Origin of the sequence: Leptospira mayottensis 200901116 (genome assembly GCF_000306675.2) — a bacterium.
Taxonomy (GTDB): domain Bacteria; phylum Spirochaetota; class Leptospiria; order Leptospirales; family Leptospiraceae; genus Leptospira; species Leptospira mayottensis.
This window is the reverse complement of sequence record NZ_CP024871.1, coordinates 3752501-3810171: the sequence shown is the minus strand read 5'-3', so window position 1 is coordinate 3810171 and position 57671 is coordinate 3752501. Positions and strand designations below refer to the sequence as shown.

Sequence of the window (57671 nt, the reverse complement as noted above, 5' to 3'; positions counted from 1 at the left end):
AAAGGAGTTTATTTTCACGATCAAAAACTTCTACGAGGTCAATCTGGCCTTTCGGGTTATAGCGAAATGTTTTGGTTTCCAGAAGAACATTCTCTTTATCGAAGAGTTCTTCACGAACAACCTTGCCGTCTCTGTATCGAAATACGGTTGAACCGTCCGCTTTACCATCCGCATCCAAGTAGGTCTCTTTAATCAACTTTCCGGAAGTGTCATATTCATACGTCGCGGTATAAACAACTTGGCCCTTTGTGTTCTTTACGATTTCTTTTACCGGGCCATTGATATTGTTTCCAAAGATGTATTTATCGATATGAGACCACTTGCCAGGAGTTATTGCGAAGAGTATTCCAGGAAAGAACAAAAGAAAAAATGAAATTCGGATCATATTATAACCTCTACCCTACAATCATCGGAAACCGATTCAAAAGATTAACTGGAAAATCGAAAATGAGGATTGAAAAAGCATTTGATTTTTCAGTGTAAATGCCTTGAAAGGAAATCGAAGCACATTATTTTCTTCCGCACCTAGGAGAATTACAAATGAGTTGGAAGAAGATTGCATTTGGCTTTTTAGGAGCCGTCGTTTTGTTTTTGATTTATACGATCTTTATTACGGAAAAAGGAATCCAATCTTTAAAGCCTAAATCGAAATTCGAAGAGCGGAACTATGAGAAACTTGCGGAAGACGCTTCGAAGGATTTACAAGCTTATCTAAGGATCAAAACGGTTCGCGGAAATGAAAAGCAAGCTGTAATGTTTTTGAAAGGTTTATTTGATAAGCGAGGAATCAAAACTACGATCTTTGAAGTTCCGAGCAAACCGGAGCGAGCCAGCATTATGGCTGAGATCAAAGGAATTGATTCCGAAGGCGGTTTGATTCTTACAAGCCATGTCGATGTTGTCGAGGCGGATCCAAACGAGTGGGTGGAGCATCCATTTTCAGGGGTGAGAAAAGGAGATCGTATTTATGGTCGAGGTGCGATAGACGTTAAAGGTCTTGGCATCATGGAGTTGTATGCTTTTTTCTTAATCCATGATTCGGGGATAAAGCTCAAAAAAAATCTTATGTATCTCGCGGTCTCCGATGAAGAAAGTCGTTCCGAGTTTGGGATGAGATTTTTAATCGCAAAACATAGAGACATCTTCAATGGATATGAGTTCGTTCACAACGAAGGTGGTGTCGGGACCAAAGATATAGTCGTAAAAGGAAGTAAAATCTTTAATGTTCAACATGCGGAAAAAGGCGCGATCTGGTTGGACTTGGAATCGGAAGATATCTCTGGTCACGGCAGTACTCCGCCGATTCAATACGCTGCTTTAAATCTCATCGACTTTCTTACCGATCTAAAGAAGATGAACGAAGTCGTAATCATAAAAGATGAAACGGCTTCCTTTTTTTATCAGATGGGAGAAGTGAGTCCTTTTCCAAATTCATTCGTTTTAAAAAGATCCCGAAACCCATTGTTAGCTATGATTTTAAACGGAGTGATTCGCTCGAATAAACATTTAAGAGCGATGACGAGTAACTCGGTTAGCATCACTGGAATTGATACTCATCGCACAGGTATTAACGTGATTACATCAAAAGTGGATGGAACGGTTGATATTAGAATTCTCCCCGGTTTCAACAAAAACGAAATCTTTGAAAAAGTAAAAAAGCTCGGAGAAAAATATAATGTCAGAGTTGTTGCAAGACATCTTGAAGCGGGAACGATTTCACCAGTGGATTCAAAATATTTTAAGATTCTATCGAGTGTTGTTCAACAAGTTGTTCCGGGAGCGATAGTTACTCCTTTTTTATCCCCCGGAACGACGGATTCCTCCTATTTGAGAATGATTGGTTTCAAATGTTATGGTTTGATTCCTGCGTTGATGAGTTCGGAAGAGATTGATGGAATTCATGGTAAGAACGAAAGTATTACAGTCGAGCACTTGAAAACCGGGATAGAAATTCTTCACAAAACAATTATCGAATTTAATAACGTTTCTGATTGAATTTTAAAAGTTCAAGCTGAAAGCGAAAATTTTTACTGTAGGTATTTTATTTAAAAGTATCCACAGTAAAAATAAAATTATACAGTTTGAAAAACAAAGAAAATCGTTTTTAAAAAATTATTTTTTGGAACACGTTCTTTAAAGCGTCGCTTAAAAAAATTTTAGAAAACCCTCGGTCGGCTTTTAGTTTATAGCCAGGATATTATACGAAATTCAAAATTAAGATGCAATTTTAAATTCAAAAGTGATAACTTGTTTTCGTTTCGATTTCTCATAATTCTAAAAACTGGAATTGAATTGTAAAAGTTTAATTTATTTCCTTGATTTTTACTAAGAACTTGTCTTAAAAATCTTAAAAAAATCAGTTACAATCATTCAATAAGTTCGTAATAAAATATAGAAGTTCTTACAAATTAAGTTCTTTTGGTAGTTAACAAGTTTTCGAGCATATTTTATAATTGTTCAGTTCTCGTCTAGGTTCTTATATTCCGGGGTTTTGGAACAGGTTCTGGTTTGATTTTATTGGATTTATATTATTTGTGAAAATTTTTTTTATAAATTTATAAAGTACGGGAGTTTTCATTTTATGAACTTACTTTTCAAAAATATTTTTCTAGTTTGATGTAAGTTTAGTTAAGAGGATCAAAATATTTCTAGAAGTTATCTCAAAACGTTCTATTTGCTTTTAAAAAACCCTGTACAATGATAGAAACCATTTTTGAAACAACTCTTGGAATTTTAATTTCTTCCTAAAAAACAAAACCGATTTGCTCAAAAATAGAAACCCCGAGTTTAAAAAAAATTTTCTGAATCGAAAAATAAATCCGAAATTGTACTTTTTAAATTTCCAATTCTTGAAAAGAATCTGTGACGACAAGACGGATAAAAATTCTATTTTAGCATCATGCAAGATCCCAAAAAATTCTCAATTGAATCAATAACGGAAAGATTGGGAGAAAGATTTCCGAAGGAAGTGGACGAAATTATTTATTTCTTTGATTGGGATTTGGTTTGTAAGTTTACGTTATTCTTAAGAGAAAAAAATGAAGCTGGCGGATTCTTTTCCAAAAGGGATTCGGAAGAAATTTTAGATCGTCACGTTTTGGAATCCATTTATCATGTTTATCATATCGCGAAAAAAATCGGATTTCAAAAGGAAATGCAATTAGGAGATGCAGGAACCGGGCCGGGGATTCCAGGATTTTTCTTTCGTTGCCTTAAAGAACATCCGGTTGTTGTTTTAATCGATTCACAAAAAAGAAAACTTTCTCATACAGAAGGTTTTGTTCGTTCAAATCGAATTACTGACTTAAAGTTTCAATTTATCCGTACAGAAGAATCCAAATTGTCTTTAAATTATGTCGTATCACGAGGTTTTATTCCATATCCTTACAGTGTGGAAGCAGTTTCTAATCTTATAAAAGTCGGAGGAACTTATGTCCCATTTTTAGGAAAACATGATATTGATACAAAATTAGAAGAGAAAGTACTTTCTTATTCTGGTTTTCGTTTGGAATCTTCCGAAGATTTATCTTCTCTTGAATTTTTAGGCATGCGACATATTAAATTCTTGAAAAAGATTTCTAGTCCAAGGCATGGTTATCCAAGAGCTTGGAAGGATATCAGTAAGGAGAGTAAGAGCGGTAATGGGAAAGATCGTATCGATTAGTAATCAAAAGGGCGGTGTCGGTAAAACGACAACTTCTATCAATCTTGCGGCCAATCTTGCTTCAATCGGAAAAAAGGTTTTGATCATTGATATGGATCCTCAGGGAAATTCTGGGTCTGGTCTTGGGATTGAAATCAATACTCTTGGAAAAACTTCTTATGAATTACTTTTAGGAGAATCTTCCACGAACGAATGTATTCAAAGAACAAATGTTTCCAATCTTCATATTATTCCTTCTAATATCAATTTGAGCGGTGCGGAGGCGGATCTTCTTGCGGAAGATCAAAGAGAATATAGATTAAAAAATGCGGTCTCTGAACTTCGTGCTGAATACGATTATATTTTAATCGATTGCCCCCCTTCATTGGGAATTTTAACGATCAATGCACTCTGTGCTGCTGACAGCGTGATGATTACTCTTCAAACTGAATATTTCGCTTTGGAGGGTTTGACTCAGTTAATGAAAATCATTTCTCTCGTTCAAAATCAATTAAATCCTTCTTTGGAATTGGAAGGCGTTCTTTTGACTATGTTTGATAAGAGAACCAATCTTGCAAATCAAGTTGCCGAAGACGTTAAATCTTATTTTAAAGATAAAGTTTATACTACGATCATTCCTAGAAATGTTAAGCTAAGCGAAGCCCCTTCTTTCGGGCAGACGATTATGAGTTACGATCCAGAAGGAGTAGGAGCTCAGAGTTACAGAAGTCTTGCTTTGGAAGTTGCAGGGAAGAATTAAAAATGGCAATCAAACCCAAAGCCCTCGGAAGAGGTCTTGGAAATTTAATTCCGGTTAACGAAAATAAAGCCCCAATGAACTCTTCTGCAGAAGGGGCACTTCGAGAAATACGGATCGGTGAAATTCGTCCGAATCCAAGTCAGCCTAGAAAAACTTTTTCGGAAGAATCCCTGAAGGAACTTTCGGAAACGATCAAAGCTCACGGTGTGATCCAGCCGATTGTAGTAAAACAGTTAGATGTCGGTTACGAAATTATTTCGGGCGAACGTCGTTATAGGGCCTGTAAACTTGCAGGTTTTGTCAAAATTCCGGCTATCGTTAAAAATGTTTCCGAAAATCAATCCATGGAGATGGCGATTATTGAGAACATTCAAAGAGAAGATTTAAATCCGATTGAAGAAGCGATCGCTTACAAAACTCTTTCCGAAAAATTGAATTTAAAGATCACCGATATTTCCGCGCGCGTTGGTAAAAATCGCTCTACGATCTCGAATTTAATTCGTCTTCTTCAGCTGCCTGATTCCGTTCAAGACTTAATCAAGAATGGAAGAATTTCCGAAGGTCATGCAAGACCTCTTTTGTCTTTGGCTGATAAAAAGAAAATTGAACAACTTGCCTATCAAATTGCTGAAAAAGGACTGACAGCAAGACAAGTGGAAGATTTGGTTTCTAATCTCACGGAAGAAAAATCTGTTCCGGAAAAAAAGAAGTCAAGAAAAGACGTCAACATCGTTGAATTGGAAAACAAGTTTAGAAAAAAGTATTCTATGAAAATCGAAATTGGTCATAATCAAAGTTCCGGCAAAGGTAAAATGACGATCACTTATCCCAATCTCGAAGCGATGGAAAAGATTTTGAACGCTTTGGGTTTGTAAGAATATTATATAATAGATATCCCGCATATCAAACATGCCATCGAAGATTTCAAGAATGGCGCAAAAATGGAAGCCTGGATAAAATTTTAGAAGCGCTTCTTCATGATTTAGAAATAAGAGGCAAGATGGATTTAAGCACGTGTTTCATTGACGGGACTTTTGCTCCTGGAAAAAAAGGGCCCACGTATTGGCAAAACTAAACGGGGAAAGGGTACAAAAGTCATGGTTATCGTCGACAAAAATGGTATTCCTATCTCCGCCGGGATTGAAAGTGCTTCGCCGCATGAAAGCAAGCTCTCAGAAGGCCCAATCATCCGCAAAAAAGTCAAAAGCAAAATCAAAGATTTAGTCGGAGATCTTGCTTACGATTCTGATCCTTTAGATGAATATCTTAAAAAGAAATATAAAGTAAATTTGATCGCTCCACACAAATCAAATCGAAAAAAGAAAAAGACACAGGATGGACGTAAGCTGCGGAAATATCGCGGAAGATGGAAAATTGAACGAACTTTTTCTTGGCTACAGAACTTCAGAAGATTTGCAACTCGATACGAACGAAACGATCAAAACTTTTATGGAATTCTGATACTCGCATGTATCATGGTCGTTATTAGGAGTTTTTGAGATAACCTCTAAAAATAATGTGAAACCCAATACCAGGGTTTCCTGAATAAATTTTTTTTATTTCATCGTTTGAAGAATAAAATTTTAAATCCATCTATATCCTCATGAGTTAGAGTAAGAAAGTAATCTAGTATTCAAGTGATTTTGATAACCCGTTGACGTTGAAAAATAAAAAAATAAGATCAGCCAATAATTCAGAGAACACACGTAACTGCGGAGTGGCTTTTATGCCTCTTTATTTCATCTCTTTTAGGAATTATACCTTTAATCGTTTTATATTCGATATTCAGGAAAATGAGGGATAAAAAAGTCTTTTCAATCTTCAATTATACATTTGAAATATCACTATTAATTATAATGCCTATTGTAATGTATCTTGGTTTGATAGAGATATATGATCGTCAGATGATTTTAGGAATGCTCTCTGCGCCATTTCTCGGTCTTATTTTAACCATATTGTTTATCGTATATTTTGAATTCGTTGAGCGATCGGTGAAAGTTAAATTTTCCATTTTTTTGATACTTGCTTGGATTTGTACCGGTTTAACTTGGCTTTTATTCCCGGGAAAAATGTTATAGGTTTTTGACTATTCCTGAATATCCAACAAAAGCCCCCGGATATCCGTCAGTGATTTTAGAAGTTTAAAAGCAGAGTTTCCCTCGTTCATAATGAGTTCGGCGAGAATTTGAATTTTTTCATCGATGATCTTCACGACGTGATAGATCTTCTTGGCTTCTCCTTTCATCCTTCTAGAAAGAGTTTCCACTCTCATATTCTGATCGATCACGGCTTTTGTAATGGCTTGAATATGTTTTTGATATGCTTCTAAATTTTCAATGGAAGGCAGATCCAAAAATCTTTTTTCAATGTCGGGAAGTTCCTTCCAAAGAGCGTTTAAATCTTTTGTCGTTTCGGATCCGGAAGGAACGATTTCTTCTAAAATATCTAAAAAAGAGGATGAGGTCGCCGGTTCAATTGCTTCGGTTTGATTTGAAAAATTACTTCCATTCAAGGAAGAGATTTCATTCTTCTTGCCTTTGGAAGTTTGTCTGGTCTCTGTTTCTTTTCTAGGTGGTTGATAAGGAGGTATAAGTACTTTCAATGTGCAACTGGGTTGATTTTACAATTGCCTTCGAATTGTACCCCTTCTTCCATTACGATTCTAGGAGATACGATATCTCCTTTCATTCTACAAGAAGCAAGTAGAGTAACTCGTTCGCTCGCGTAAATATTCCCATTGATTTCACCGCCAGCGACGACAATTCGGGCTTTGATATCGGTATCGACGATTCCAGATTTACCGATTAGGACTTTTCCTTCGGTTTTTATGGAACCGCGAAAAATTCCATCGATTCTCAAGAGCCCGGTGAGTTTAAAATCTCCGCTGAATTCGGCGCCTTCGCCAATGATACTATTTACGATTAAGTGTTCTTCTGTTGTTGCCATTCAGTCCTGAATTTGATTGAGGAAAGCAAACGGATTAATTGCTCTTGTCCCAACGTGGATTTCGTAATGAAGCATATAGTTCGGAGAAGCTTCTGTTTTTCCGACAAAACCGATAACTTCGGTCTTGGAAACCTGTTGGCCTTGTTTCACTTTCAAACGATCCATGTTCGAATAAATCGTCTTCCATCCGTATTTATGAGAAACTTTTACAAAATGACCTGTGTTTTTTGTATAACCGATTTCATATATGGTTCCGGGCGCGGTCGCGAGAACTTCCGAACCAGCAAAAGATCCGATATCAACTCCATTGTTATATTCTCTTCTTCCGGAAATTGGATTAAAATAGGAACCGTAAGGATAAAGAACATAACCTTTTACGGGCCAAATAGAGGGAGTTTGTTTGAGAATATTTTTTCTCTTTTTAAGTATCGAAATAATATCTTGTGTAAGTTCGTTGCTGATTTTTAAATTGTGAACATCTTCTTTCAGTCTAAAAACAGCTGCACCTTCCGGAAGATCATCGGTCTGAAAATTTATAGGTTTCGGTTCTATAATAGAAGGAGGTTGCGTGGAAAGTTGTTCCGCTCCGCCGATTCCTTTGGAAACTTTTGCGGGATCACCGCCTAATCTTATATAGAGTCTAGCTAATCTTCCGTAATAATATTCTACGTACTCGTGAAGAGAATTGATCTCTTCTTTCATTTTGGCCGATTGACGAATAAAGTCCTTATTGGAAAGATTAAGTTCTGTAAGTTGATGAACGGAACCACTATGACTTAATACATTGATCGAACTAATAATAAGAAGAATAAAAACAGTCCCGATAAAAATTGAAATCGCTCTATAAGAAATGTGAAAATTGATGGTCTTTTGTTCGGAATGAGGAATTACCATCACGGTAAGTCTTTCTTTTCCTTTTCTGTTGAGCTCAGAAAGTTTTAAATCCAATTTGAGCTTGTATTCTTGATACTTATAACGAAGTCTATAATAGATGAGTGCGAAAGTTGCTTTAATATCCACGGTTTATGTCCCGAAACTTGGTCTTTAGCCGAATACTTTTACTTGTCTGAAGAGATCTTAAAAAATCTCTTTTCAGTCAATCGAATTCACAAAAAGTGACTCACTAAAACCGGATTTCTAATGGTTTCTATCGTCGATACACATTGCCATCTTGATATTATACAATCCGAAGGTTTGAAAATTGCAGATTCTTTAAGGAATGCGGCCGAATCGGGCGTAAAAAAAATCATCCAAATCGGTATTGATCTCGAAAGTTCTTTAAGGGCTCGATCCATTGCAAACGAATATTCGAATGATTTTTTAGAGATTCGATATTCGATCGGTTGTCATCCTACGGAAACTCACGAATTCCCGAATAAAGATGAAATTCTAGAATTCATCTATAAAAATTTAGATGATCCTAAGCTCTCCGCAATCGGAGAAATAGGGTTAGATTATTATCACACCGCAGATACTAAAAAACAACAGGAAGAAATTCTGGAATCGTTTTTAGAATGTTCCTTTAAAACTGGATTGCCGGTTGTCATTCACTCACGCGATGCGAAAGAAGATACTGTTTCTATTTTAAGAAATTTTCGTGATCGAGCTTTCGGTGTGATTCATTGTTTTACTTATGATTATCCGACGGCCAAAGCGTTGATTGATATCGGTTATTATATTTCTTTTTCTGGAATTGTCGCTTTTAAGAACGCAACGGAAATTCAAGAGGCGGCTCAAAAACTTCCCCTTGAATGTATATTGATTGAAACGGATGCTCCATTTTTGGCTCCTCCCCCTTTTCGAGGAAAAAGGAACGAACCTTCTTATATGAGATTTATTTTAGATAAGATGTTTTCGCTCAGACAAGAATCCAACATCGAAGTGGAAAATAAACTTTTTGAGAATAGTATAAAATTTATGAATCGTAAGGCGTACCATCACAATGCTTGATTTGCGTTATATCACTGAAAACACAGAAGACTTGAAAAAAGTTTTAGAACTCAGAGGATTTAAAGAAGTCGGAATTATAGATGAACTGAAGTTGATCATTCAAAGAAAACGTGAGCTTCAAAGGGAAGCGGACGTTCTTAGGGAAGAGAGAAACAAAGTTAGCAAAGAAGTGGGAAGGATCAAACAATCCGGCGGGGACATTACCGAAATATCTGCATCCGTAAAACTTGTAGGAGAAAAAATCAAGGAAATAGAAACCAAGCTTGAACAGGAAGAAAACGCTCTCATCAATATTAATTTAGGACTTCCTAATATTCTTGATCCTAAGGTTCCCGATGGAAAATCCGAACACGACAACGTGGTTCAATACGAAGTTGGAAAAATTCCTTCCTTTTCTTTTCTTCCAAAGCCTCATTTCGAAATCGGTGAGACTCTGAATTGGATTAATTTTGAAAAAGGAGTAAAACTTTCCGGAGCAAGAGCTTATACATACTGGAAAGATGGAGCGAAATTAGAAAGAGCTTTGATGAATTTTATGTTGGATATTCATACGAAAGAACACGGTTATACCGAAGTTTGGGTTCCTTCTATGGTGAACGACGAATCGATGACGGCGACGGGGCAATATCCTAAATTTAAAGATGAATTTTATAGAATCGAAAAAGACGAACTTAACTTGATTCCAACTGCGGAAGTTCCTCTTACGAATTTATATCGGGACGAGATCATTCCGGAGGATCAACTACCGATTTCCGTAACAGCGCATACTTCCTGCTTTAGAAGAGAGGCCGGATCTTATGGAAAAGATACTCGCGGACTTGTTCGGGTGCATCAGTTCCAAAAGGTGGAGCTTGTAAAGTTTTGTAAGCCTGAAGATTCGGAGGAAGAACATAAAAAAATGCTTTCTCATGCGGAAAATATTCTCAAAAAGTTGGAACTTCCATATCGAGTTATCATTCTTTGTTCGGGAGATATTTCCGCAAACTCTTCGATTACCTATGATATCGAGGTTTGGATGCCGGGTTTGAATCGATATATGGAAATTTCGTCCGTATCGAATTTCAGGGACTTTCAAGCGAGAAGAGGAAAAATTCGTTATAAATCCAAAGATGGAAAAAATCAGCTTGTACATACTATCAATGGTTCAGGACTTGCTTTGGGAAGAACCTATGCAGCAATTTTGGAAAATTTCCAGGATGCGAACGGAACAGTTCATATTCCGGAAGTATTAAAATCCTATTTTTAGATCGATTTGTCATTTTTCAAGTATATTAGTATAATTGAATATATTGTATTCATTTTGAACTTATTTTAATGTTAATTTCATAAAGTTTATCTGCAATAAAACAACGATATTGGATTTGTAGTTTTTTAGAAAAGTGGCATTTAATAGCTTAATAGTATCGAGTTTTTAATCCGAAAATATTAAGAATCTGCCCCAAAACTTCAGATTGTTCTACAGGAGTTTAATAACAGTAAAGTCTGTTAAAAAGCTCGTAAACTACCAAAGGGACGTAATCTCTGGAACTCCTGTATTTTATTACGAACTTACTGAATGATTGTACTGGTTTCTCTTCAGGTTTTGAGACAGACTCTAAATTAATTTTTTCATTTTTCTGATTTTTGAACTCAGGTTTTTATCAAAAAAACGGATAATAAACATAGGTTGTTATGTATTCTTTTTTTCTAACTTCTAATGACATGTTTAAAAATTTGCGTTTCTTATATCAAAAATATGGAGTTAAAAAATTTAACTCCATATTCATTTGTGTTGATCTTCGTTCCTTTTTTTGGATAGCTGTTAAACTCTTTTCAGGTTTTCGCATTATAAAGGAATTATTGTGTCTTCCCGCCTTTCATAGATCTGAATTTACTTATCGAAAAAGATGGAATGTTGATATCTTTGACAAAATACCGGAGTATGACAAAAATTTACCGTCTTGTTTCGTAATAAAACTCGCTAAGAATGTTACACCGAGTTCGAAAAAAAATATTGTCAAATTATTTTCGAGTCAATTTATTCTTTTATTAATATATGCAACTTTTTTAATTTTATTGCCGATATTTTCCGTTGGCTCTCAGGAGTTGAATGAAACTAAGAGCTCTAAAAATCAAAAACCAGAAAAATTAAAAGGTTCTATCAATACAAATTTAAATGAGTTTGGAATCAGCCTTACGGACAGCGGAAATATCCTCTATTTTTATTCTAAAAGGGAAAATTCGATTTATACCGATCTTTATAAATCGATCCGTATCGGAGATAAATGGCAACAAGGAGAGGAAGTTGGAAATCTCAATTCGAACTATGATGATCAAAGTCCTTTTATTTTAAACCAAGAAGAAGGAATTATTTTTTCATCCAATCGGGATGGATCAATTGAGTTTCAACTTTCTAATGGAAAGATTGGAGTTTCTAGAGATTTGTATTTTTCTAAAAAAGTAAATTCTTCTTGGATCAAGCCTGTGGCTCTTCCTAGAACAGTAAACACGGAAGAGATCGAAGAAAATCCGTTTTTATTTAACAATCAATTGTATTTTACTCGCTATCCATTTGGACAAGTTTCCGAAGCGGATATCTTCGTTTCGGTTTATAAAAACAAAATTTGGGAAAAGGCGACGAGTCTCCCTGATCCGATCAATACGGTTTATTCAGAAATTGCGGCGACGATTAGCAAAGACGGTAAGACGATTTATTTTTCTTCTAACCGACCTGGAGGTTTTGGCGGTTATGATTTGTACAAGTCCACTTTGCTTGCAAATGGAGATTTTTCAGAACCAATCAATCTTGGACCCGATATTAATACGACTGGTGATGAGGCTTTTTATTTGGAAGCTGGTGATGGATTGACTTTTTATTTCTGTAGAAAAAGTGGACATGATTACGATGTTTATTCCATTGTTTCTAATCCATTTCAAGAATTAGAAAAAGGTAAATCGATTTCTTTGGACAGTATTCATTTTGCTTTGGGATCTTATGAAATCCTCGAAAGTTCTTTTTCAATTTTAGAAAATTTGAATTCTTATTTGAAAGAAAATCCAGACGTGAAAATTAAAATCATAGGACATACGGATCTCAATGGGGATTACCAAGATAATATAATTCTTAGCCATAATCGTGCAAATTCAGTAAAGGATTATCTAGTTAAAAAGGGAATCGATTCGGGTAGAATCGTGACTGATGGAAAGGGAAGTTCGGAACCGATCGTTCCTCAAAAAAATCCGAAAACAGATTATAAAAATAGAAGAACCGAATTTCAGATTGTGAATCCTTAGAAATTATTTTTTTCGTTTAAAATGCTCTGGAAAAAAATAAGGATTAATCTACCATTTGTTTCATGTTCGTGATAAGAATTCTATGTTTGTTTTTGGTTTTTCCGGCGGCACTATTTTCTCAGTCGGAATATGCTGGTTCCAGATTAGAAAGAATTCTTTCTAAGAAAGAACTCGTTGTCGGTGTAAATAAACACTACGAACCCTTTTATATCGAAAACCCGAAAGATGGATATCCAGGTATCGATGCAGAATTGGCTAAACTCTATGCGGATTATCTTGGAGTATCCTTAAAGCTCGTACCCCTTAAAACTTTCAGACAGTTTGCGGAAGATATTCGTGTTGGAAAAATAGATCTTGCATTTGCTGGAATATCCACCGACTTAAATCGAGGTAAACAAGTCACTTTTTCTGATCCTTATCTTGTTACGACTCCTGCAGGACTTGTCAGCAAAAAAATTCTTCCGCCGGAACCGGAAGGAAATATAGTTATTTCCAGGAGATTTATGAGCCTTTCAGATCTTGCAAATTTGAGTGGTCTTGTGAGTTTTTCGGTAAGATCCAATACCACAAATCACATTTATCTTCAAAAGAAATTCTCTAAATTGCCGATTTATAGTTATCTTTCGGATTCGATCGCGATCGATAATCTTATCAGTAACAATGTTACTTGTTTTGTAGCGGACAGTTTTTTTATTCTTACTTTACTTCAAAAAAATCCTTCTTTGAAGGCAAATTATCTTCCTCTTTTGGGCACAGTTCAGGAGGAAAATATCAGCGCCGCTCTTCCATTGAATGATTTGATTTTTGCGGATAATTTAAATTTCTTCATCAAGGAATTGAAGCGAACTGGTCTTTTAGAAGAATTGAAAAACCGATACTTTAATCAAAATAGCTGGGTAAAGTGATTCGTGTTCAATAACCTTTTAAAAAAGGCTTATGGCTTCTATTGTCTTGCGATGATTTTATTTCCATCTTTGGTTTTTTCCCAAGAAGTTGAAGAGAAAACTAAACTCGATTTTCAAGGAAATTATAGGGTGCGTGGATTCAATCTTGCAAGAGATATATACACGTCTCGCCAAACTTCCGCAACTCCTTACGATAAAGACGCATTTAAAACCGAACAACAACAACGAAATCAGAATATAGCCGAAACTGAAATTACGGAAAAATTGAAAGGTAATCCCAGCACCTTGTCTCCCCAAAAAGAAGACATTTCATATTTTGATACGAGAATGACGATTAACATGAACTTTAGTACTTCGAAATATTTCGAAGCGCTTTGGGGCGTTCAAGTTGGCGATATTACTTTTGGCGGAAAAGGTTTCGGTCAAAATTCTACAACCGGTCCGGGTCAAGGTGGAGAAGCGAATTCTACTTCTCCGGTAAATATACAGACTACATTTTTATATTTGAATTTTAAACTTCCGGAGGATGCTTTTAGTTTGAGAGTTGGTCAGCAACTCTTTTTTTCCCCGAGAGGGAGAGTGATCTTTGCTTCGGGTACCGGAATTACGATTAACAAAGACTTTCGGTTGTGGAATACTACAATTGAATCTGGTTGGTTTGTAGCGCGACAAAACGCTCAGCTCGACTTAGATAAAAACTCTTACGCAGATAAGAATTATGTCGGAACAAATATTTATTTTTACAAAGTCAAAACGAGTTTCTTCAACAATGTAAAACACGAACTCTATTCTTACTTCTTAGACGATACGATTAAATCTATAGAAAAGACAACTAACGCGAGAGGAACGGTAATCGCTTTGGATAGTGAATTCGGTCAATTGTTTTGGCACGGTTTTATGAACGAGATCAATCTATCAAACTTTGGATTTGTAGTTCATGGAATTTATAATCACGGAACCGTTCATGTTTTGGAACCGTATCGGGATAATGCCGGAAATGTTTTATATAATCAATTTAGTAAGCATAATATATCTGGTGGAATGGCGGATCTTCAGTTTTCCTACCGTTATAGCGAAAATCTAACCTTTAACTTAATAGGAGTTGGCACTACGGGACGCCCCGGATTTGATAAAGATGGGACAAAAGCGAATCTTCGAGGTGGAGGTTATAAAACTTTGATGCCCGGTTACTCCATATCGAACATTGGGCACGACTTTACGGGAGGTTATGCGCTTTTTTCCGGAAAAGATTCGAGTGGTTTGTACGAATACGGAGTTAATGGAGACTTTGTCGTTTACGGTCCCTTGCTCCTGACGTTAGGATATTATCGATTGTATGGAACAAAGTCGCCTTATGTCGAAAATAATCGTTACTTCAATTTTGATAACGGATACAGAACAAACACTTTCTTTGGACACGAAGTTAATATCAACTTAAGATGGAATGCATTTCGAGATATGCAAATTTTGATGAGATCCGGTTATTTTGTAGCGGGAGATGGATTGAAGGCTTATTTGGATACGACTTACGGAAAAATTCTTAGGGAATTTTTTGTAACTGCAGAGCATAGATTCTAAAATTAAAGTTGAAGACGGGAACGAATGGCTCTTCCTAAAGTGTATTGGTCTGCAAGCTCAATCGAACCTCCGACCGTAATCCCGTAGGCGATTCGGGTTACGTTTACGGAAAGAGGCTTTAACTGATTTGCTAAATAATCTGCAGTTGCATCTCCTTCAAGAGTTGGGTTCGTGGCGACTAAAACTTCTTTTACTTGTTCCGGTTCGATTCTTTCCAAAAGTTCTTTGATTCTAAGATCTCTCGGCCCGATTCCCTCCAAAGGGGAAATTACTCCATTTAACACGTGATATTTGCCGTGAAATTCTCTTGTGTTCTCAATAAAAAAAATATCCTCCGGTTGTTCCACAACACAGAATGTGTGAGTATCTCTTTTTTCCGAAGTGCAGATGTCGCAAATTTCCGTTTCCGCATAAGAACCGCATCGTTTACAAAATTTAATTTTGTTTTTCGTATTCGTGAGTTGATGAATGAAATGATTGAAAAGACCCTGTTCAAGTCTTAAAAGATGAAAGCTGATTCTAAAAGCGCTCTTTCTTCCGATTCCCGGAAGCGAAGAAAGAACATCTACCATTTCTTCAAGAAGGTGATTAGCCAAAATTTCCGCCGAACATTTTGGAAATTTCGGAAAAGTCCAAACCCCCGGATACAGATTGAAACTCATAAGCAGTTGCTTCTTTCGCTTTTTTGAGGGCGTCGTTTGTCGCGGCCATAACAAGATCTTCTAACATTTTATTATCATCTGAATCGAAGAGTTGTTTATTGATGAACACGTTAATAATTTGTCCTTCCCCTGTAGCCGTAACGGTTACCATTCCCGCACCTGCGTCTCCTACTACTCGTATTAGGGCGATGCGCTTTTTTACATCTTCCATTTTTTCTCGGAAGGCCCCCATGTTGGAGAGAAGTTCTGATAGGTTTTTTATTTTACCAAGCATAATGTTAAGAATCCAATTTAGGGATTTTACTTTGATCTACTTCGGTCCCAAGAAATTTTTTCTTTATCTCGGTGCTCGTATCGAACTTTTGTGAATTCGGTTCGGAAGTTATGGTCGACTTTATTTCCAAAGAATCGTTTCCTAAAGAAGAGTCCTGTTGATTAGACTCGAAGTGGGATTCTAAAGAAACATCGGAAAATGGATTATCTTTTTTTTTAGAAGGTTCTGCTTGTGCCGCATCTCTAAGTATAGGGAGTGGTTTACTGTGTTCTATGTCGAGAGTGGAGTTTTTAGAACCTTGCATCATAAGAATCAAATGATTGATTCGATCGACCAAACCGGCCAAACTCGGATAAGTAAGTTCTTCCACGAGTTTTTTGATTTGAATTTCCGCGAATACCTTAATCTCAAAAGAATTTCTCAAGCGAATCGTTTTAATTCTTTCGTAAATTTCGAAAAGTTTTCCAGAAAGAAAATTCAATTTTGAAGAATCCACATTTTCAAAATCAGATTTCATTTTCGCCAGATCTTCTTTGGGGAAATTAACGGATTCGGGATCGGCAAGGGAATCGCGGATCAAGTTAAGAGTGTGAGTAAATTCTATGGAATCCCATAAAAATTTGTAGATATCCTGACCTTCTTGGTAGAGGGATTCAAGAATTTCCAAACTTTTTGAGTGATTGTCGGGATCGATAAGACTTTTGATAAACGAAGTTAGAAATTCAATTCCGTGATAACCGATCATCTTTCGGATTCCGGTTCCTAATAATTTGGAATCCGTAAATACGATTGCTTGTTCCATAAAGGAAAGCATATCTCTTACGGAACCGTCTCCTTTTTTCGCGACCCAGAAAAGTCCTTCTTGATCGTATTGAACATTTTCGATCTTACAAAGTTTTTCGGAATAATCTTGTAGAACAGACAAAGGAACTTTTTTAAAGATAAAATCCTGACATCTAGAAAGAATGGTCTCTGGAATTTTATGAAATTCGGTTGTGGCCAAAATAAAAACGATATGAGCCGGAGGCTCTTCCAAAGTTTTTAGAAGAGCATTGAAGGACTGATCCGTCAACATGTGGACTTCGTCTATTATATAAACCTTATATTTCCCGCCCATAGGAGCGAATTTAACATTATCTCTGAGTTCGCGAATATTTTCGATTCCCCGATTGCTCGCGGCATCGATTTCAAGAACGTCGCTTGAAATTCCTTTCGTGATTTCGGTACAAGAACTACATTTGTTGCAAGGTTCGTTATCGATCGGATTTTGGCAGTTTAATCGTTTTGCAAGAATTCTCGCGATTGTCGTTTTACCGACTCCTCTAGGACCGAAAAAAATATATGCGTGACCGATTTTTCCGGATTTAAGTGCGTTTTGAAGAGCGCCTATGGCAAGGTCTTGATGAATTACGTCCCGAAATATTTGCGGGCGGTATTTCCGAGAAAGGACTTCGTGAGTTCCTGCCATAATACGGAGTCGGAGAAGCCGGGATTCGAACCCGGGGTGCTTTTGGCACACATGCTTTCCAAGCATGCACAATAGACCACTCTGACACTTCTCCTGTAGCTTTCAGAAATTCCGTCTAGAGGTTGTATGTCAATTGAATTTCTTTCTTCTGATTTTGAAAAACGATTTGAATGCGTTTTTAGAAATTTCAGTAGGAATGCAAATCAGTTCGGGAAAAAAATTTCGTGAATAGATCGTCTCTATGCTGAGAGATGAAATTCCTTCTCCTTGTCGCGCAGGTAAAAGATAGATTACTTTCGGAATTCTTGAAAGAAGAATTGTGCCCGTGCACATGAGACAAGGCTCTAAAGAGGTAATGAGAATACAATCTGTGAGATAGCGAGTTTTTAATTTTTTTTTCGCATCGCGAATGCAAAGAATCTCACTGTGAAAGGAAGAATCTGAATTTTTTTCAACTTCGTTAAACGTTTCGTTAATTAATTTTTCTCTTTGATAGATTCTCGTAAAACTAGGGATTTCTTCTTTTTCTTTTAAAAGTAAATCTTTCATACTTTTTAAAAAGTCGGAGAGAATCCTATCGTTTAAAGATTCGTGCATAAAAAGAGCCTCTGTAAATCAAAAAGATAACAATCCTAAAATTAAATTGCTTCATAAAATCATCATTTTGTTACCAATCTCTAAATGAAAAATTCATTTTATAGAGGTTTCCTAATGTTAATTTTTCGATCCTTTGCTTCCGTCTTTTAAAACCCCGGACGTTCCAATTGACCTTAAATTTTCGACTCCAAGTAGAATACTTTTCTCTTGTTTGCATTATGAAGAATTACAACGTTTTCCAGAGTCTCGTGTGGATGTTTTTTGGGATTTTTAGATTAAGAACTGATTTTTTCATTCGTATTATCTTAAATGCTTCTAATCTGTCTTACGACTGATTCCGAATTCTTTGCAAAGATTTGAAAACAATAAACTTTCGTTTGTTTCTATGCGATTATGAATCCAATAAAATCAAAACCTCGACGAGAACTTAACAATTATAAAATATGCTCGAAAGCTCGTAAACTACCAAAGGGATTTAATTTGTGGAACTTCTATATTTTATTACGAACTTATTGAATCATTGTGACTGATTTCTTTTAAGGTTTTTAAGACAGGCTATAAATTTTTTCCTCAATCGCACGAAAATTTCTTCTACGAATCGGCTTTCCCTTGATGACCGGTCTGTTCCATTGCTTATCTGTAAGAAACCCAAAGCCGGTAATGACACTTAACGAATTAAGCTTATACAACTGGAAATCGAATGACAAACTATAATCTTTTTTATTGATAACAAGTGATTTCTATTTATAATTTTTAAAATCGATTCAAAGGTTCTTCATTAAAATAAAGTTGTAATTCTAAATTGGAACCCTGTGCGCATGAAAATACAAAAACTGACAATAGTTTTTATGATAATCGGTGGTATTCTTCTTTTGACTTACGGATGTAATTCTCAAGATCCGGTTTCGTATAACAATAAGATTATGGATATCTTGAACGACTCCACTCGCGACATGGACACGATGAACACCGCTATGGTAAAAGAAGATTATGCGGTCGCAGAAACTGTACGAAAATCTTGGGAAGAAAAACTCGTAAAAGCTTCCGAAAATCTAAAAAGTGTCGGTGATTTTAAAGGGGATTCCAACTTTAGGCTTTGTATCGGAGAAAGTGTCGCCGAAAAAAACCGGCGTTCGCTTTTTTAAAAGATTGGTAATACTGTCCTAAGGTGATGGTTTTGTTTTTCTTGTTAATATATTTTCATTTCACTTGCATAGACATATATACGATTGAATTTCAGTCTAATGACTCAAAGTGTCTGTTATCTTTTATTCGTTTTACTTTATTTGGAAAGTTAAAAGGCGCTACTGTTCCATGACAAGGTTGGATTGGATGAAAAAACTTATATCAAACATAAAAATGAATTTTAGCTTTTTACTTCATTTTCGGCTTCGATGACTGCTTTTTTGATTTCGTCGTAGAGTTCTGGTGGGATTGCAATCCCTTTCTGAGTCGGCTTTTTTTCTCCGTCTTTATCGGTATACCAAACTCGGAGATTGAGGTACTTAATCCCTTTATATTCTGAAACTTCCACTCGAATCACTTCGCCTCTGCCTTTATCTACGTCACGAATAATGATTCCCATATTTAATTCTCCTAGTAAAATTTATAGTTATCCCAACGCTTCTATACAATGGGACCCGAAATTGTAAAACTAAACTATCCTCTTGCTAAGTTCAGAACAATGTCTCCTATGGAGCTAATTCTTCTACCAATATAAATAGGGGATATGAATTTCATCGAATTGTTTTTTATAATATTCTTCGAGATTCTAAAATGAAAAAGCCGAAAGAAATCGAATTTTCTCGGCTTTTTTGAATTGAAAACAATCAGTATGTTTCGACGAATAACTGGTGAGCGCCTTCCAGGTGATGTTTAAACTCTTCGTAAGTTCCTGTGTTTCCGGCAATCTTTTGGATTTCTTCAATCACACCTTTTTCCATTCCTTTCGGTCCGCCGCAAATGTAGAAACGTCCGCCGCCGCTTAAAATCTTTTTTACTATTTCCGCTTGTTCGCGAACTCGGTGGGAGATATACATTCTTCCGCCGTCAAAAGGATTCTTTTCTTCTCTGGAAATTGCGGTAATAAGTTTAAAGCTTTTATGTTTGGATTCCAAAGCTCTAAGGTAATCCATCATTACAAGTTCATCGGAGTAAGGGGCTCCGTAAACGAGAGTGATATTTCCGGTGAATTTGATAAGTTTATGTTCTAAAAGTTCCTCACTCATTCCAATAAAAGGAGCGATTCCGGTTCCTGTTGCAAGAAACATAATATCTTTGTCGAAGTCTGTGCTAGGAAGAAGAAATTTCTTTCCAGAAGGTCCAGTCATTATGACTTCGTCGCCTGGTTTCAGATCACACATATAATTTGAACAAACACCTTTGAATTGAAGGTTCCCATTTTCATCGTATACGTTATCTCTTTTGATAATGAATTCGATATTGTCCTCTTTCATTCCAAAGGAATAACTTGGAGAGGCGATGGAATAAAGTCTTACGGTGTAACTCGCATCGGCTAAACCTTTCGCTTTCTTTTCAGGATCTTCGCCCGGAGGAATCACTCCACCACTTTGTCCGATTAAGTACGGATAAACGGAATGGTCGAGCGCTAAAGTTATCCTATGGACGAGCGCTTCTCCTTCTTTTTTGGGTCTTTTTCCGGTTCCGGTTTCTGGAGTTAATAGAACGTTACTGATTACTTTAGTTTTGTAGGGATTGGATTTTTTGAATAAGTTAATCTGGGGTTCTCTAATCGGTTTCATGAGCGGGCACAATTCCTAAAAATGAAAAATTTTTTAAATTTCCTACATAGTTTTCAGACAGACCATTTCGTCAAACGGGATATTTATATCGTATTTCCGGTTGAATAGTAATTCTTATAAATTGATAATTTTCTGTATGCGGTCTTTCTTCTTTTTTGCGTGACGATCGGAATTGTTCATTTCTCCGTGTAATAACGAAATAAAACGAGGAAACATGTCCCAGATCAAATTATCAGAATTAACAAAAAAAGTAAGCGGATCTAAAATTATAAACACTCAGACACCGGATACGATCATCCTAGAAAAAATCGTCTCTATTTCTCCCGGGGCAAAAAACTCTGTAAGTTTTCTTTCCAATAAAAAAATGTTAACCGAAGCCAAGAAAACCCTTTCGAGCGTGATATTAACCACCGAAGAACTTGCAAGGGGGTTGTCTATTCCTTGTCTTGTGGTTTCTAATCCGGAACTAAGTCTTGCGGAAGTTCTTAACGTTCTTTATCCCTCTTACGTTCCTTCTGGAAAAATTTCTTCCACCGCTTCCGTTCATCCGACTGCTAAGCTCGGTTTTGGAGTTACAGTAGGAGAGTTTGTGGTGGTTGGAGAGAACTCTGTAATTGGAGCGAATACCTATCTAGAGGACGGAGTTAAGATTTCCAGAAATGTAATCATTGGAGAAGATTCTCGAATTGGTCTTAATTCTTCCATTCAACACGGAGTCGTTATCGGAAAGAGATTTATCTGTTCTGGAAATTGTTCGATCGGTGGAGATGGATTTAAATTTGTTACCGTGGACGGCAAACACCATAAAATTCCTCAAGTAGGTGGAGTAAAAATAGGAGACGATGTTGAAATAGGATCTTTATGTACAATCGATCGCGGTGGTTTGGAGGACACGATCATTGGGGACGGATGCAAATTTGATAATATGGTTCACGTCGCTCACAATTGTGTACTGGGAAAAAATATCATCATTGCTGGACAAAGTGGTGTCGCAGGTAGTACGATCGTTGAAGACGACGTAATCATCGGCGGAGCGTGTGCGGTGGCGGATCATCTTCATGTTCCGGCGGGAACAATTCTTGCGGGCGGAACTTCTTTGAGAAATTCCCCAAAGAAAAAAGAAATTTTCGTAGGTTGGGATTACGGTTTAACTTTTCCCGAATTTCAAAAAGTTCGCGTGAATATTCATAATCTTGTAAATTTTCAAAGATGGGCCAAAAGAATCAAAGAGTTGGAAAAACACACCGGAATTAAAGTGGAGGATAAGGAATGAGCTTGACAAGACTTGAAATTAGAAAGCATTCTTTTTCTACATCTTATTTGGAGGATTTCCCTTGTATTCCCGAGCAAACGAAGATAACCCGGAAAATAAACCGGATAAAATCTCCCGTAAGCCGGATGTTTCCCAAAGTAAAAAAATAGGAAAGTTGTTGGAAGCACTTGCCAATAACATTTTAGAGAATGATACGAAGAATATCATTTTCTTAAATGAGATTCAAAATAATAGATCGGAAAGTTCGATTCAGAAATAAAATTCAATCCGAACCAATCTTAAATCGGTTTCTTTTTAGGAACCGGTTGTCTTGTTCTTAATTAAAAATGTATAATGTTTCTTCGATTTGAAAACCGATTTCTGTCTTGATACTTATAAACGCCGGTTTACTAAATCTATCTTCTGGAGAACTTTGAAACCAAATCATTCTTTGTCTTAAGATTTTGGAACAACTTTTAAGTGAACATCACAAAATTCTGCTGAATGAATTTTTTAAGAGTAAACTCGTATTCGAGTTATTAGTTTGCACTTGGGGATTTTTTTGAAAAAATTTTGCGGGCAGAGGGACTCGAACCCTCACTGGAAGCTTGGAAGGCTACAGTGCTAGCCATTACACCATGCCCGCGATTCGCGCAAAAATCATTTTTTTGTGGTTAGGGTACTTGTCAATCTAAAAGAAGAATTTTTACTATCCACTGAGATGAAAGAGTATGAGAACCTTTTTACTGAGCAGATTCGCGGCGAACTAAAATCTTTTACGGAATATAGAATTGCTTATCAAGAAATTTGGACACTTAGGAATGTTCTTAATGTGCTTCAATGGGATTCGGAAATTATTTTGCCTGAGGGTGGAAGAGTGGAACGAGGTTCCCAAATTGGACTTCTTTCCGGGTTGATTCATTCAAAATATGCCGGTGAAAGTTTTTACAAACTTGCGGAAAGGGCGAGGGAAGAAAACGAGCAAAAAGATCTTCCAGGCCGAGCGGAACGAAAAATCGAATTTGAAAGATTATTTCAAGACTTGGATCGTTCTCGCCGTCTTCCCCAAGAGTTTGTTGAGGAATTTTCTGTCACTACGAGTAAAGCGCATTCGATTTGGGCTAAAGCGAAAAAGGAAAATCGATTTGCGGATTTTGCGCAGATTCTTTCTAAGATTGTTGAACTAAGTAAAAAACAAACCGAATGTTATGGCTATCAAACGGAAGCATATGACGCTTTACTTGAAAATTATGAGCCCGGTGAGAGAGCGAAAAATTTAGATAAATTATTTTTCGATTTGAAAAACAATTTAAAACCTTTAATCGCAAAGGGAAAAAAAGTTGCAAATCCGTTTTTAAAAGAAATTCCAATCCCTCTTCAAAAAAAATTGGGGGAAACTCTTCCAAGCATCTTAGGGTTGTCTTCTACTATTTCACGTTTGGACTCAAGCGAGCATCCTTTCTCTGCTTCTCTTGGAAGTAAGGATAAAAGAATCACCACACGTTATGATCTAAGAGATCCACTTTCTTCCATATTTAGTATTTTACATGAAACAGGACATTCTCTTTACGAAGTTGGAATATCTGAGATTGTCGGAGGTCCTTCCCCTCTGCACGATTTCGTATCTTTGGGTATCCACGAATCACAGAGTAGACTTTGGGAAAATCAAGTGGGTAGATCTATAGAGTTTTGGGAGATGTATTATCCAATTTTACTTAACGTTTTAAACATTAAAGAATCTGAATTATCTTTTTCTAAACTTTTTTCTTATATCAATCAGTCTTCTGCTTCCTTGATTCGAGTGGAAGCGGATCAAATTACGTACAATCTTCACATTATTCTCCGATTTGAGATTGAGAGAGAATTGATCAACGGTAAAATACAAGTTCCGGAACTTCCGGAAGTCTGGAATTCTAAAATGAAAGAACTTTTTGGAATTACCGTATCTTCTGATAAAGAAGGAGTTTTACAAGATGTTCATTGGAGTGGAGGAGCTTTCGGGTACTTTCCAACTTATACGTTAGGTAATATTTACTCAGCTCAACTCTTTCAGGCTTTTTCGAAAGAGAATTCTAATTTCCGGTTGGAAGTCAAAGAAAAGGAGGATTTTTCTTCTCTCCTGAATTGGCTCAAAAGAAATGTTCATTGGAAGGGAAAATTTTATTCCGCTAAAGATTTAATTCGTTCCGCTACAGGCTCCGATCCGGATTCTTTTTATCTAATACAATATCTTGAGAAAAAACTTATTGAACAGGAATCGATCCATCATGGATGAAAAAGAAGAACTTACAGTCAAATCTTTTGAGGAATTTTCTTACTTTGATAATTTAGCTCTTTATTATCTTTGTAATGAAACTCCGCCTCAAACTCTCGCGTTGGCCTTTCTTATTGGCGATAGCAAGGTTTGTGGTTCCATGCTGGGGGTTCTTGAAGCAAAAAGAAGGGAATATGTGCATCAACTTATGGCAGAACAAAAGGATACGGAAATTACCAAAAAGGAATCCGCTGTTCAAGGTCTTTTGATTATTGCGGAGGGTTTGATTACGAGAAGATTGATTGAAAAAAAAGGTAGATTCTATTACGGAATAAAACGTTAGTTTTTCTTTGATAGAATCGCGTAAAAACTAAGAAGTCCCCAAGCGATTAAAAATGCGATTCCTCCAACTGGAGTAATTGCCCCTAATATTCTAATTCCTACGATCGCCAATGCGTATAAGGATCCTGAAAATACTAGAATTCCCGTAAGAAATAGAATGGAAGAAAACCAGACAAGTCGACTGTTGTTTACGTATCCCGTTATCGCTAAAATCAAAGGGGGAATACTATGGATCAGATGATACCGATTTCCCGTTTCATAAATTACGAATAATTCAGGACTTAAAATCGGTTTTAAAGCGTGAGCGCCAAATGCACCTAAGGCGACTCCAAGAAATCCTGATAAGGAAGAAAGTATAAGAATTGTCCTTTGTTTTCCCGTCATGTGCTCAATGAACCCGATTCAAAATTCTTGAATAGCATAACTTTTAAATCGAATACATTTTTTCTGAATTAACCAAAATAGATAAGCCGTTTGTTCTATGTCCAATCTGGAATCGAATAGAGATTTGATTTTATTTTTTTTCATTTCTTGCTTGAGTTCGTCGTAGAAACTCGTCTTTCCAAAAACGAAAGATATCGGAACTAAAGCTTCCCGTTCTCCTTGTCTTAAAGGAAGAATCAATGTTACTCCTCTTTGGCAACCTTGGCTTTGCCCTTCAAAACGAATGATTCTGTGTTTAGACCAATCCCAATCATCCAATGAGCCGTGAAACATATCTTTGTGTGGAAGAGAAGAAGTGGAATGTATAAATCCATCGAATCCAAACAAACGCAACCGAGTAGAAGCATTTCCGTAATGGATTGAAGGATCTCTAAAGTAAGTTCCCGCTATGGACACATGGTTTTCGGGGGATAGGATTGCATCCGTTGGGTAGGGCATTGGATTTCGTTTAACAAGAGTTCTACGATTTCCAATCGGTAACGCACACCCTAAGAATAAAATCCCACTTAACAAAAGTAAGAGGAAAATTTTGACTTTGATCTGGGATTTCATTTTTTCTTTTACTCTTTTTTCATCAGTCGTTGCGGAAGTTTAACTCCAATTCCCGTTACCCGCGTGCACTTATAAAAGTAGAGGTTGAAAAATATTGATTTGACGTAATAGTCGGTTTGCACGTCGAAAAGAAGATCGGCTTTGTCCTGAATCGCGTTTTGGACCGCGGCCTCATAACTTTCATCTCCCGTGTAAACAAGCCAAAGCCAACCTTCACCACAGGCCTGCCCAGAAAGTTTTCCGACAGGCTCCATTCCGCGAACGTCAGTGTAACTTTGGGAGTAAAACCAGCCGGGCGTTTTAACGTTTGTGTAAAGGCAGTTCTCGGTTGCAATCAACGTAGTAAAAAAAATAAGATAAGTTCTTATCGATAATAGTTTCATTTTGCATTCCTAAATCGTTTTGAAATTTTCAAAAAGTTTGAATCTAAGAAATCAAAAGTCAAGGTAAAAGAATCGATGACATATTTTCGAAAGGAAAAAATAAAATGCTGAATATGGATTAAAAGATTTCTTTTCGAAAAAGAATGGGTCTTCTTAAATCCAAAGACGAAGCAATATTTTAACTGAATATGATCAGTTAAAATAAAAAAACGGAAAATCCTTAACGAATGATATTTGCAGAAAATTTCTAAGTTTAGGTCTTCCTTTGAATATCGTTTATAACTACACAATTCGATTTGTATCCGGTTGTCATTTTTATCAATGAAATGAACGAGGTTTAGGATATTATCGAGCTAACTATCCGGTTTTGTCTTGACTAAAAAAAGATTGTCATTATCCAAATGAGATATGCAGACTGACGATAAAAAATACGTCCGGGTTTGGAAGAAGTTAAGCGTCTCCGAGATTTCTTCTCAATTGATGTTAATCGACGACTTCTACGGGACTTGCGGGAACTGCAAACATCTTGGTCTAAATTATACGAAAGATAAAAACTGTCCCGAATGTAAAACGAAGTTTCGTTATTTGGCGACCAATTCTAAATCTCAAACTGAAATTGCAAAAATTCTCAATCGTCTTGAAAAGGAAAATCTTGATCTGATATTGATCGATCGGGATGATTTTAATCAGTCTAAGGCGAAAGACGCCATAAAGGATTTGTTTAAACCGACAGAGTGAATTTTTGAAATTGAATTTTATTCTTTTTTAGAATCGAGAAGATTTTTCAGACCTTGAATTGTTCTTTCTAGATCCGTAACTTGTTCCTTCAATACGTTACCATCCAAGTAAAGTTTTTTATCCGTGGAATGAAGTTCCTCATAACCTTTCGCCATCAAATTGTGAAATGATTTTTGAATGTTCATCAAACCGTTTTCGAAATCCTTCGGATTGAGTTCCCGTTTTTTTTTGTAAAACTTTTTTAATGAAAAAAAAACGAAACGAAATAAAAGCACGGAATATGCGGGAATCAAAAGATAAATCGCGGTTAAAAGTATGGGTCCGAGATTCCAAGTTTGAGAAATGGATTTATGGAAGAATACTCGAAGTGTCGAGACGACTAATACGCTTAAGGTATAATTTAGACGACTTGTGGTTGGTGAAATTGTGTTGAGTAAAAATACTAGAATCAAAGAAAAAATCAAAACCAGGAATAAATCTAAGGGAACAATGGAAAAAAGAATCTTTAAAAAAGAAGTGATCATTCCGATGGTGTCGAGAAATGATTGGATCGACTGAGATAGGTTGTTAAAACTCGTTTTCAAATCTAAAAAAAAATCGGTAATCTGACTCATGAAATGGCTCCTAAAAATTCCAGGTTGGAAGAAACTCCAATCTTTCCTCATGAAACTGCAAGAACTTTCCTTTTTGCGAAAGCTTTATCTGGTTTACTCCGTCATTGGAATCTCTTTTCTCATCTTGCACGAAAATCATCTTCCTATTTTTTTTATTTTGCTTTTGGTTGCCGGAGCTTATTTGATTGCGGCAGTTTTTTTCTTTGTGATTTCTTTTGCGTTTGGAAAGCTCCTTAAGCAAGAGCCTATTAAAAAATATAAAATAAGTTCTAACTCTGCAACGACTTACGATACAGTTCGAATTCTTTTAAATCCTATCGTAGAAGGAATCGTATTCATTTCTTGTATATTATCGCTTTTTTTTACAGATTTTTATTCCAACCGATCCGGTATTATTTTTATCGCAGTTTATTGTGTCGTAGGCTTTATTCTTCGCTTTTTGGAAAGCACAGTTTTTTATCGAATTTCTTTGCTTGGCCTTATGGTTTTGACGGCCGGGCTTTTGAGTTTTAAAGCGCTTCAACAAGCCGAGATATTAACCTCCTATTTGCTTTTTAAACCGACTTGGGAACAAAAGGAACTTACAAATTGGGAATACAATTCGGAATCTAGAATTTTAAAAAATTCTAATATTCAAGTTCAACTTTCCCTTCCAGAAGATTTTTATTTTCATAATCCTAAAAATCTTACTTTAAAAGATCAAACCGGAACCGGTCAAATCGCAGGAATCATTTCTTCCAGTGAAACGGACCCTAATCGTTATCCTTCGATTCGAATCTTTTATTTTCCGGAACCTTTTTTAGAAATTGATAAAATTAAACCTGAGTTTGTAAAATTTTTAGATTTGTCTATAAACCAGGGAGAAATGGTCGAAGTACACGAGTTAGGTGAAGAGAATTTTGAAAAAAGAATGGATGGAGTTTTTTGGACCTACTATGACAATCTTAGGCCCAGATACGCTAAAACCGGTTTTTTTATAGCCTCAGGGGATAAACTTCCGGATTCTTTTTTATTTCATATTTCGGAAAGTTTAGTGAAAGGAAGGACCCACGAAGAATCCGTGGAGAAAATTCTGCAAAGTTTTAAAAGAGAAAACTAAGGTTTTCCGATTTTTAAAAAATTGAAATTTTAATATATGATTCTTGTCGGTTGATTTTTTGTTATGACTATTATTGTGTTTAAGAACTTATTTTTTGGAGAAAGTAAAACAACAATTTTGAAATTCAATGCGAATGACTTAGTAATTCTACTTCCATTGATATTATGTTATACGAACGAGATTTCAAATGGATGAGACGATTATCAAGTGTCAAAAATTATGGGGAATCAATCGTCTGCTCAATTTCATCAATTTTTTATAGAAATAAAAAAACACAAAAAGGTTTGGACTTTGCGGGATGAAAGTGGTTTTCCTAGTCCTATAACAATTTCCGGAAAAAGAGCTATGCCTTTTTGGTCATCCCTAAATCGGGTGCAAACGGTCATCGATCATGTGGATGCATATTCTTTATTTAAAACTTATGAAATTTCCTTTCAGAATTTTATGGATCGTTGGCTTCCGGGTTTGAAAAACGACAATTTATTGGTGGGTATTAATTGGACCGGATCCGAAGCGACCGGGTATGATCTTGAGCCAGAAAAAGTATTAGAATATTTGAATGATTTAATTTTTTAATATTTTTTGCTTATTCGTTTTTGTTTAGAAGTCCATATAAAATGAATGTTTAACTGATGTAGAAACGGAGGTTTATATATAGGTTTAGTTTTATAGAGAATTCTTTTAGGCAAAGTTTTACTGAAACATGATATTCCTACAAACTATGTCACACTGTGTAATTTACGTCTTTTGGGAATTCCTTTCTTGTTATTGCTTTTATACGAGTTTCCACATTTTATAAAATTCAGCGTATTATTTTTGTCGACCTTTCGGCAAGGATGGACGGGCTTTAAATTTAGAATTTCATTTATAAATATCTTTTTACAATAGAGTTCTTGAAAAAATTCATGTTTGCAAAGGATTTTCCCTATTCGTTTTAATAAGAAAATAAAAGAAAATTAATTTTTCAATGACTCTAATATAAAAAACTATCAAACGCAGTTTATTTTTTAAAATTTGAAAAAGTTAAACAAAATTCAATCTGTAAAGGTATATAAACAAATTTGAATTCAGTTACAATTCAATTTCAAGCAACTGTTTGGATTTATCCGGGTAAAGGAGGATGGCATTTTTTGACCTTATCCGTTAAGGCTTCCAAAGAAATACGAACTATATTAGATAAAACGCATAGACATTGGGGGATGATTCCAGTTATAGCTAAAATTGGTATTACAAGTTGGAATACTTCTATTTTCCCTGAAAAAAATTCTATAAAGTATGTTCTACCTTTAAAAGCAGATGTCCGTAAAAAAGAAAAAATCACAGTGAACCAAAAAGTCCGCGTTTCAATTACGATTCAATTTTGATTTTATTTTTGGATTTTACTCAGGGCTATATAATAGAGTTGTTGAAAAATTTTATACTAGAGATTAGCAAAACTGCTTCATTATTCATTTCAGTACAATGGAAGCAGATGGAGAATTAATTTTTCAACAACTCTAATAAAGTAATCAATCCAATAATTTAGACTTCAATCGCTTTTGCATCGGATTCTATCCAACTTACGTTAAACGGCACTTTCTAATGAACATTTAAGTATTTGTTTTTTATATGAATGAATAGGAAAGAAATTTGTCTGAAAATTCGTTTTATTATATAAAATCAGTTAGATAATTTTTATATAATAAATTTTTAACATATAATTTTTAAAACGTTTTAGTCCCGCAAAAATGTAGCACTACCACATTTGATTGAAGGTTCAAAAATAAGTAATTCTCAGGTTTTGAGAGAAACTCTTTATAGTTCTGAGTAATAAAAATTTTTTCGGTCGAAAAGTATTTTAGGGTTTGTGTCTAATTACGACTTCTCATTAAAATTCTTTTCAATTTATTGCGTAATAATTTGAGAATATTCTTAAAAATTAATCAAAAAATTTTTGACCGATTACAGAAAGTGGATCTACCATCGTTCCTTGAACTCGCAGACCTAAATGAAGGTGTGGGCCTGTGGACATTCCTGTGGAACCCACTTTGCCGATCTGACTTCCTTTTTTTACTTTGTCGCCTACTTTTACGTTTGATTCGGATTGATGCATGTATAAAGAATAAACTTCCAAGCCATGATCAATTATGGTAAGGTTCCCTTCGTAATACATCGGTCTGGACAAAATTACCGTTCCATCGTTGATCGCGTAAATCGGGGTTCCCACTGTACCTTTGAAGTCAACTCCGCCATGAGGTTTTCCTTTAGTTTTGTTATAAATACGTCTTTTATAAAACGGACTTGTAAAGTGAACTTCCTGAACTGGGTAAACGAAATCGGATACGATCTGTAAATCGGTTTTTGATTGAAATGCTTCGGCCTTTGCTTGAGAGCAAGCGGCAATAAAATTCAAAGTTTCTTGGGAAAGCTCCTGCGAGGTGTATTTTTTATCGATCATTAGGGAAGAAATTTTTGTTTCAGAAAAGTTCGTTTTGTGAATGGGAATTTCGTATTCTTTATAGTCATTTTTTCTAAAAAGATTCTTATTTTGAATTTCTAGGATACCGTTCTTCTTAGAAAATTCGGGGGGAATGGGAATCCATGCGTATAGAATGAAATTACTTATTGTGTGGGGAATTTCTTTTTTTTCCCAAATAATTTTGATTCTATCCAATTTGGAAAAAACCATTTTTTTTGGAACAAGCTTGAGAAATAGCAGTTCACCTTGTGCGAACTTTCTGGTTTGAATGGAAAAGAAAAAGAGTGCTTCTTTCTTTTTGATGATTTCAAATTTGTGATTTTCTTTCTTGAAATCGTGATGGGCCGTATCTGTAAGTTTTATTTCTTTTGTTTTGGTTCCGGGTTTATCTTTGGGAAAGATCGTTTCAGTATTTAAAAACTGAGTTAAAAAAATAAAATAAAAAATTCTAAAATATTTTTGCATCGTATCCTGCTATAATTTTAGAAATGTTCAATAAGTACAATCTAAAAACGATTTGGAAATAAGTTATAAACTTACTTTTTAGACTTTATGGTGTTTATGTTAAACAACTTACTCTAAATCTTAAAATGTAGTACTCTATGGAAATTTAACGATGAAAAAGTTTATACTACTCAAGAAACGTAATTTATGGGATACCGCGTTTCAAACAATCAAAGTTAAAGTGCAATTGTAATGTTATACTCAAACCTTGAAATATAGGTTTCCGCATTTTATTTTATGAAAAAATAAACGTATGAAAAGGAAACGTCGAACTTTAAGCGAAAAACGAATGTTCGGAGTGGGAAGAGAATTTTTCTTTTTATGATATGTTTTATAGATAAAGCATCCGGTCGTTTACGTAATTTGAAAAACTAAGAGTTTGTCTTAAAACTTTAGGACGCGGCAATTAAGCAATGATACCCGGTTCGAAAGCCCATAAATTCTGCAAAGAGACGTAATCTGCGGGAACTGCTATTGGTTTAGAGAGCGTGGTCGTGATTTTTACAAAGATTTTGAGACGAGTTCTAAATTTACCGCAAGATCCAAATCTTAGGATCGAAAACATAAAGAACGTAATTCAAATCTCTTTTATGTCTTGAACCTATTCTTCTATTTTCTTTGAAAATTACCTAAGCAAATTTTCAGTTTTACCGATCTTTGATAGCGGGAAACGGATAAAACGATGAAACAAGAGGAATGGTTGGGACAACTTACGAAACTTTTTCAGGACGAGATTAACCTTTATACGGATGTTCTGGAATTAGAAACTCGAAAATCGATCGCAGTCGTTAAAGCCGACGGAAAATCTCTTGAAGCGATTACTAAAAAAACATATGAATTGCTTGTGATGGCCGCTGAAATCGAAAGGGTCAGAATGAAATCGATCGAAGATGTATATCGTTCTAAAAACTTCGCTTTTCCTGAGACTGGAATACTTACGTTATCCGATTTTTTAAACAGGCTCGATAGAGATTCCAATTTTAAATTAAAAGAATATGGCTCTTCACTAAAATCTGTACTACATCGTTTAAAAGAAAAAATTAAATCCAATGAAAAATTAATCCTGACTCGCCAAGAGATTCTTTCTAAGACGATCGACGCAATGAAAGAAAAAGCGACGGAATCCGGTATAAACACGTACGGTTCGGGGAAAGATCCGGAACGCAAACAAACTAAAAGGCAAGCTTTGATGCTTAATGCGTCGGCCTAGATCAATCGGCATTTTCGTAACAGGAGGGAGTTATGGGTTCCACATTTTCAGGACTTGAAATCGGAAAGCGGGGTTTATCCGCACATCAGCAGGCGCTTCAAACCACGGGTCATAATATTTCCAATGCAGATAACAAGCATTATGCGAGGCAAAGAGTTACGATGACCGCGATGGATCCGTTATATGATCCTTCTTTGAATCGTGCCAACCTTCCCGGACAAATCGGACAGGGAGTTGAAATTGCTTCGATCGAGAGAATTCGGGATAACTTTATCGACGATAGAATCATAGAAACTTCAGGGAATAAGGATTATTGGGCGGCACGTAACGAATATCTATATCAATTAGAGACTGTTTTTAATGAACCCAACGGAACCACTCTTAGAACTTTAATGGATAAGTTTTGGTCTTCTTGGGAAGATTTGGCAAATTATCCCGAAGATAACGCGCATCGTTCTGTCGTCCTTGAAAAAGCGAACGGACTTGGAAGTAGAACCGAAGACGTGTATCGTAAGCTAGCACAACTACAAGATCAGGCAAATCGTGAAATTGAAACCAAAGCGTATCACATGAATACGATTGCCGAAAATATTCGTACTTTGAACGAGAGAATTGGTAAGTCGGAAGCCTTGGGTGATAAACCGAACGATCTCTACGACAAACGAGATGCGCTTTTGCAAGAACTTTCTTCCTTAGTTGATGTTACTATTGGCCGTTCCGACGAGGATGAACTGATGGTTTTTATCGGTCAGCAAATTCTCGTTCAAGGTAATAAGGCAAACAAGATCGATATTATAGGGAATCCTTCCAAAGACGGACTTTTAGATCTGTATTGGTCCGCGACAGGAGATCCGGTTCTTTTGAGAAAAGGAAGGTTGCAGGGTCTGATTGAGGTGCGTGATAAAATCATTCGTGAGAAGATTGATCAAGTAGATTCGCTTTCCATCAACGTAATGGACGCTGTGAACGAAATCCACAAAGACGGATTCGGGATTAACGGAAATACAAATCAAGCTTTCTTTAATATTCGCTCTTTATCTATTAACACATTTGGGGAATACGATTCCAATGGAGATGGGCAAAACGATATCACTGCGATTTTTAGAGTCACCGGTAGAAATACAATTGATCCCGATAGGCCGATCGGAATCAACGGAACGATCAGTTTCAATCAATCGAATGTTAAAGAAGCTCCTGTGTTGATTCCTTATTCTTCCAATGATACGTTAAACGGAATCATTAAGAAGATCAATGCCTCTCGTTCTGGCGTTGTGGCTTATATGAATCACGATAACCAGTTGGCTTTGAAGGCAACGGTTGCTGATGATCATCCCAATAAGAATTTTATACTCAGACATTTGGAAGATTCGGGAGATCTTCTTGTGGGAATGGCCGGTATCTTAATGGCGTCTGGTCCTTCCGGCGCTTACGACTATAAACGTCTCGGGGAAATCAACAAGTTACAAGCACGCTCCGAAGACATCACTCTAACTCCTCACTTTCATCCTTCTTCCCATTTTAGGGTGGCGGATTCAATTGCGAATAATGTTGCAAACATCGCGGCGGCTCGAGGTAAGGATGTGGGCGGAACCGGAGATTATAATTCGCCTGGCGGTCATAAGGACGGAAGAAACGCTTTGATGGTCGCATCCGCTTTGAGAAATAGTCCGGTTATGGTTGATTACTCTAAAACGACCGATGATTTCTACAATACTCTCATCTCAAAATTGGGAACGGAAGCGAGAGAAGCAAAACAAGAATTCGGAATTCAAAATGATCTCATGACCGAACTTGAAAACATGAGACAGTCGGTTATGGGCGTCAACTTGGACGAAGAAATGGCCAATATGGTCCAATTCCAGCATTCTTACAATGCGTCCGCAAAAATGATCAATACTATGAACGAAATTCTAGATACGATCATCAATCGATTAGGCGTTTAATCTCGCGATAATATAAGCGGGTAAGGAGAGAATTTTATGATGCGTATAACGAACATGATGCAGAACAACAGTCTGATTCATAATTTGAACAGACATCAACTCAACATGGACGAAACTCAAAATCAACTTTCTACAGGACAGAGAATTCGTCTTCCTTCCGATGAACCTGGTCGTGCTACAAATCAGATGTTTTTTCGTTCTAGACTAAATGAACTTGAAACGTTTCAAAGAAATATCGACGACGGAAATTCTCGCCTTCAGCAAATCGACGGAGAATTGGATCGTATCGGTTCCTTGTTTCAAAGAGCAAGAGTATTGGCGGTTCAAGCTTCAAACGGTATCTATCAAGGTGATAAAGGTTTTGAACTTGAGGTCGCGATTGGAAAAGAGATCGATGAAATATTAAGAGCCTTGGTAGATATTGCGAACACGAGAGATGCAACCGGTCGTCCCTTATTCGGCGGTCATGTGATTGAAAGACCTCCATTCGAACCGATAGAATCCAAGATCAAAGGTCTTCAAGGAATCGAATTAAAGAACCAATATATCGGCGTCGAGTATCGAGGTGATATTGGGGAACAACTGAGAGAGATTGAAAAGGGAGAATATATTCCCGTAACGATACCAGGGAACAAAGTTTTCTGGGGAACGAATATGAGTATTACGAGTAAGGTAGATAATTCCGGTTATGTGACTTCTTCGGATCAAAAATTTAAAATCGACGGAATTGAAATTCACGTTTCGGCTGGGGATACGATTGATGATATCATCGACAAGATCAATAACTCTCCTTTGGAAGTGAAAGCAAACAAGCTCGCTCAAGATAACATCAGTTTGAGTTCGACGGCCCCGCATCAAATTTGGATGGAGGATATAGAAGGAGGAACGATATTAAGGGACATCGGTCTTGTGGATTCTGCAACTTCCGAGCCTCCGAATAATTATTCAAAATCTGCTACTGTAACCGGCCTTTCCGTGTTCGATGTAATGATTCAATTCAGAAACGATCTCATTCAAAAAGATCAGGAAAGAATTTCTGGACGTGATCTTCAGGATTTGGATTTGGCGATGGAAAATATTCTTCGTTATCGTTCGGTCGTAGGTGCTAGAATGAATCGAATGGAAGAACACGCTCAAAGAGTTGACTTTGATAAATCTTACATGACGGAACTTCTTTCCAAAAACGAAGGGATCGATTTTCCAGAAGCCATTATGAATATGAAGTGGCTGGAAACGGTGCATCAGTATGCTCTTAACGTCGGATCGAAAATTATTAAACCGACATTGATGGATTTTTTAAGATAATCAAAAATGAGTAAGAACCTTATAACTTTGATTCTATATTTAAAGTTAATTTGGTTACGATGATCCGCCGTAAAATGTTCAGAAGGGAAATTCGAAGGTAAAAATTTAGAATGGGAATCGAGATTCAAACAAAACCGTTTGGAAAAATACAAATATCGGAAAAACAAATTCTTTCCTTTCCGGAAGGTTTGCTCGGATTTGAAGATTATAAAAAATTTGCGCTCATAGAAGAGGAAGAGGAATCCGTTTTTAAATGGCTTCAATCCGTAGAGGAAGTGGATCTTGCATTCGTGGTTATTCCACCTTCCCTTTTTAAAAAGAAATATAAACCTTTGATTCCGGAACAGGAACTACAGGGAATAGGGATCACCGAGATTGAAGATGGTCTGATGTTGGTAATCGTAACAGTTCCAGGAGAAGATCCGGCTTTGATGACCGCGAATATGCAGGGTCCGATTTTAATTAATAAAGAAACTCTTTTAGGAAAACAATTTATTTCAAGAAACGAATCTCATTCCGTTCGGGAAAAAATTCTCGCGTCGGCCGCAGTGGAGATGGATTAAGTGCTGGTCTTAGCGAGACGAACGAACGAATCAATCATGATCGGTGACGACATAGAAATCGTCATTGTGGATATAAAAGGCGATCAGGTGAAAATTGGAGTTAAAGCTCCGAGAAACGTTTCGGTACATAGGGCTGAAGTTTATAGAGACATTCAGGAAGAAAACAAAAAGGCAGCAGGAACAAAGATTAAGCCGGAAGATCTTGGTAAGATTGGAGACATTTTAAAAAAGAAAGATTCCGGAAAAAAAGGCTGACGGTACTTTAAAAATTTATAAACAATTAATAAATTTATATGAATTTTCAATCTGCGATCGTCGTCGCTTTGATTTTTATATTCATCACTATTTGTCGTTTCAATGGCTTGTTCAATCTTTATACTGGCGGCTCAATTTCTCTCTCAGTTTGAACTCTTGTTTTTATCTATTTTTTTATATTCTTTACTTTTTCTACATAAGTCTCTTTTTTGGTTTGATAATATTCATTTTCTTTGATGTATTTTCGATTCCTTCAAAACCAGAGTATGGAATGCATGTCACATCTTTGGAGTTGCGGAAGTATTCTCTGTAACTTTAAGATTATCCATTTTACCCGATATCGTGTTTGATAAGATTACTTTATCTTTATTTGTCAAAATTAGATTTTTAATCGTATTCTTTTCTTCGGAATATAATTCTTTTTGTAAATTTTTTAGTTTTCTAATGGGTCTTTTTATTTCGTTTATGATTACTTCAGTTTTTTTAACTTCTTCAACTTTCTTTTAAGATAGAAAATTTCATTTGCGGGAAGAGCATCCATTGAACCAAGTGAAAGAAATAAAATCTCTGCTGAAAGCTTTATCAACTTACAAACGATAGTCCTATCCATTCCAAAAACGTTGTAAGGAGAATAAATTTTTAGGTAAGAAATAAATCCTCCTTTATATCCTGTAAGATTGATTTTCTACCTTTGTAAAATTATGTTTTATTTCTTCTTTTAAAGATAAATACACAAGGTGGAATGGAACGCAGAATAATTTGAATTCTTGCTTGGAGACGCTGGGCAAGAATTGCGGTATTTAAGACTTTTTCTTTGGATATCATTATTTATAAAGTAGTATCTTCAGTTATTTGTGCAAAATTTTCGAAATTTTTTAATAGTTCTATAGTTTGTTACAAGAAACGAACTTTTAAGTTGTTTTGGAGAAATTGTGGGAATTCTCCTTAAAAATAGCAAATGATTCTATCGCTTTTGATTTGAATAGAATTTGGGCGGAAGTAGTTTATGGAAACTACTACAATCGGTATTTGTATCAATTTATACCGTAATCGGTTTATAAAAGAAAGATTGAATAGCTTAAATTTAAAATAGGTGCTTTCATTTTTTAAGGAATCCGCAGGAGTTTAACGATTCCACTCATGTGATAGTTAAGTCTCATCTGGGAAAATGATTGTAGGTGAAAAGGGAGTGTTCGTCGAGTTTGTTATGAATCAAGTTATAGTTATATTTTTTATTCTTCTTTCATTTTCCTGTTTTGCAGGAATCCGTAAAGAGCTAAATTATTTTTCCGATTCGATCGCATTCTATTCTTTCGAAGACGGTCCTGAACTTCCTTCATGGTTGGATCGTAGTGCTACTTATCTTCAGAATGAAGAAAAAAATAATTTTAAAAGTCTGATCGCGAATGCTTTGTATCAGATGAGAAACAAAAATGATTCTCTGATTAACGATTCTACACTCAGGATTTTTTCAAAAGAATTGAGTAAGGAAATCGCTGAACGTTCTTATGAAAAATTTGAACATTCTCCGTATCACACCTATCATCTTTGGATATTAAAAAAAGAGGACATGATCAATCCTGGGCGGAGAATTCGAAGGACGGTGTTTTTGCTTTATCCAAAAGTTGATTCCATTCATTTCGTCTTTTTTGAATTGAATCAATTCATAGATTTTCAAGCACCTTATACGTTTCAAGATTGGTCTAATTATTCTCTATCCGAATCAAATATTAAACCTTCTCTGGAAGTTTATATTCCGGATCTTGCAACCGGGGCTTTATCTTATTATAGGGATTTTCAAGGAGAATCGAAAAAATTTCACATCGTTTTTCAAACTCATTCTTCTACTTTGGAAAACGTCGGGGCGGAAAAATCGCAAAAAGAAAAGGACTCAAAAGATATTGAGAAAAGACTCATAGAACTAAAAAACTTGTTCGATAAGAAATTAATTTCCGAAGAGGAATTTAAGAAGAAACGGGAAGAAATTCTGAAATCACTTTAATGTTTTTGAATTTGGAAAAAGTTTCAAAAAATCGGAGCGGCTTTGTAAAAAGCCACTCCGCAGAGAATAGTGAAGAGAATTGGATTTTCCCATCTTGAACTTTTGCGAAGTTTAAAATGGAAAAGCTTCCTATAATGAACATATCTGTTGAACTGGGTCTAAAATACAGAGAAAAATAAATTATACTGTTATATTTTCATCAGTTTTTATAAAACTCGGATTGAAATAATTTATTGACTAATTTGAATACGATGAAATGCCATTTCTATAGAATGGGGCGATTGTAATCTTTATAAAGAAGACAAATTTTGATTTGATATTTTCCCTTCTTTTTCTTGGCGGTCGGCTTCAAAAGCAACCTCCAATTGGCGCATTGAATTCTTTGAAAATTTAATAAATTCTTTTTCGTCGTCTCGAATTTGGAACTGTCCTCTCAAGGTTAATTCGTCGTGGGCTCTGAATTTTTTAACTTTTTTTTCTACTTCGGAGTCCATAAAACCTAATTTCCTCAGAGTTTCTCCCGCTAATTCGAGTGCCGAAGCAAAAGTATCTCTGCGGATAATTTGAATTCCGAGCTCCATCAGTTTAAAAACGTGTTCTCGATTTCTCGCTCTTGCAATAATCGTCAAATTCGGGAAATGTTTTTTAACTAGTTCAGCGACTTTTATGGAGACATCTATATCCTGAATTGCTAATATAAATAGATCGGCTTGTTCGGCGCCCGCTGATCTCAAAAGACTCAGCTTACTCGCGTCTCCATAATAAATCTTATAGCCAAATTTTCTTGCAACGTTGACTTGATCCGGATTGTGTTCTAATGCGGTAAAACCAATTCTGTGAACGAAAAGCATTCTTGCAATAATTTGTCCGAATCGCCCGAATCCTACCACGATAACTCGATTTTGTTCTTCGATCGTATCTTCTTTGAAATTTTGATCTTTTTTGAAAATCAATTCCACAATTTTATCTTTGAGGGTTCCAAGGATCGGAGTTAAGCCCATGGAGAGAGTAACGACTGCAATGACTAAATCGGCTCTTTCTTTCGGAAGAACGGATAAGGATACGCCCACTCCTAGGATTACGAATGCGAATTCTCCCCCCTGGGCGATTGTCACAGAGAGATTTATTGAAGCCTCGTTGGAATGGTTGGAAATTTTTCCTATCAAAAAAAGCACTGTCGCTTTAACGAGGATTAAAATGAATGCGGAGAAAAGCACAAGAATCGGATCTTTTAAAACTTCACTGAGATTAATCGACATTCCCACGGCTAAAAAGAATAATCCGAGAAAAAGACCTTTGAATGGTTCTAAATTTGATTCCAATTCGTGCCTGTATTCTGAGTCTGCAAGGATCACTCCGCCTAAAAAAGATCCAAGCGCCATTGATAATCCTACCCGATCCATAAGTAATGAAATTCCGATCACAATCAGTAAGGATAATGCCGTGAAAATTTCATGATTCCCGCCGGAAGCGACGAGTTTGAACAAAGGTCTCGCTAAAAATCTTCCCGCTAAGATAACCGTAAGAATCGTTCCGATTGCGACTGCAATCTGTTTTATACTTCCTTGAGATCCCGGATCGGCGGCTGATTCTGCTAAAAAAGGAAGTGTTGCCATAATTGGAATTACAGCAAGATCTTGAAACAGAAGAATTGCAAAAGCACTTCTTCCGTGTATGGTTTTAAGTTCGTTTTTTTCTCCCAGTAACTGAAGAGCAAAGGCAGTAGAAGATAATGAAATACTAATGCTGATTACGATTACTTGGGATTTTTCCATGCCTAAAAAAGAAAGGATCGTAAAGAAGAAAAAAAATGTAAGAATTACCTGAAGCCCACCCAAGCCGAAAACGGGTTTTCTCAAAATCCAAAGTCTTTGAGGTTTTAACTCCAAACCTATCAAAAATAAAAGTAAAATAACTCCGAATTCGGAAAGATGAAGGATACTATCCACGTTAGTTATCAATCCGATTCCCCAAGGACCGATAATAATTCCACCGATAAGATAACCTACGACGGAGCCTAATCCGATTTTTTTGAAGAATGGAACCGAAATGACTGCTGCCGAAAGAAATACGATGAGGGTCACAAGTAAATTATCTTGCATTCTTTATCCTCGAATACTTAAATTACGAACTTTTTCTCTCGCGACCTGGAAATAATTTCATGAAAGAAATTGTAAAAGAGTGAGCGTCTCCGGGCCATCGTGAGGAAACGTAATTTCCGTCTGTAATTGCATGACCTCTCTTCAGTTTCTTATGATTGTCTCTGAAAATCGGTTTTGGACCGAAGTAAAAATCTTTCGGATCCCTTAAGGCCGATTTTACTTCTTCTTCTACGGTTTGGGGATAAGTTCGATAGTAATTTCCCAGCCAAAGTCTCGTGAGACTCCAAGCCGCCATCTCTTGCGATTTCAAAAGTGCTGTTGTTTTTTTTCCATAAAGGATGGATTGATCCGTTCCAGGTATTTTACTTCGAGCCGCTAAAACGACTCCATGACAAATCGCTCCTAAAGGTTTGCCAGTTGCAAAAAACGAACCTACGAATTCTTGCAACTCTTTTGATTCCAAGTATTCTTTCATTCCGGGGGCGTGTCCGCCGGGAAGAATCAGACCTTCAAAGTTTTCGGTTTTTAAGTCCTTATAAGAAAGGGGATTTTGAAAATGAGAGTCGGAGATCATTTCATCGTAGGCCGTTCTCGCTTTTTTATGAGCAATTAAAAAAGGCTTCCAAATTCCTAAGCCTTTGCCGGTGAGCATTCTAAAATCCGCCGATCCTGGTTTACCGTTAGGGGTTGCAAAGAATACTTCATAGCCGTTTTCCTTTAAAATTTTCCAAGGAATGGAGCTTTCAGACGGATCAAAATCAGCGGAAGGTAAGGGAATGAGAATTTTATACTTAGGGATCATAGGATTGATTTTAACTTTTCTCTAAAAAAATCAACACCTTAAGGATTTTCATTTCTAATTCATAATTTGTTCAAAAATTATAAAATCAATTTTAACTCAATTCTACACTTTACTTTTGAACTCGATATCGTATTAAGGCTGATCGATAAGGATGAATTCTCCGATTTTAGAGCTCGGTACTGAAAAATTGAAGTTTTGGAATAAACCGTAAAAATTTTCTTGACTAACATAAGAAATTTATATTTCGTAAAATTAAATTGTGCACAATTTAAATAGAGGTTAAAATGACCCAAACATTATACGATTTAACAGCTACTTTGAACGGTGGTAAAGAGCAGAAATTGGAGGATTATAAGGGAAAAGTTCTCTTGATCGTAAATACTGCGAGTGAATGTGCTTTTACTCCTCAATATGCGGGTTTACAAAGTTTGTATGGTAAATACAAAACGGAAGGACTGGAAATTCTCGGATTTCCTTGCGATCAGTTCAAACATCAGGAACCAGGTTCGGATGAGACGATTAAGAATTTCTGTCAAAAAAACTATGGAGTTGAATTTCCGATTTTTAAAAAAATCGATGTGAACGGAGATAATGCTCATCCAGTGTTTCAGTTTTTGAGAAAAAAAGCTTCTGGATTTTTCGGAAACTCAATCAAATGGAATTTTACGAAATTCTTAGTAGATAAACAAGGAAACGTAATTAAACGTTATTCTCCCATTACCACACCAGAAAAGATTGAAAAAGTTATCCAGGACCTTTTAAAAAAATAAAAACCGAACTCATTTCATGAAAATGAAACAGGTTTTTTATGAGTACGAAAGATCTTTTTTTAGAAAATCAAATTTGTTTTCCTCTTTATGCTTGTTCTAGGGCGCTAACCTCGCTCTATCGTCCTATATTAGACCAATTGGGCTTAACGTATCCTCAGTATCTCGTTCTTTTGGTATTATGGAAAGGAGATGGATGTAGCGTAAAAGAAATTGGGAAAAAATTATATTTGGATTCTGGAACTTTGACTCCTTTACTGAAACGTCTGGAGGATTACGGACTCGTTGTTAGAAAGCGTTCCGAAGAAGATGAACGTTCGGTGAGAGTTTTTCTTTCCTTGAAAGGAAAAAAATTAAAAGAAAGAGCGGTTGGTATCCCAGCTAAACTTCTTGAAATTTTAGAAGTTGATAAAAAAAGTTTTACCGATCTAAAGAATAGTTTGGATCGATTGTTATTTATCCTTTCCGATAAAATCGAATGAATCCAAAATGTTTTCGAATTTATTGAATCATAAAATGGAATTTTTACAGTTATATTTTTCATTTAGACTTGCTGAACAAGCGGTCTCATACAGAGATTCCGCTTGTCTCTACATTCCGAGGTTTTGGGACAAATTCTAAGTATTCAGATCGGTTTATCTTGTTTTATGGATGGGTTTAAATCGTGTTGTTTACAACACTTTGAATCCCTTCTTCAAAATCCATTTTAAATTGAAAACCTAATTCTTTTTGAATGAGGTCCGAAATTACGATCGAAGACTCTTGAATATATTCTAAGTTGACTTTCTTTTTAAAAATATTAGACAATAAACTGTTGGCTAAGTTAAATAGAAATAGAATTAAACCCTTTAATTTTAATCTAAAAAAAAACTTTCCAGGTTTCAATTTTAAAAAAAGAATTTCGATGTCTTTTGAAGATAATGCCCTTGGGTATGCGACATTGAATATTTTGCCGGATACTTTATTCCATTTTTTTAATATATCCAAAATAATTGCGACAACATCGGAAGAATGAACCATAGATTTTTTAAAGTTTGGATTTCCGGAATAGAGAAGAACTCCGTATTGAAATAGTTTTAAAAGTTTATTCAAAAAACTTTTACTAGTGGGTCCGTAGACAGATGCGATTCTGAGAATCACAAAAGGATTTTTGGATTTTCGTACAAGAGATTCGCATTCTATTTTTGAAATGGCGTAAAAAGTATTTCCATTTAGCACCGAAGTTTCAGTAACGGGTTGATTTGAAAAACCGTAGACGGAGGAAGAACTCGAAAATAAAATCTTGGTCGTTCGACTTTTAGAAGCGAATCGAAGAATCTTCTGGGTCGAAAGTTCGTTTCCTCTTTTGTATTCTTCCAAAGAAGACGCTTGGCCACTTACCTTACCTGCAAGATGAATGATAAATTCTGGTTTTTCGTTGATGGAAAATTCCGGATCGTTTTCAAGATCAACTTCGTAAAAAACAAAATTGGAATGGAATCGAATCGAATCGGGAAAGGAAGAAAGTTTTCTTCCTATGCAAACTACTCTGTAATTTTTAACTAATTCTGGAAGAAGTACCAGACCCAAAGAACCGCTGCCGCCGGTTAATAAGACGGTTTTTATAAAGTTCCCTTTATCGTTCATGGAACCATTTTGATTTTTCGATAAGGATAAAGAAGAATTTTTTGAATTCCAATTTTATTTTTGCTCTCGACGGTTAAAAATGGAAATCGTACTTTGTGGATTGAAATTTAGACCTAAGGAGCATTACGGTGAAAAAAATACTTTCAACGTTTTCGATTTTAGTTTTTATCTTGGTTCTTTCCTTTTGCAGTTCTGAAAATAAAAAGCAACCTACGAGACAAGAGTTTCAGCCTAATTCCGATATTAGGATGTTCGAAGTAGGAATGATAAAGGAAGGAGACAAACGGATTAAAGCAGAAGCCGTTTTGGGAACTCCATCGGTGGAACTGAATACGCAAGACGGCGCGATTTTAGAATGGTATTTGGTTTCTACTGATTATCAAAAAAATTCTTATAGGACTTTGACTGAGAAACCCGAAACGATATTGGAAGATACGAAGTTCATCAGACTTACGATCGATAAGAAAGGCGTGATCAAAAAGATGGAATATAAACTCTGATGGAAAAAGTTTAATCTACAGTATCGTCTTCTAATAAATCTAATCCCGCTAGTCCGACTAAAAAGTCGAGAAGTTCTGCGGGATTAAATCCAATTCTAAGCCCCACATAAATACCTAAATAGATTTCGATCTGATAAAGAAAACTTTTCGGATAACCGTCTTTTCTTTTATTAAAAGTTTGTAATGCGTTTTGTACTGCGGGATCATTTCGATCGAAACTTTGTTCTTCTATGAATCTTTTGTAAAATTCTTCCTTTTTTCTCTTTCGTCTTTCCGCTGTGGGAATATTGTAAAACGAAAGATAGCGGAGTTTTTGACTTTTGATGTTGTATCTTTCATTTAAGAACTCGGGGACCAGATCGCCTGGTATTTTTGAGTTCTCCAGGCTTTTTAATTCTTCTGCAGTTTCTGGAGAAATTGTTTCGGATGTTTCTTCCGTTTCGGACGTTTGTGTTTCTACTTCCAAAGGGAAAAAAGTATCACCTCCCAAAATTCCGAAAATCAGTTGTTGAGACCGGTATAAACCAAAATAACCGCTCCGGAGTCCGTAACCTTTGCCTAAATCTCTTTTACCTGGGGCGGATTCTCCGCCTTGAAAAACGAAACCCGCTGCTAAAGGGCCGATTCTAAGTCCTGCGCCGTAACCTGGAGTTTCCACTCCCAAGGTAAGGATATCTTTCAGATCGTTTTTTCTGTTTTGAAAGTATGTGGCACAATTTATAGAGCTGATAAGAAGGTAACTTAAGAATAGGAAAAAAAGTAAGAATCCGTTATATTTTTTTGTGGCATTCGATAAAGTCACAAGCCCACTCTCTTGCGATTTGTCAGTTAGGCAACCCGGAAAAAGAAAACAAAAGATTCGTTTTCTGATTGTTTCCCAAATTCTTAGCGTCTCAATAGCAATCAGAATGGAAGAAATAAAATCATCCGCAATTATATCTGCTAATATCGCAGTTTTAGGAGGCGGACCGATGGGGATCTATCTCTCCACGTATCTTTCTCCTAAGGCAGAAGAAATTTTTCTTTGGTACGATGATCGGAAAAAAGCCGCAAAAATCGAAAAAGAAAGAATAGCCTCGGTTCTTGAAGATTCAATCGCACTTCCTGAGAATGTTCATGTCAAAAGCGAATTTGACTTTTTAAAAAACGGTTCTTGGATCCTTGTGATAGCGGTGCCTTCGAGATTGATGGAAGGAATTTTAGACGAATTGATCAAAATTTTGGATAAAAGTTCTCCCCATTATGTCTTTGCGTTTACGAAAGGACTTTTATCTATCTCCACAAGAAAAAAAACAAATTGCATTACATATTCTGAATATATCCATAAACTTTCCGTTATGGGAGAATTAAAAAATGTCGAATACACCGCCGTTAACGGCCCGAATATTTTGGGAGAATTAAAGCGGGGCCATCACAGTTTTTATTGTTTGGCTTCTTCTGGAACTCAATCGGTGGAAATTTTTGAAGCGTTATTTGGCGATTCTCGTAGTCATACCAAAACATACGAAGATCTGATGGGTTTAGAGGTGTTCGGAGTGATGAAAAATCCGATCGCAATCGCTTGCGGAATCGCTTCGGGAATTCCCGAGTGCGGAAGTAATTTCGAAGGAGAATTGATCAGTCTCGGTTATTCGGAAATTATCACTCTTTTGGAAACGCTCGGAATTCCTACCAGACCCGTACAAGAATATGGTCTTGCAGATTTGATTGCTTCTTGCACTTCCCGTTATAGTCGAAACAAGGCATACGGTCATCGATTTGTACATAAATTAATTTCCGGAGAAGACCGGCCTAATCTGATTGAAAGAATCGAATTGTTTTTTAATCCTGCTGAATTTATTCAAAAAGAAGTCAGTCAAAGCGAAAGTCACGTAGAAGGGGCTTTTGCACTTGCTTCGATTATTTCTTTGGCAGAGGAAAAGAATGTTGATATTCCACTCTATAGTATTCTTTTTCAAATACTTACCAGAAAGGTTTCTCCGACAGAATTAATTCGTTTCGTTTCCAAGTCTACTACCGACGAGGTTCGTCACATTTCTAAAACCACCACAAAGCGCTCCGGTTTAGGGATGGCTTCCGGTAAAAAGTTTCAGGAAGCGTTGAGTAAAAATGTATTAAGGCATATCAACAGTCAACCGGGAATGACGGATCGTATTGTTAAACAATCCTCGCTTCTTGTGAAGTCATTGGAAAAAAGGTATACAGAAGCGAAAGAATCCAAGGATATTACGGATCTTTTACAGATTCCAAAAGAGATACAACTCTGGAACGAGGTAGAAAAGAAGTTTCAGGAAAAGGGAAATAAGGATTTAACAAAAATATTAGATTTTTATGTTTCCGAAATTGCGGATGATTACAAGCCGTTTTTGCGCGATACACTCATAAATCTGATCATCCCGATTCGTTACATTTTAAATGGCTTTAAATCGGGAACTGGATTGCCTAAGATTGGCGGTTGTGTCAAGGAAGTGAAAGCTCTTGCTTCGAGATACGATATTCTTTATACACCGACTCACAGATCTCATTTGGATTCGATAGAAGTTGCTTTCGGTTTGAAATGGCTCGGACTTCCAGTACCACGATACGCCGCTGATAAAAAGGTAATGGCTACCCCTGGACTTGCTAACGTATTGAAGTCCCTCGGTGCTTACATGGTGGATAGAAAAAGAAATCGGAATATTCTATATTTGGAATGTTTGACTCAGTATTCTACGATGATGTTGGAGGCTGGAATTCCAACTTTAGTGTATCCGGAAGGAACCCGTTCTCGAACGGGGGGAATCCTTCCGATTAAAACCGGAATTTTATCCACTTCCGTAGAGGCCTATAAACATACTGGTTCTGAAGTCATCGTAGTTCCGATTGTGTTATCTTATGAAAACGTTCCGGAGGATGAAGAGTTTTGCGGAAAAGATAAAAAGTCCGGCTTTAAAGATTTTTTCTATAAGAGAAAGGAAGTGTACATGGATCTTTGTGAACCGATTCCAGTTTCAAGATATATACACGAAGAAGATCCGGTGGGGGTGATCGGATTTGAAATTACACAAGGTTGGAGAAAATACAGGAGAATTTTACCGAATCAACTTGTCGCACGTTTGATCGTGGAAACGGGAACAGAAGTAAAGATGAACGAGTTGAGAAATTTAATTAAGGAAACGATTCTGATTAAAAAAGGAAATTATCTCATTCGAGATTCCGACGAAATTTTAAAACGAGGGCTTAAGATTTTAAAACAAAGAAAGATAGTATTTTTGGAGAATGAGAGCGTAAAGGTATTGGATCATAATCTGATCCAATACTATGCGAATATGTGTACGGACGAATCATCTTAATCAACTTTAATTTTAGAAGCCAAAAGAATCGCACGTTTAAGAAGAGAGGAGGTAGCTTCTCCTTTTGTGGAATAGGAAAGGGCGACTCCCATCCTACGGTAAGGTCTTGTAATTGGTTTTCCGAAAATTCTGAAATCTGATTCGGGCATTTCTGATGCGATATCTAATCCTTTTATTTCCGGAATTTTACCGTCCGTGCTCGCAAGAATTACGGCGCTTGCCCCTTTTCTTTCTTGAGTGATTTCGGAAATCGGAATTCCTAAAATCGCACGAATATGAAGCTCAAACTCGTTGAAGTTTTGTGTTCCGGCTAACGTAACCATACCGGTATCATGCGGTCTTGGAGAAAGTTCCGAAAAATAGACTTGGTCTTCGGTTAAAAAAAATTCCACACCCCAAATGCCGAAGCCTGTCAGTTCTTTTGTTACCATTCCCGCCATTTTTTGCGCTTCCTTCAATTGAACTTCGGAAATTTCTGCCGGTTGCCAACTTTCCTGATAATCTCCTCTTTCCTGCCTATGGCCGATCGGTGGACAGAAAAGCGTTTTGCCATTTTTCTGTGTAACCGTTAAAAGTGTGATCTCCGATTTGAAAGAAATGAATTCTTCCACGATAATTTCCGTAGTACCCGTGCGGCCTTTAGTTTGAGAAGCTTCCCATGCTTTGGAAATATCTTTTGAGGATTTGATAACCGACTGTCCTTTTCCGGAAGAAGACATCAGAGGTTTAACTACACAAGGAAAACCTAATATTTCGGTTGCTTTTATCAGTTCTTCTTCCGAGGAAGCATATAAATATTTTGCAGTAAGAAGTTTTAAATCTTTTGCCGCCAAATCGCGGATTGATTTCCGGTTCATTGTAAAATTAGCGGCTTTAGCGGAGGGAACTATCTGGTAACCTTGTTTTTCATATTCGTAGAAACGTTCGGTTCTAATCGCCTCGATTTCGGGAACGATCAGATCCGGTTTATGTTTTTTTACGACTTGATCCAGAAGGTTCCCGTCTAGCATGTTGATGATTTCTTTTTCATGAGCAACCTGCATGGCAGGCGCGCCGTCGTAAGAATCGACGGCAATTACATATTGTCCTAGTCTTTGCGCCGCGATGACAAATTCTTTACCGAGTTCCCCGGATCCTAAAAGGAGAATTTTCTTTTTCATAGTCTTATCGGCAGACTGAAAGAAATATTCGAAAGATCAAAAAGAAAATCTTAGTCTGTCCCAAAAATTACAATCATATCATAGAATGACGTTCCGAGAGGAAAGAGGCTTTTAAAACAGATTCGAGGAGGAGTTTCGTCTTAGGTTCTGTTTTGAAAAAGTTGATAGTTGATATCATTCTTATTAAGACGAATTATCCCATTCGGAGCGTGGGGAATCAATCTCTGATTTAAGTGACGATTGCTTCGGAAGTTTTGGACTACCCGATTTCACTACGTTTTCAAGAATATTATAGTATTCATGGGTTTTAGACTCATTTTTAGTTTGTCCGGCCTTGATTTGGATACGCCTGGTCCAGTTCAGAATTTTGATTTTGTGAAATCTCCGAAAAAATCAAAGAGATCATCAATAGGGTCGAGTCCGAATTTTGCTCGGTTAAAGCCTTATCAACGGATTCCGATCTGTTTGTACTAGGGTTTCTGTCTTTGCTTTCCTAATGTTATAAATTAATTATATAATTTTTATTTTACATTTCATTTCCTTTACCGATTTTGGAATTGATCGTCACTTTATCTTCCTAAACTTTTACTTTTGGAAATTTCTTATCTTTAATTTTAAATGCAAACATAGCTCCGAGGAGCCTACAACCGTGGTGGATCAAAATCAGAAAGGATTCATTCGTTTTTAGTTTGTTGATTTTAATTGCAATTCGCTGACTTATACATAGAGATTTATTACTTGGCATTGATTGCTAAAAAAATTTTTAGAGAGAGTTTAGTACAGGTCTACGTGGATCGCTTTTCCATTTTTGGTTCGAATATCGATGGACCCAGAAGATGTTTGGATGATAGCATTCTCTTGTGGAATTAAATGCGGAGAAGATTGTATTTTTTCTTTTATCGTTTCTAAAAATAAAAATTCTTCGATCAAATTTCTGCATGAAATTACTGCTTAGTGATCTTCGTTCAATGAAAAATTCATTTTATAGAGGTTCTTATAATTCTTCTTGAGGAATGAGTTTGGTGGATAGGGATAAAGAGTCTGTATTAAAATCTTAAGCGAAAGCGTTTGTAATTATTAAGAACCTGTTTCAAAACCTTTAAAAAAATTAGTTACAATCATTCAGTAAGTTCGTAATAAAATATAGAAGTTCTCACAAATTACGTCCTTTTAGTAGTTTAGGAGCTTTCGAGTATATTTTATAATCGTTAAGTTCTCGTTCGAAGTTCCTATATTTTGAGGTTTTGGAACAAATTCTAAATTGTGACGGCGTATAAAAATAATACGAAAATCAAAGATGAACTTCTGCATAAATGCTGGAATTTTCACAAATCACGTCTTTTTCCGATAATTTATAAATTATTTGATATATTATAATTTTCTAAATTTTTTGCTGAAAACAGCTTCGCTTTTGAGTTTTTTTCTACGGTAGGCATTCGGATTGGTTCCGGTGAACTTTTTAAATTCCATATAGAACGTGGATTTGGAGCTGAATCCGGCGCGGCCCCCGATTTCCGAAGTTGTTTTTTCTGGATGATCTAAAAGAAGTTTTTTAGCTTCTTCGATCCTATATTGATTGATTAGGGAGGGAAAATTGTTTCCAAACTCTACGTTGACGATTTCTGAAAGTTGGTGAAGACTTAATCCGAGTTCTTTTGCTATGTTTTCTTCTTTCAATGATTTTTGAAGAAAAACTTTCTTCTTTTCTAAAAGATCCTTAATATTCCGAATGACCTCGTTTACATTTAAGGAACTTGTAATTGATTTTCTAGTCTGTGCGGATTCTTTTTCCTCTATTTCTTGGTTTTTTTTTCGATTGAAAAACTCGTTCAACGAAAAACTTACTAAAATCGAATGGAAAGGAAAAAAGAATACGACTCCAAACACCGAAAAATAATTAAACGGATAAAAATCAAAATGAAAGATCGTTTTATATGTGTCCAAAACAAGAAATATCGCCCAAGACGTTGTGTAAAGTAATCCGATTGAAGAATTGGAACCAAAGAATTGATAGTGAACTCGAATAAAGTAAAAAAAGGAAAGACCGGCGGTCGCGACTAAAAGAAGAATTCTATGGTCATACCAAGATTGTAGAAGAGGAATAAGAGAATATAAGATTCCCAATGCTCCTGCAATCCAAAAGAACACCGAGCGATAAACTTTCTTCTGATTGGCCTTGTCGATTGCGAACAGATATAAAAATAAAAACACGTAAGAAATTCCGAGAAATAAGAAATAGCTATGCCGAAATAGATTATTTGTATTTCCGAAAATTTCTGCAAAAGTGCGCCCATGAAGAAAGTAGAAAGTGAGGATGACTGAAAGTACGTATAACGGGAAAAAAATAAAAATCGAATTCTTGAATCGGTAATAACCGAAAAAAGAATAGAGAACCGCAAATCCAATGATTCCAGCGATCGAATAGGAAGTAATGAATTTAAGCCTTTTGTGAAGTTCGAATTCTTCTAAACCCATAATCCGGATTCGATAATTGATATCTTCGTTTGATAACACGAAAAGATAAAAAATTCTATTTTCGTTTGGCTGCAGATCTATCCTAAAATGTGGTAAGGTTGTGAGAATCTTTTCATCCGTTGTAGAATTTGAATAACCTGATTTTACAGAGACGAATTTTCCGTTTTTATCAAAAAAACAAAGTTGAGTATCGGGAACGTTCAACCAGCCAAGTAAGAGAATTCTATTCTGAATTGTAGATTCAGAATTTTGAACGCTGAAGCGTAACCAATTTCCGAAAGAAGTTCTTTTCACTCTGAGGACGTCGGTTGAAATCGAATGCCATTCTAAATCTTCTAGCCCATCAATATGATTTGGGGAACAACCCGCAAATTTTTGATCCCTATATCGGTATTCGATAAGAGAACTGATGTTTTTTGAAGAAGTATCTTGATTGAGTAATACTACAGGTTCGGTATGTGCGAAAATTGAAGAAAAAGAAATAAAAATTCCAAACATCAGAATGAAAGTTTTAAAATTTAGATTCTTATACATTCCGTTCAACGACCTTTAGTATCGTATATGACTGAGACAGTAATTATTCTTTTTTAAAAATGTTTCCGAAATAAATTGTTTTTTCTACAAAAGATCGGATTTTTCTATATTCTATAATGAATCAGATTTTTTCGGAAAATCTCATGTGTACCAGTACTTTTTTTAAATCTAAATTTTTTTATATCCTGTGACAATAATTTCCGATTTTATAATGCTCACCAGCTTCTTGGTTTGAATTTTTTTCTTTTCATTTTTTAGAATAGGGAATTTTGATTCAGAGTTTGTCCAAAAACTTAGGAAGTGGGAGCTTTCTATAGGAATTTAATAATGAAAAAGTCATTCGAAAGCCCATAAAATTACCCAAAAGGACTTAAATTGTGCGAACTCCAATGTTTTATTACGAACTTACTGAATCATTGGAACTGATTTCTTTTAAGGTTTTGGGACAAACTCTTAATGATTACAGCCGATCTATCATTTTAGAATAAACTTTAAATCCCAAAACAACAATCAATTAGAAAGGGACTTCACGAATTAACAATCGGTAAATATTACCGGACTTATAATTCAATATATGGAAGTTGCAATGTTGATAAAATCCCGTTCAAAAATTCTATGATTCAATCCCCAAAAGTTGTTTTGTAGTATGATGGTGATTTATTTTATTACCCAAACTGCTACAGAATAGTAAAAACGATTTTGCTTTTAAACCTTTTAGAGAAAATCTCTGGTTTCAATTTTAGGTTTTCTGTCTGTCGCTAAAAAATTATAAAAATCATCGAAAATTTGTAAAGGCTTAATTTTTCAAAAAGTGATTGTCCAATTTTATAATCTTGGAAAGTCTATTCTGAGTAGGGATTTAGAAAATAGGTTTTAATTTCTTTCTCTTTAAATCCATAGATTATTGCTATTTCGCTTGAGGTTTTAATCGAAGTCACGATATTCTTAAATCATGGAGAGTTGACTTATTATGGACACGCATGCAATTTTAGAAAATGTATTAAATCCACCGGTATTGTTTTTCTTTCTCGGTATGGGTGTGGTTTTTTTCAAATCAGACTTGGTTATCCCCGAATCACTGTCTAAGTTCTTTTCAATGTATCTTCTTTTTGCCATTGGCTTTAAGGGTGGGCACGAGTTGTCCAGAACCATATTCACCCAAGAACATTTTTTTACTCTAATTGCTTGTTCGATTATGGCCATTTTGGTTCCTATATACGCGTACTTCATTTTGAAAATTAAACTTGATAAACATAATGCCGCCGCTTTGGCCGGTTCTTTCGGATCTATCAGTGCGGTTACTTTCGTAACCGCGGGCGCGTTCTTACACAATCTCAAAGTCGAATACGGTGGCTTTATCGTTGCGGGCATGGCTTTGATGGAGTCTCCTGCAATCGTAATTGCGGTGGTTTTGGATCGTTTGAACAAAAATAAAATGAATGGTGGAAGCAGAATTAATTGGAAAGCATTGTTACACGAGGCTCTTTTTGGTTCTTCGATTTATCTTCTGGTTGGAGCGTTGATCGTAGGTTATATCACAGGCGATTCCGGTTGGAAGGCTGAGAAGGTATTTGCGGATGATTTATTTAAAGGAATTCTTACATTCTTTCTTTTGGATATGGGAATTTCCGCGGCTCGTAGATTCAAAGAACTCGCTCATGTTGGACTCTTTTTGATTGTAACGGCTATTGTTTTGATGGTCGTAAATGCAACAGTAGGTTTAATTCTTACTAAAGTTATTGGAATGCCTGTTGGAGACGCTCTCATGTTTGTTGTTCTTTGTGCTTCCGCTTCTTATATTGCGGTGCCTGCCGCTATGAAAGATATGATTCCCGAAGCGAACCCGAGTATTTATCTTACAGTCGCACTTTCTATCGTATTTCCGATTAACATAATTGCCGGTATTCCGCTCTATTATTATTTCGTGACTTTAACTTAAGGAGAAGAAACGCCCGATATTTTCTCGGCGATTGTTTTTACAGTTTGTTTTAGAAACTCGAATTTTCTATTGCAATAAGATTCAAAACTTGTTGTGTTTGGGCCGCCTTTTTTGTGTGCTGAAAAGCTCAATATTACGCTTCTTGAGTTCGTAATTTTCCTTTCTGCCGAGTACAGATACAAAGTGCTTGAGAGTTCGGCCACTATAGATAGGTTTTCTGAGCTATATGGGATTAAATTTCATAATAAGTCGTCGCGAAGGAATTCAATTTAATGTTTGAATTCTTGTGTAGATTCTTTCTTGAAAAGGTTAAGTATAAAATCTTGCGATATTCATTTTCTCAAATAAAAATGAAGAGTTAAATCAAATGATTTCGAATCAAAAAAAGCACACTACGAAAATAATGTTTATTTTGTTTTTTCTTCCTTTCTTTTTCGGAAGTGAGGTTTTGTTTTCTCAGGCTACTTCACCAAACGCAGGGCCTGTCATTGCAGCGGAAACGAAATCTACTACAGAGGATAATTTTGATTTTGTTTCTCCGATGAAAAAAAACGGAATTAGTGCCGAGTACAATCGACACATGTTTATCGATCCGGATCTCTCTAAGACGGTAAACAAATACTCGAATAAACTTTGGATCAATAACTGGATCAAATTAGGTTTTTATCTAAGACCTAGATACGAATCGAGAAATAATCTTAACTTTGATAAATCCAATCACGCTTATACGGATCGAATCATGCAGACTTCTGCATTTTATTTTCTCATCGATCCAAATTCGTATGTGACTTTTAAAATTACCATTCAAGATACCAGAGTTTGGGGCGGCGCATCTCCTGCAAATGTCGGGGACATTCGTTCTGGGTTTTTCAGCAATACTCCGACTCTTAGTTCGGATCCGAATATTCCGGGTAGGCCGAACAATTCAATCGCTCCCAACAGTACAAGTATTAGAGAAGCCTTTGTAATGATTCAAAAACTTCCTTTAGAAGCTAAAATGCAGGTTGGTCGGCAGATTTGGGCTTATGGTGATCAGAGGATGATCGGCGGAGGAAACTGGACGATCAACGGTTTATCCTACGATGGTGCCCGAATTATGTTCGATTACGAGAATTTCAACTCTCACTTTTTTGCCGCGAGACCTTATTGGACTCAAAGTGGTGTGAACGGGGTTTTTTCTTCCAACGATCCAAAAGTCAATTCCACTCCGGGAAACACAAATCCTTCCGCTTCCCAATCGGATACAACTCTTTTCGGTACATACAATACGTTCAAAATCTTGAATGAAATAGTTTTAGATATTTATAATATAGATGTAATCAAAAAGTGGATTCCCCAAACGACTCCTGCTTCCACTACGGATGACGTTCTCGCCATCAATCGTAAAAGGCAAAACGATCAACTTTATACGACCGGTTTTAGGCTTACTAATAGAACCAATAAAAACAATCTTCCCGAAGGAAAGGCTTGGGATTGGGCTGTAGAAAGTGCATGGCAGAACGGTTACAATGGTCAAAGAATTCATAAACGATTTTTAGGTTATGACCTCCCGGGTAATGTTGAAGGTGTAAATTTTGCAGATACAAGAACCGAAAGGATCAAGTATTCCGGTCATTTTCATGTCGTACAGAGTGGTTATACTTTTCTGGAGAAGTTAAGGTTGGGATTACAATACATGTACGCTTCCGGCGATAATAACCGAATGGATGGAAGTTTTTCCACTTTTCAAACTCTCGTGAATCCTCGTTTCGGTGTAATTCCTTATTGGAATAACGTAGCCGGCCTTTCCGAGAATATCGATATGAAAAATTTAAGCTCCTGGAATACGAACCTTACTTACAAAAGTAGCAAGTGGGGAATGTTTCAAATAGCGTATATCATTAACGACAAGGTTCAGAAAAACGACGCTTGGTATGCGATCAATGGAGGTGCAAACTCGATAGCAGGTTCTACACTTTCTTCTCCGGTAGCAACGTCGACTAACGCGATCGGGAATGTTTCTTCTGTAGGCTCGACGGAAAATTATACGGGAAACGCTTTCACACAACCGTATTCTACTGGCAGAAACATTTATAACGAATTGGATCTAACGTGGATATTTCAGGTGAACGATAATGTGTCTATTTGGACAGGTGCTGGTTTTTTGATCGCGGGAAATTCGATTCGAAATTATAGGAACAGTCCGTTGTTCTATAATGGAACGACGAACCAGTTTGAATTAAATACTGCAGCGTTGATGAAACAGCATACCTCTGACAAGAATGCGAGCGTATTCTTCTTTCAAATGAACGCCGCGCTTTAATAAAAGGAGGCTCAATCAGCCAATGATCATTCTATCTTATTTGATAGTTGTAATGTCTCTTGTTGTACCCTTTTTAGTAGCAAAGGTACTCGGTAAGGATTTTTTCGGGCAGGATACGGCTATATTTATTGGCCTTACTCTTCAGACAGTGTTGGGAATGATAATCTCCGTTTATGTTCACGGTTATGAGCACCGTAAAAGAACAACCATTCTCTTGGGCTACGCTATATTCTTCCTCAGTACTGGGCTGTGCTATTTAGTCGGTAAAACTTTATGGCTGATTCTTTTTTGGGAATTATCCACGGTCAGTGCTTTCCTTCTTTATCAAGGAGGTAAATGGACTCCGAATTCCATCAAAAGTTTTATTGCGTTAGTCGTTGCGGGTGGGGTCGGAGCTTTTTGTTTTACGTATTGGACTTATTCTCCTGAAGGTCAGTTCGGAAATATTTTTTTGGTTGCTGGTCTTTTAGTGAAAGCAGCATTTTTTGGGTTTCACTTCTGGCTTCCGGAAGCTCATTCTGGATCTCCGGCGCATGCGTCTGCCGCTTACTCGGGAATTTTGGTAAATCTTCCTTTGATCCTTTTTCATCAGCTCGTGGCCCCTTGGCTCGGTAATACTGTTTATATCAAAATTTTAATTCCTTTAGCAGGTTTCGGAGTACTTTGGGCGGGTTTATCTTCTTTATTTTCAAGAGACGCTAAGAAGGCGATTGCTTACAGCACTGTAGAGAATATGAATTTTCTGTTTCTCTGTATTCTTCTTTCCGCGTTGTGGAAAGACAGTGAAGTGGAGAATTTAAAAGTACTCAGCAGATCTTTTTCGTTTCTGTTCATTCTTTCTTTGATCCACCATAGTATCAGTAAAACATTTCAGTTTCTTTCAATCGGATACCTCGCCAAAATATCAGGTTTTTCGAATGTGGATCAAAACACCGGTGTCGGAAGAATTTCTGGACTACCGACTTCGTTGTTAAGTTTAGGGACGATCAGTTTTCTCGCGATCCCAGGGACTACTGGATTTCTTTCAGAAGCGACTTTTGTAAAATTAGTCGCGGGAGTTTTGGAAATTCCAGGACAAAGTGCGATTCTCGTCCTTCCACTTTTGATTTTAGTTTCCTCCGGTTTGGTTTTAGGGGCGGCCGGTCACTTGAGAATTTTTCTGGGAATGGTTTTGTCCAGGCCGAGAACCGAATGGTCTGAAAACAAACCTTCTCGTTCTGTATTTTATTCTATTTTTTTAAGCGGGGCTTTGATCTTGGTTGTGTCCTTTGGAATCTCTGCCTATGCATTGTATTATTCGCCAACTACAGAATGGTTGGACGAACAATGGTATAGAGGCCTTGCGATCGTCAATTTTGTTGGACTTGGAATGATCGTTTTTGTGGGTATTCTAGGC

53 protein-coding genes, 2 tRNA genes and 1 pseudogene (2 of these 56 running past the window's edge) are annotated in these 57671 nt (G+C 36.3%); 32 read left to right on the top strand and 24 right to left on the bottom strand.

Features of this window, described 5'->3' with window-relative positions; genetic code table 11:
- Window positions 1-385, bottom strand: the 5' portion of a protein-coding gene (locus LEP1GSC190_RS17510; RefSeq protein ID WP_002746579.1) for a hypothetical protein. The gene continues 344 nt to the left of window position 1, outside the view; only the first 385 of its 729 coding nucleotides appear in the window; the start codon lies at window positions 383-385; its stop codon lies beyond the left edge, outside the window.
- Between the two features lie 155 nt (window positions 386-540).
- On the opposite strand from LEP1GSC190_RS17510, the gene LEP1GSC190_RS17505 reads away from it, so the two are divergent.
- The 5 genes from LEP1GSC190_RS17505 to LEP1GSC190_RS17475 all read left to right on the top strand — a co-directional run bounded on the left by LEP1GSC190_RS17505 (window position 541) and on the right by LEP1GSC190_RS17475 (window position 5902).
- Complete coding sequence (locus tag LEP1GSC190_RS17505; RefSeq protein WP_002746633.1) at window positions 541-1995, top strand: M20/M25/M40 family metallo-hydrolase; 1455 nt, start codon at window positions 541-543, stop codon at window positions 1993-1995.
- Between the two features lie 904 nt (window positions 1996-2899).
- Window positions 2900-3664: an RsmG family class I SAM-dependent methyltransferase gene (locus tag LEP1GSC190_RS17495; protein ID WP_036036403.1), complete on the top strand. Its 765-nt coding sequence runs from the start codon at window positions 2900-2902 to the stop codon at window positions 3662-3664.
- Window positions 3642-4403 (top strand): ParA family protein, encoded by a 762-nt coding sequence (locus tag LEP1GSC190_RS17490; RefSeq protein ID WP_002746539.1) that lies wholly within the window; start codon window positions 3642-3644, stop codon window positions 4401-4403. Before LEP1GSC190_RS17495 ends, LEP1GSC190_RS17490 begins: the two co-directional genes overlap by 23 nt.
- A 2-nt stretch (window positions 4404-4405) precedes the next feature.
- Window positions 4406-5278 carry a ParB/RepB/Spo0J family partition protein gene (locus tag LEP1GSC190_RS17485; RefSeq protein WP_002746545.1) on the top strand — a complete coding sequence of 291 codons (873 nt, stop codon included), beginning with the start codon at window positions 4406-4408 and terminating at the stop codon, window positions 5276-5278.
- A gap of 222 nt (window positions 5279-5500) precedes the next feature.
- Entirely contained in the window at window positions 5501-5902 is a 402-nt protein-coding gene (locus tag LEP1GSC190_RS17475) for a transposase (RefSeq protein ID WP_126160288.1), read from the top strand.
- A gap of 587 nt (window positions 5903-6489) precedes the next feature.
- Here LEP1GSC190_RS17475 and LEP1GSC190_RS17465 read toward each other — a convergent pair.
- The 3 genes from LEP1GSC190_RS17465 to LEP1GSC190_RS17455 are packed head-to-tail and all read right to left on the bottom strand — an operon-like array spanning window position 6490 to window position 8369.
- The gene (locus LEP1GSC190_RS17465) at window positions 6490-7005 is read right to left on the bottom strand and encodes a YaaR family protein (RefSeq protein WP_002749169.1); all 516 of its coding nucleotides are present in this window, start codon (window positions 7003-7005) and stop codon (window positions 6490-6492) included.
- Complete coding sequence (locus LEP1GSC190_RS17460; protein ID WP_002749109.1) at window positions 7002-7349, bottom strand: bactofilin family protein; 348 nt, start codon at window positions 7347-7349, stop codon at window positions 7002-7004. Before LEP1GSC190_RS17460 ends, LEP1GSC190_RS17465 begins: the two co-directional genes overlap by 4 nt.
- On the bottom strand, window positions 7350-8369 hold the full coding sequence (locus LEP1GSC190_RS17455) for a M23 family metallopeptidase (RefSeq protein ID WP_002749131.1): 1020 nt from the start codon (window positions 8367-8369) through the stop codon (window positions 7350-7352).
- 120 nt (window positions 8370-8489) lie between these two features.
- On the opposite strand from LEP1GSC190_RS17455, the gene LEP1GSC190_RS17450 reads away from it, so the two are divergent.
- From LEP1GSC190_RS17450 to LEP1GSC190_RS17430, 5 genes are all read left to right on the top strand, one after another.
- Window positions 8490-9299 (top strand): TatD family hydrolase, encoded by an 810-nt coding sequence (locus tag LEP1GSC190_RS17450; RefSeq protein ID WP_002749130.1) that lies wholly within the window; start codon window positions 8490-8492, stop codon window positions 9297-9299.
- Complete coding sequence (gene serS, locus LEP1GSC190_RS17445) at window positions 9292-10545, top strand: serine--tRNA ligase (RefSeq protein ID WP_002749125.1); 1254 nt, start codon at window positions 9292-9294, stop codon at window positions 10543-10545. The genes LEP1GSC190_RS17450 and serS overlap by 8 nt, the downstream gene beginning before the upstream one ends.
- Before the next feature lie 425 nt (window positions 10546-10970).
- Window positions 10971-12572, top strand: a complete 1602-nt coding sequence (locus LEP1GSC190_RS17440) for an OmpA family protein (RefSeq protein WP_036048558.1) — start codon at window positions 10971-10973, stop codon at window positions 12570-12572.
- A gap of 62 nt (window positions 12573-12634) precedes the next feature.
- Window positions 12635-13477 (top strand): substrate-binding periplasmic protein, encoded by an 843-nt coding sequence (locus LEP1GSC190_RS17435; RefSeq protein ID WP_036036416.1) that lies wholly within the window; start codon window positions 12635-12637, stop codon window positions 13475-13477.
- 3 nt (window positions 13478-13480) lie between these two features.
- Window positions 13481-15055 carry a hypothetical protein gene (locus LEP1GSC190_RS17430; protein ID WP_002749150.1) on the top strand — a complete coding sequence of 525 codons (1575 nt, stop codon included), beginning with the start codon at window positions 13481-13483 and terminating at the stop codon, window positions 15053-15055.
- A 2-nt stretch (window positions 15056-15057) separates the two neighbouring features.
- Here the strand turns inward: LEP1GSC190_RS17430 and recR are convergent, their stop codons facing one another.
- The 5 genes from recR to LEP1GSC190_RS17405 all read right to left on the bottom strand — a co-directional run bounded on the left by recR (window position 15058) and on the right by LEP1GSC190_RS17405 (window position 18056).
- The gene (gene recR / locus LEP1GSC190_RS17425; protein WP_216824102.1) at window positions 15058-15627 is read right to left on the bottom strand and encodes a recombination mediator RecR; all 570 of its coding nucleotides are present in this window, start codon (window positions 15625-15627) and stop codon (window positions 15058-15060) included.
- A gap of 16 nt (window positions 15628-15643) precedes the next feature.
- A complete protein-coding gene (locus LEP1GSC190_RS17420) occupies window positions 15644-15991 on the bottom strand; it encodes a YbaB/EbfC family nucleoid-associated protein (RefSeq protein ID WP_002749170.1) in 348 nt (115 codons plus the stop codon).
- 4 nt (window positions 15992-15995) lie between these two features.
- Window positions 15996-17459 (bottom strand): DNA polymerase III subunit gamma/tau, encoded by a 1464-nt coding sequence (gene dnaX, locus LEP1GSC190_RS17415; protein ID WP_002749116.1) that lies wholly within the window; start codon window positions 17457-17459, stop codon window positions 15996-15998.
- A 10-nt stretch (window positions 17460-17469) separates the two neighbouring features.
- Window positions 17470-17553: transfer RNA gene (locus tag LEP1GSC190_RS17410), tRNA-Ser, on the bottom strand.
- A gap of 35 nt (window positions 17554-17588) precedes the next feature.
- A complete protein-coding gene (locus LEP1GSC190_RS17405; RefSeq protein ID WP_002749177.1) occupies window positions 17589-18056 on the bottom strand; it encodes a nucleoside deaminase in 468 nt (155 codons plus the stop codon).
- An 818-nt stretch (window positions 18057-18874) separates the two neighbouring features.
- Between LEP1GSC190_RS17405 and LEP1GSC190_RS17400 the strand changes: the two are divergent.
- Window positions 18875-19150: pseudogene (locus LEP1GSC190_RS17400) on the top strand (LIC11966 family surface protein); the annotation flags it as partial.
- Between the two features lie 272 nt (window positions 19151-19422).
- On the opposite strand, the gene LEP1GSC190_RS17395 reads toward LEP1GSC190_RS17400, so the two are convergent.
- Window positions 19423-19641 carry a transcriptional coactivator p15/PC4 family protein gene (locus LEP1GSC190_RS17395; protein ID WP_002749163.1) on the bottom strand — a complete coding sequence of 73 codons (219 nt, stop codon included), beginning with the start codon at window positions 19639-19641 and terminating at the stop codon, window positions 19423-19425.
- Between the two features lie 244 nt (window positions 19642-19885).
- Window positions 19886-20818, bottom strand: a complete 933-nt coding sequence (locus tag LEP1GSC190_RS17390) for a ferredoxin reductase domain-containing protein (RefSeq protein ID WP_002749154.1) — start codon at window positions 20816-20818, stop codon at window positions 19886-19888.
- A 214-nt stretch (window positions 20819-21032) separates the two neighbouring features.
- Between LEP1GSC190_RS17390 and lpxD the strand changes: the two genes are divergently transcribed.
- Both lpxD and LEP1GSC190_RS17380 read left to right on the top strand, forming a co-directional pair.
- Complete coding sequence (gene lpxD, locus LEP1GSC190_RS17385) at window positions 21033-22091, top strand: UDP-3-O-(3-hydroxymyristoyl)glucosamine N-acyltransferase (RefSeq protein ID WP_002763609.1); 1059 nt, start codon at window positions 21033-21035, stop codon at window positions 22089-22091.
- Window positions 22092-22152: 61 nt separating this feature from the next.
- A complete protein-coding gene (locus tag LEP1GSC190_RS17380; protein WP_002749106.1) occupies window positions 22153-22350 on the top strand; it encodes a hypothetical protein in 198 nt (65 codons plus the stop codon).
- 294 nt (window positions 22351-22644) lie between these two features.
- Here the strand turns inward: LEP1GSC190_RS17380 and LEP1GSC190_RS17375 are convergent.
- Window positions 22645-22716: transfer RNA gene (locus tag LEP1GSC190_RS17375), tRNA-Gly, on the bottom strand.
- 24 nt (window positions 22717-22740) lie between these two features.
- On the opposite strand from LEP1GSC190_RS17375, the gene LEP1GSC190_RS17370 reads away from it, so the two are divergent.
- On the top strand, window positions 22741-24345 hold the full coding sequence (locus LEP1GSC190_RS17370) for a carboxypeptidase M32 (protein ID WP_002749110.1): 1605 nt from the start codon (window positions 22741-22743) through the stop codon (window positions 24343-24345).
- Window positions 24338-24667, top strand: a complete 330-nt coding sequence (locus LEP1GSC190_RS17365; RefSeq protein ID WP_002749171.1) for a hypothetical protein — start codon at window positions 24338-24340, stop codon at window positions 24665-24667. Before LEP1GSC190_RS17370 ends, LEP1GSC190_RS17365 begins: the two co-directional genes overlap by 8 nt.
- On the opposite strand, the gene LEP1GSC190_RS17360 is transcribed toward LEP1GSC190_RS17365, so the two are convergent.
- Genes LEP1GSC190_RS17360 through LEP1GSC190_RS17350 form a run of 3 tightly spaced genes read right to left on the bottom strand, consistent with a single transcriptional unit; the run spans window position 24664 to window position 26045 of the window.
- Window positions 24664-25050, bottom strand: coding sequence for a DUF423 domain-containing protein (locus LEP1GSC190_RS17360; protein WP_002749122.1), 387 nt, complete (start codon window positions 25048-25050; stop codon window positions 24664-24666). The genes LEP1GSC190_RS17365 and LEP1GSC190_RS17360 overlap by 4 nt on opposite strands.
- Before the next feature lie 18 nt (window positions 25051-25068).
- Complete coding sequence (locus LEP1GSC190_RS17355) at window positions 25069-25662, bottom strand: hypothetical protein (protein ID WP_002749148.1); 594 nt, start codon at window positions 25660-25662, stop codon at window positions 25069-25071.
- 8 nt (window positions 25663-25670) lie between these two features.
- The gene (locus LEP1GSC190_RS17350) at window positions 25671-26045 is read right to left on the bottom strand and encodes a TRL-like family protein (RefSeq protein WP_002749117.1); all 375 of its coding nucleotides are present in this window, start codon (window positions 26043-26045) and stop codon (window positions 25671-25673) included.
- A gap of 408 nt (window positions 26046-26453) precedes the next feature.
- On the opposite strand from LEP1GSC190_RS17350, the gene LEP1GSC190_RS17340 reads away from it, so the two are divergent.
- Entirely contained in the window at window positions 26454-26783 is a 330-nt protein-coding gene (locus LEP1GSC190_RS17340) for a hypothetical protein (RefSeq protein WP_002749114.1), read from the top strand.
- A 17-nt stretch (window positions 26784-26800) separates the two neighbouring features.
- On the opposite strand, the gene LEP1GSC190_RS17335 is transcribed toward LEP1GSC190_RS17340, so the two are convergent.
- Complete coding sequence (locus LEP1GSC190_RS17335) at window positions 26801-27397, bottom strand: hypothetical protein (RefSeq protein ID WP_002749105.1); 597 nt, start codon at window positions 27395-27397, stop codon at window positions 26801-26803.
- Here LEP1GSC190_RS17335 and LEP1GSC190_RS19585 point away from each other — a divergent pair.
- From LEP1GSC190_RS19585 to LEP1GSC190_RS17315, 3 genes are all read left to right on the top strand, one after another.
- Entirely contained in the window at window positions 27396-28496 is a 1101-nt protein-coding gene (locus tag LEP1GSC190_RS19585; RefSeq protein ID WP_002749139.1) for a hypothetical protein, read from the top strand. The genes LEP1GSC190_RS17335 and LEP1GSC190_RS19585 overlap by 2 nt on opposite strands.
- Window positions 28497-28715: 219 nt before the next feature.
- Window positions 28716-29072, top strand: a complete 357-nt coding sequence (locus LEP1GSC190_RS17325; RefSeq protein WP_004771153.1) for a DUF2750 domain-containing protein — start codon at window positions 28716-28718, stop codon at window positions 29070-29072.
- Window positions 29073-29557: 485 nt separating this feature from the next.
- A complete protein-coding gene (locus LEP1GSC190_RS17315) occupies window positions 29558-29860 on the top strand; it encodes a DUF1905 domain-containing protein (protein WP_002749120.1) in 303 nt (100 codons plus the stop codon).
- Window positions 29861-30414: 554 nt separating this feature from the next.
- Here LEP1GSC190_RS17315 and LEP1GSC190_RS17310 read toward each other — a convergent pair.
- The gene (locus tag LEP1GSC190_RS17310; RefSeq protein ID WP_002749115.1) at window positions 30415-31419 is read right to left on the bottom strand and encodes a M23 family metallopeptidase; all 1005 of its coding nucleotides are present in this window, start codon (window positions 31417-31419) and stop codon (window positions 30415-30417) included.
- Window positions 31420-32140: 721 nt separating this feature from the next.
- On the opposite strand from LEP1GSC190_RS17310, the gene LEP1GSC190_RS17300 reads away from it, so the two are divergent.
- The 6 genes from LEP1GSC190_RS17300 (at window position 32141) to LEP1GSC190_RS17260 (ending at window position 38736) form a co-directional block, all read left to right on the top strand.
- Entirely contained in the window at window positions 32141-32668 is a 528-nt protein-coding gene (locus LEP1GSC190_RS17300; protein ID WP_002749119.1) for a flagellar protein FlgN, read from the top strand.
- A 32-nt stretch (window positions 32669-32700) separates the two neighbouring features.
- Entirely contained in the window at window positions 32701-34611 is a 1911-nt protein-coding gene (gene flgK / locus LEP1GSC190_RS17295) for a flagellar hook-associated protein FlgK (RefSeq protein ID WP_002749137.1), read from the top strand.
- Between the two features lie 39 nt (window positions 34612-34650).
- A complete protein-coding gene (locus LEP1GSC190_RS17290) occupies window positions 34651-35916 on the top strand; it encodes a flagellar hook-associated protein 3 (RefSeq protein WP_002749133.1) in 1266 nt (421 codons plus the stop codon).
- Between the two features lie 110 nt (window positions 35917-36026).
- Window positions 36027-36479, top strand: coding sequence for a flagellar assembly protein FliW (gene fliW / locus LEP1GSC190_RS17280; protein WP_002749129.1), 453 nt, complete (start codon window positions 36027-36029; stop codon window positions 36477-36479).
- On the top strand, window positions 36480-36734 hold the full coding sequence (gene csrA, locus LEP1GSC190_RS17275; protein ID WP_036036425.1) for a carbon storage regulator CsrA: 255 nt from the start codon (window positions 36480-36482) through the stop codon (window positions 36732-36734). It abuts the gene before it with no gap.
- 1207 nt (window positions 36735-37941) lie between these two features.
- Window positions 37942-38736: an LA_1326/LA_4305 family lipoprotein gene (locus tag LEP1GSC190_RS17260; RefSeq protein WP_173380607.1), complete on the top strand. Its 795-nt coding sequence runs from the start codon at window positions 37942-37944 to the stop codon at window positions 38734-38736.
- Here LEP1GSC190_RS17260 and LEP1GSC190_RS20860 read toward each other — a convergent pair.
- From LEP1GSC190_RS20860 to LEP1GSC190_RS17245, 3 genes are all read right to left on the bottom strand, one after another.
- Entirely contained in the window at window positions 38699-38878 is a 180-nt protein-coding gene (locus LEP1GSC190_RS20860; RefSeq protein ID WP_002749112.1) for a hypothetical protein, read from the bottom strand. The two genes, LEP1GSC190_RS17260 and LEP1GSC190_RS20860, sit on opposite strands and share 38 nt — an antisense overlap.
- Before the next feature lie 148 nt (window positions 38879-39026).
- Complete coding sequence (locus LEP1GSC190_RS17250) at window positions 39027-40838, bottom strand: monovalent cation:proton antiporter-2 (CPA2) family protein (protein WP_002749161.1); 1812 nt, start codon at window positions 40836-40838, stop codon at window positions 39027-39029.
- Between the two features lie 22 nt (window positions 40839-40860).
- Window positions 40861-41640: a type 1 glutamine amidotransferase domain-containing protein gene (locus LEP1GSC190_RS17245; RefSeq protein WP_002749124.1), complete on the bottom strand. Its 780-nt coding sequence runs from the start codon at window positions 41638-41640 to the stop codon at window positions 40861-40863.
- Between the two features lie 284 nt (window positions 41641-41924).
- Here LEP1GSC190_RS17245 and LEP1GSC190_RS17240 point away from each other — a divergent pair, with 284 nt between their 5' ends.
- Both LEP1GSC190_RS17240 and LEP1GSC190_RS17235 read left to right on the top strand, forming a co-directional pair.
- On the top strand, window positions 41925-42410 hold the full coding sequence (locus tag LEP1GSC190_RS17240; protein WP_002763587.1) for a glutathione peroxidase: 486 nt from the start codon (window positions 41925-41927) through the stop codon (window positions 42408-42410).
- Between the two features lie 38 nt (window positions 42411-42448).
- Entirely contained in the window at window positions 42449-42889 is a 441-nt protein-coding gene (locus tag LEP1GSC190_RS17235; protein WP_002749157.1) for a MarR family winged helix-turn-helix transcriptional regulator, read from the top strand.
- A 175-nt stretch (window positions 42890-43064) separates the two neighbouring features.
- Here LEP1GSC190_RS17235 and LEP1GSC190_RS17230 read toward each other — a convergent pair whose 3' ends face one another.
- Window positions 43065-44033, bottom strand: a complete 969-nt coding sequence (locus tag LEP1GSC190_RS17230) for an NAD-dependent epimerase/dehydratase family protein (protein WP_002749175.1) — start codon at window positions 44031-44033, stop codon at window positions 43065-43067.
- Window positions 44034-44161: 128 nt separating this feature from the next.
- Between LEP1GSC190_RS17230 and LEP1GSC190_RS17225 the strand changes: the two genes are divergently transcribed.
- Window positions 44162-44533: an LIC13410 family lipoprotein gene (locus LEP1GSC190_RS17225; RefSeq protein ID WP_002763650.1), complete on the top strand. Its 372-nt coding sequence runs from the start codon at window positions 44162-44164 to the stop codon at window positions 44531-44533.
- A 10-nt stretch (window positions 44534-44543) separates the two neighbouring features.
- On the opposite strand, the gene LEP1GSC190_RS17220 is transcribed toward LEP1GSC190_RS17225, so the two are convergent.
- On the bottom strand, window positions 44544-45335 hold the full coding sequence (locus tag LEP1GSC190_RS17220) for an LIC13411 family adhesin (protein ID WP_002749146.1): 792 nt from the start codon (window positions 45333-45335) through the stop codon (window positions 44544-44546).
- 106 nt (window positions 45336-45441) lie between these two features.
- Here LEP1GSC190_RS17220 and LEP1GSC190_RS17215 point away from each other — a divergent pair, with 106 nt between their 5' ends.
- Entirely contained in the window at window positions 45442-47865 is a 2424-nt protein-coding gene (locus LEP1GSC190_RS17215) for a 1-acyl-sn-glycerol-3-phosphate acyltransferase (RefSeq protein ID WP_036036468.1), read from the top strand.
- Here the strand turns inward: LEP1GSC190_RS17215 and purT are convergent.
- Together purT and LEP1GSC190_RS17205 are read right to left on the bottom strand one after the other, a co-directional pair.
- Window positions 47862-49025, bottom strand: coding sequence for a formate-dependent phosphoribosylglycinamide formyltransferase (gene purT, locus LEP1GSC190_RS17210; RefSeq protein WP_002749172.1), 1164 nt, complete (start codon window positions 49023-49025; stop codon window positions 47862-47864). The genes LEP1GSC190_RS17215 and purT overlap by 4 nt on opposite strands.
- Before the next feature lie 1371 nt (window positions 49026-50396).
- Entirely contained in the window at window positions 50397-52034 is a 1638-nt protein-coding gene (locus LEP1GSC190_RS17205) for a helix-turn-helix domain-containing protein (RefSeq protein ID WP_036036471.1), read from the bottom strand.
- A 970-nt stretch (window positions 52035-53004) separates the two neighbouring features.
- Here LEP1GSC190_RS17205 and LEP1GSC190_RS17200 point away from each other — a divergent pair.
- From LEP1GSC190_RS17200 to LEP1GSC190_RS17190, 3 genes are all read left to right on the top strand, one after another.
- A complete protein-coding gene (locus LEP1GSC190_RS17200) occupies window positions 53005-53973 on the top strand; it encodes a sodium-dependent bicarbonate transport family permease (RefSeq protein WP_036036429.1) in 969 nt (322 codons plus the stop codon).
- A gap of 367 nt (window positions 53974-54340) precedes the next feature.
- Window positions 54341-56275, top strand: a complete 1935-nt coding sequence (locus LEP1GSC190_RS17195; protein ID WP_036036433.1) for an alginate export family protein — start codon at window positions 54341-54343, stop codon at window positions 56273-56275.
- 22 nt (window positions 56276-56297) lie between these two features.
- On the top strand, window positions 56298-57671 hold the 5' portion of the coding sequence (locus LEP1GSC190_RS17190) for a proton-conducting transporter transmembrane domain-containing protein (protein ID WP_002749681.1). It continues 348 nt past the right edge of the window; 1374 of the gene's 1722 nt are visible here — the first part of the coding sequence; the start codon lies at window positions 56298-56300; its stop codon lies beyond the right edge, outside the window.

Excerpts from the sequence above, each read along its gene's own strand:
- LEP1GSC190_RS17355 (WP_002749148.1), bottom strand. The coding sequence starts at position 25,662 with ATGAAATCCCAGATCAAAGTCAAAATTTTCCTCTTACTTTTGTTAAGT.
- LEP1GSC190_RS17490 (WP_002746539.1), top strand. The coding sequence starts at position 3,642 with ATGGGAAAGATCGTATCGATTAGTAATCAAAAGGGCGGTGTCGGTAAA.
- LEP1GSC190_RS17200 (WP_036036429.1), top strand. The coding sequence starts at position 53,005 with ATGGACACGCATGCAATTTTAGAAAATGTATTAAATCCACCGGTATTG.
- LEP1GSC190_RS17365 (WP_002749171.1), top strand. The coding sequence starts at position 24,338 with ATGGATGAAAAAGAAGAACTTACAGTCAAATCTTTTGAGGAATTTTCT.
- LEP1GSC190_RS17335 (WP_002749105.1), bottom strand. The coding sequence starts at position 27,397 with ATGAGTCAGATTACCGATTTTTTTTTAGATTTGAAAACGAGTTTTAAC.
- LEP1GSC190_RS17215 (WP_036036468.1), top strand. The coding sequence starts at position 45,442 with ATGGAAGAAATAAAATCATCCGCAATTATATCTGCTAATATCGCAGTT.
- LEP1GSC190_RS17485 (WP_002746545.1), top strand. The coding sequence starts at position 4,406 with ATGGCAATCAAACCCAAAGCCCTCGGAAGAGGTCTTGGAAATTTAATT.
- LEP1GSC190_RS17235 (WP_002749157.1), top strand. The coding sequence starts at position 42,449 with ATGAGTACGAAAGATCTTTTTTTAGAAAATCAAATTTGTTTTCCTCTT.
- LEP1GSC190_RS17325 (WP_004771153.1), top strand. The coding sequence starts at position 28,716 with ATGGGGAATCAATCGTCTGCTCAATTTCATCAATTTTTTATAGAAATA.
- LEP1GSC190_RS19585 (WP_002749139.1), top strand. The coding sequence starts at position 27,396 with ATGAAATGGCTCCTAAAAATTCCAGGTTGGAAGAAACTCCAATCTTTC.
- lpxD (WP_002763609.1), top strand. The coding sequence starts at position 21,033 with ATGTCCCAGATCAAATTATCAGAATTAACAAAAAAAGTAAGCGGATCT.
- LEP1GSC190_RS17250 (WP_002749161.1), bottom strand. The coding sequence starts at position 40,838 with ATGCAAGATAATTTACTTGTGACCCTCATCGTATTTCTTTCGGCAGCA.
- LEP1GSC190_RS17260 (WP_173380607.1), top strand. The coding sequence starts at position 37,942 with ATGAATCAAGTTATAGTTATATTTTTTATTCTTCTTTCATTTTCCTGT.
- LEP1GSC190_RS17475 (WP_126160288.1), top strand. The coding sequence starts at position 5,501 with ATGGTTATCGTCGACAAAAATGGTATTCCTATCTCCGCCGGGATTGAA.
- LEP1GSC190_RS17290 (WP_002749133.1), top strand. The coding sequence starts at position 34,651 with ATGCGTATAACGAACATGATGCAGAACAACAGTCTGATTCATAATTTG.
- LEP1GSC190_RS17360 (WP_002749122.1), bottom strand. The coding sequence starts at position 25,050 with ATGACGGGAAAACAAAGGACAATTCTTATACTTTCTTCCTTATCAGGA.
- LEP1GSC190_RS17450 (WP_002749130.1), top strand. The coding sequence starts at position 8,490 with ATGGTTTCTATCGTCGATACACATTGCCATCTTGATATTATACAATCC.
- fliW (WP_002749129.1), top strand. The coding sequence starts at position 36,027 with ATGGGAATCGAGATTCAAACAAAACCGTTTGGAAAAATACAAATATCG.
- LEP1GSC190_RS17195 (WP_036036433.1), top strand. The coding sequence starts at position 54,341 with ATGATTTCGAATCAAAAAAAGCACACTACGAAAATAATGTTTATTTTG.
- LEP1GSC190_RS17460 (WP_002749109.1), bottom strand. The coding sequence starts at position 7,349 with ATGGCAACAACAGAAGAACACTTAATCGTAAATAGTATCATTGGCGAA.
- LEP1GSC190_RS17505 (WP_002746633.1), top strand. The coding sequence starts at position 541 with ATGAGTTGGAAGAAGATTGCATTTGGCTTTTTAGGAGCCGTCGTTTTG.
- LEP1GSC190_RS17230 (WP_002749175.1), bottom strand. The coding sequence starts at position 44,033 with ATGAACGATAAAGGGAACTTTATAAAAACCGTCTTATTAACCGGCGGC.
- LEP1GSC190_RS17405 (WP_002749177.1), bottom strand. The coding sequence starts at position 18,056 with ATGCACGAATCTTTAAACGATAGGATTCTCTCCGACTTTTTAAAAAGT.
- LEP1GSC190_RS20860 (WP_002749112.1), bottom strand. The coding sequence starts at position 38,878 with ATGTTCATTATAGGAAGCTTTTCCATTTTAAACTTCGCAAAAGTTCAA.
- recR (WP_216824102.1), bottom strand. The coding sequence starts at position 15,627 with ATGGTAGATGTTCTTTCTTCGCTTCCGGGAATCGGAAGAAAGAGCGCT.
- LEP1GSC190_RS17495 (WP_036036403.1), top strand. The coding sequence starts at position 2,900 with ATGCAAGATCCCAAAAAATTCTCAATTGAATCAATAACGGAAAGATTG.
- serS (WP_002749125.1), top strand. The coding sequence starts at position 9,292 with ATGCTTGATTTGCGTTATATCACTGAAAACACAGAAGACTTGAAAAAA.
- LEP1GSC190_RS17350 (WP_002749117.1), bottom strand. The coding sequence starts at position 26,045 with ATGAAACTATTATCGATAAGAACTTATCTTATTTTTTTTACTACGTTG.
- LEP1GSC190_RS17390 (WP_002749154.1), bottom strand. The coding sequence starts at position 20,818 with ATGAAACCGATTAGAGAACCCCAGATTAACTTATTCAAAAAATCCAAT.
- LEP1GSC190_RS17420 (WP_002749170.1), bottom strand. The coding sequence starts at position 15,991 with ATGCTTGGTAAAATAAAAAACCTATCAGAACTTCTCTCCAACATGGGG.
- LEP1GSC190_RS17440 (WP_036048558.1), top strand. The coding sequence starts at position 10,971 with ATGTATTCTTTTTTTCTAACTTCTAATGACATGTTTAAAAATTTGCGT.
- LEP1GSC190_RS17340 (WP_002749114.1), top strand. The coding sequence starts at position 26,454 with ATGCAGACTGACGATAAAAAATACGTCCGGGTTTGGAAGAAGTTAAGC.
- flgK (WP_002749137.1), top strand. The coding sequence starts at position 32,701 with ATGGGTTCCACATTTTCAGGACTTGAAATCGGAAAGCGGGGTTTATCC.
- purT (WP_002749172.1), bottom strand. The coding sequence starts at position 49,025 with ATGAAAAAGAAAATTCTCCTTTTAGGATCCGGGGAACTCGGTAAAGAA.
- LEP1GSC190_RS17310 (WP_002749115.1), bottom strand. The coding sequence starts at position 31,419 with ATGCAAAAATATTTTAGAATTTTTTATTTTATTTTTTTAACTCAGTTT.
- LEP1GSC190_RS17240 (WP_002763587.1), top strand. The coding sequence starts at position 41,925 with ATGACCCAAACATTATACGATTTAACAGCTACTTTGAACGGTGGTAAA.
- LEP1GSC190_RS17300 (WP_002749119.1), top strand. The coding sequence starts at position 32,141 with ATGAAACAAGAGGAATGGTTGGGACAACTTACGAAACTTTTTCAGGAC.
- LEP1GSC190_RS17245 (WP_002749124.1), bottom strand. The coding sequence starts at position 41,640 with ATGATCCCTAAGTATAAAATTCTCATTCCCTTACCTTCCGCTGATTTT.
- LEP1GSC190_RS17395 (WP_002749163.1), bottom strand. The coding sequence starts at position 19,641 with ATGGGAATCATTATTCGTGACGTAGATAAAGGCAGAGGCGAAGTGATT.
- LEP1GSC190_RS17435 (WP_036036416.1), top strand. The coding sequence starts at position 12,635 with ATGTTCGTGATAAGAATTCTATGTTTGTTTTTGGTTTTTCCGGCGGCA.
- LEP1GSC190_RS17205 (WP_036036471.1), bottom strand. The coding sequence starts at position 52,034 with ATGTATAAGAATCTAAATTTTAAAACTTTCATTCTGATGTTTGGAATT.
- dnaX (WP_002749116.1), bottom strand. The coding sequence starts at position 17,459 with ATGGCAGGAACTCACGAAGTCCTTTCTCGGAAATACCGCCCGCAAATA.